We start from the raw sequence: 51,859 nt of genomic DNA on the forward strand, positions 1-51,859 counted from the left end.
CGAACACCTCCCCCCCCGCTCTCTCTCTCCTTCCTCTCTTCGCTGCCAACCCCTCCGCTCGCCTCACCGACCGGAAAGGGCCCAGACCCCCGCCCCCCCCCCCCCCCCCCCGGGCCCTTCGTGCTTCCCGCGCCCGCGCCTACTGGCGGGGGAGCGGCTTGCCCGACGTGGCGTCGACCACCTTGCGGTCGCCGAGCGGCTGCTGGAGCGTCGCCGTCAGCGCCATCTCCTGCGCGAGCATGATGCAGGCCTGGCCGGGCTTGTTCGGCGTGTCCGTGATCTTCACGATGACCGAGGCCGCTTCCTCCCGCGCCTCCAGGGTGTAGGTGCTGCACACTCCGCCCCAGAAGTTCACGGTCAGCGTCCGGTCGGCCTGGGCGTACGAGAACCCGGGCACGGTGTGCGGCTTCGGAGGCACCGGGGTGCCGGCGTCACCCGCCGCGGCCGGCTGGACCACCGTGCGGCCCGGCTTGCCCTGCGAGCCCGCCACCTCGAACAGCCAGGCCGGTACGAGACCCCGCCCGCCGTCCACCGTCCCCGCGACCAGCCCCAGCACGGCCCCCCGCACGCTCTCGGTCCGCGGCGGCTTCATCGGGCGCGGCTCCGGGTTGCAGGGCAGGGTGTCCGTCGCGCCCGTCGGGGTGTCCGGGTTCAGCGGCACCGTGGTCGCGCAGCCGCTGGGCCCCGGGCCGGTGCCGTCGCCGCCGCCCTTGGCCGCCGCGTTGAGGCGCTCCAGGGCCTCGGCGGCCCCGATCACCGGCTGCTCGGCCGCGCGCACCGGGGCCTTCAGCTCCCCGCTGCCCGCCACCACCGTGCCGTCGGCCCCGACGCTGATCCTGCTGGACCAGCCCTGGGTCGGGAGGCCGCCCACCACCGGGTCGGCGATCACCACCCGGACCGAACCCTGGGTGAGCCGGGCGTCCAGCTTGGCGTCGGCCTGCCCGGCGGCCGCGAGCACCGGGGCCGCGGCGGCCCTGGCGGCCTGCTCGGAGACCGGCTTCGCGCCGCCGGTGCCCTCCTGGGGGAGGGTGGCCGGGCCGCAGGTGTCCTTCCCGCGGACGCAGTCGTCACCGGCACTGCCGGGCTCGCCCAGGCCGCCGCCCTGGTAGCGGGCGAAGGACCAGGTGCCCGGCGCCTTGCGGGTCACCGTGAGCCGGGGCCCGGAACCGTCGGCGGTCTCACCCGCCTGCCAGGCGTCGCCGGCCGGCCGGGGCGCGCCGGAGAGGCCGAGGGACTTCGCGAGCCGGGCCACCTCGTCGGAGGTGACCTCCCCGGACGCGGCGAAGGAGGGCGCGGTACCCGGCCCGTCGGGCAGCTTCACGTCGGCCCGGTACGTCACCGGCCCGCCGGAGGGGTCCGGCTCCCCGGGGGCGATGCCGGGCCCCGGCGGGGACCCCGCCGCGCGCGGCGCGACGGCCGCGCTGTCACTCGTACGGCCGCCGCCGGAGGCGTCGCCGTGCGCCGTCGACGCCCAGTACGCCGTACCGCCGCCGGCCAGCAGGACGGCGGCCGCGATCGAGCCGATGGCCCAGGCGGGCCGCCGTCGTGTGGCGTGTGATGTGTCGGGTTGTTCGCTGGTCACCGCATCGCTCCTTAGCGTGTCCCGCCGTACGTGATGCGGGTGGGACGCGGCGGCCGCGAAACCGGTTCCCTCGGATCCCCTAGTCGCCGTACGCGGCGGTGGAGGCGATCAGCCGGGCCGAGGAGGGCGGGACGGCCACCCCGTGGATCTGCGAGGGCGCCACACGGACCGGCCGGGGCTCCCGTTCCACGGCCCAGTGCGGGGCCATGCGGGCGCAGTCGCCGAGCAGCCGTGCGAAGCCGGGCCGCGCCTCGGAGGCGTGGTCCGTGTACCCGAAGCCATCGGTATAGGTCATGGGGGCACCGTAAGGTCGCCATCCTGGGCGAAGGAAGTCCTACTACGGGGTAGTTTCGGCGGGTCGGCCCGGGGGCGCGGACCGGGTAGTTTTGATTGTCACCCGCCGTCCTCCGCAGGAGCATCCACGCCGTGCGCATCGCAGTCACCGGCTCCATCGCCACCGACCACCTCATGACCTTCCCGGGCCGCTTCGCCGACCAGTTCGTCGCCGACCAGCTCCACACGGTCTCCCTCTCCTTCCTCGTCGACAACCTCGACGTCCGGCGGGGCGGCGTCGGCCCGAACATCTGCTTCGGCATGGGCCAGCTCGGCAGCCGCCCCATCCTCGTCGGCGCGGCCGGCTCCGACTTCGACGAGTACCGCGCGTGGCTGGACCGGCACGGGGTCGACACCGAGTCCGTCCGGATCTCCGAGGTGCTGCACACCGCGCGCTTCGTCTGCACCACGGACGCCGACCACAACCAGATCGGCTCCTTCTACACGGGCGCCATGAGCGAGGCCCGCCAGATCGAGCTCAAGGCCGTCGCCGACCGCGTGGGCGGGCTCGACCTCGTCCTCATCGGCGCCGACGACCCCGAGGCGATGCTCCGCCACACGGAGGAGTGCCGCACGCGCGGGATCCCCTTCGCGGCGGACTTCTCGCAGCAGATCGCCCGGATGGACGGCGAGAACATCCGCACCCTGATGGAGGGCGCGACGTACCTCTTCTCGAACGAGTACGAGAAGGGCCTCATCGAGTCGAAGTCCGGCTGGACCGACGAGGAGATCCTCGCCAAGGTCGGCACCCGCGTCACCACCCTCGGCGCGCAGGGCGTGCGCATCGAGCGGGTCGGGCAGGAGCCGATCCTGGTCGGCTGCCCGGAGGAGACGGCGAAGGTCGACCCGACCGGCGTCGGCGACGCGTTCCGCGCGGGCTTCCTGACGGGGCTCGGCTGGGGCGTCGGCCTGGAGCGGTCCGCGCAGATCGGCTGCATGCTGGCCACCCTGGTGATCGAGACCCTGGGCACCCAGGAGTACACGCTGGCCCGCGCCCACTTCATGGAGCGCTTCACGAAGGCGTACGGCGAAGAGGCCGCCGCCGAGGTGCGGGCGCACCTGCCTTCCTGACGGGCCGCCGCCGCCGCTCGCACGGCTCGGCACCGGGGCCCCTCCCCGGCTCCCCGGCTTCGCGCCGCCGCGCCGGACTCCGTCCGCCGGTGGCGTGGCCGGGGAGTCGCCGGGCGCGGGGGCGCCGCTGCGCGGGGCGTGGTCCCCTCCCCGCCCTTCGCCCGTTCCCCGGGGCTCCGCCCCGGACCCCATCGGGCCTTGCCCCCGGGGGCTTCGCCCGGACCCCCGAGGCTTCGCCCGGGCCCCCGGGCCGCGTCCCCGCGCATCGTCGCCGGCGGGCGCCGCTGGCGTCCGGCTCCCGAGCGGGGGCGCCGGTGTCGTGAGTGCCGCCGGCTCCGGTAGCGGCCGCCGTCGGGCGCGGGGGCGCCGCTGCGCGGGGCGTGGTCCCCTCCCCGCCCTTCGCCCGTTCCCCGGGGCTCCGCCCCGGACCCCATCGGGCCTTGCCCCCGAAGGCTCCGCCCGGACCCCCGAGGCTTCGCCCGGGCCCGGGGCTGTGCGCCCCGACCCCCGGCTCCGCCCAGGACCCCGCCGGGCCCTGCCCCGGGGCTCCGCCCGGACCCCGGCTCCGCCCAGGACCCCGCCGAGCCCTGCCCCGGAAGGCTTCGCCCGGACCCCCGGGGCGTGCCCGACCCCGCGGCTGCGTCCGGACCCCGGCCGAGTCCGCCCCGGGGAGGGGTCAGGCCTCGCGGCGGACGCGGTAGGCGGCGGCCGTCCCGCGGGGGGTTTCGCCCAGGTAGGTGTGGCCGCGCATCGCGCACCACGCCGGGATGTCCAGGCGGGCCACCTCGTCGTCCGAGACGACCGTGACTGTGCCGCCGACCGGGACCGTGGTGATGGCCCGGGCCAGCTCGATCACCGGCTGCGGGCAGCGCAGCCCCAGCGCGTCGATCTCCACGGCGTCCGCCACCGGGGCCACCGGGGCCGGTTCCGAGACGCCGAGCTTCTCCCGTACGCCCGCCACCGCGCCCGGCAGCACCTCCAGGAAGCCGTTGACCTCGTCGGCGGTGGTGCCCGGCGGCAGGGAGACCCGTACGTTCCCCTCCGACAGCACCCCCATCGCCCGCAGCACGTGACTGGGGGTCAGCGTGGAGCTGGTGCAGGAGGAGCCGGAGGAGACGGAGTAGCCGGCGCGGTCCAGCTCGTGCAGCAGGGTCTCCCCGTCGGCGTACAGGCAGGAGAAGGTGACCAGGTGGGGCAGGCGCCGGTCGGCGTCCCCGACCACCTCCACGTCGGGCACCAGCCGGACCACCCGCCGCCGCAGCCGGTCCACCAGGACCCGCAGCCGCGCGGCCTCCGCGTCCGCCTCCGCCCGCACCGCGCGCAGCGAGGCCGCGGCCGCGACGATGGCGGGCAGGTTCGCGAAGCCGGGGGAGCGGCCGGACTCCCTCTCGTCGGCGGGGCCTTGAGGGGAGAAGCGGACCCCCTTGCGCACCGCGAGCAGGCCGACCCCGGGCGGGCCGCCCCACTTGTGGGCGCTGGCCGCGAGGACGGACCACGCGCCCTCCACCCGGCCCCAGCCCAGCGACTGGGCGGCGTCCACCAGCAGCGGCACCCCGGCGGCCCCGCAGACCTCGGCCACCTCGGCCACCGGCTGGACCGTGCCCACCTCGTGGTTGGCCGACTGGAGACACGCCAGAGCCGTGGTCGAGCCCAGCACGGACGCGTATCCATCGGGCGACACCGCGCCGAGCCGGTCCACGGGAACCTCCGTCACCGTGCCCCCGGCCGCCGCGTGCGCGTCCGCCGCATGGAGTACGGAACTGTGTTCGACCGCCGATACGACCAGATGGCCGCCCACGCGCCGGCGCCCCGCGAGCACCCCCGCCATGCCCGTGTGAACCGCGTGCGTTCCCGAAGGAGTGAATACGAGCTCGTCGGCGCGGCACCCCACCGCCTCGGCCGCGGCCTCGCGCGCCGCGTCCAGCAGCAGCCTGGCCCGCCTGCCCTCCCGGTACAGCCGGGCGGGGTCCGCCCAGCCCTCGTCCAGGGCGGCGTGCAGGGCCTGCCGGGCCACGGGGTGGAGGGGGGCGGCGGACGCGGTGTCGAAGTACGGCATCCGGCCACGGTAGAGGGTGGCCGCCGGCCGGCCGGGACCACGCCCCGCGGGCACCGCTTCAGGGACCGTCAGATGGCGTCCGCAGCCCGCCCTTCGGGACCGTACGGCCGGTCCCCCGTACGGCGGATCCATCCCTTCGGGGGCAGTAGCGGCGCGTTGGGCACCCTCCCCGCGCGACCCCAAATAGCGTCCAGTAGGGTTTGGTCCGCATAAACATCCAAACCCCTGCCTGCGTCAGGGCCGGCGACCGACCCGAACACGGCCGCGGCCGGCCGCGCGGGCCGAGACTCTCGGGAAGGCGCTACGTGAGTCCCTACGGCTCCGACCGCTCGCCGCGGCGCCCGATGCGGCGGAAGCTGCTGCAGGCGCTGACTGCGGGCGTGGTCCTGGCGACCGCCACTGGTTGCTCGTACACCTGGAAAGACTTCCCCCGCCTCGGAATGCCCACCCCGGTCACGGAGGAGGCGCCTCGCATCCTTTCCCTGTGGCAGGGATCCTGGGCGGCCGCTCTCATCACGGGCATCCTGGTGTGGGGCCTGATCATGTGGAGCGTCATCTTCCACCGGCGTAGCCGGACGAAGATCGAGGTCCCCCCGCAGACCCGGTACAACATGCCCATCGAGGCGCTGTACACCGTGGTCCCGCTCATCATCGTCTCGGTGCTCTTCTACTTCACCGCGCGTGATGAGTCGAAGCTGCTCGCCCTCTCCTCCAAGCCGGCGCACACGATCAACGTGATCGGCTTCCAGTGGAGCTGGGGCTTCAACTACGTGGAGAACGTCGACGGCGATGCCGCGACCCCGAAGGCGGGCGAGACCCCGAAGGAGCTCGCCTCCCTCCCGGACCGCTACATCAAGTCCTTCCCCGCGGGCGCCGAGGGCGTCTACGAGAAGGGCGTCCCCGGCGACCGCAACGCGGACACCAACAACCCGGGGCCGACCCTCTACCTGCCCAAGGGTGAGAAGGTCCGCTTCATCCTGTCGTCGAACGACGTCATCCACTCCTTCTGGGTGGTGCCCTTCCTGTTCAAGCAGGACGTCATCCCCGGTCACACCAACGTCTTCGAGGTCACCCCGACCCAGGAAGGCACCTTCATGGGCAAGTGTGCCGAGCTCTGCGGTGTCGACCACTCGCGCATGCTCTTCAACGTGAAGGTCGTCTCTCCCGCGGAGTACAAGGCGCACCTGAAGGAGCTGGCGGAGAAGGGGCAGACCGGCTTCCTGCCGGCCGGCATCAAGCAGACTGACCCCGCCCGGAATGCGGAGACGAACAAACTGTGAGCATCCTCAACGAATCCCAGGGTGCCGCGTCAGCTGACTCGTACGAGAACGAGCTGCCGGTGCGGCGCAAGCAGCCGGGCAACGTGGTCGTGAAGTGGCTCACCACCACCGACCACAAGACCATCGGCACGATGTACCTGGTCACGTCGTTCGTGTTCTTCCTGATCGGCGGTCTCCTGGCGCTCTTCATGCGCGCCGAGCTGGCTCGTCCGGGCACGCAGATCATGTCGAACGAGCAGTTCAACCAGGCGTTCACCATGCATGGCACGATCATGCTGCTCATGTTCGCGACCCCGCTGTTCGCCGGCTTCGCCAACTGGATCATGCCGCTGCAGATCGGCGCGCCCGACGTGGCGTTCCCGCGGTTGAACATGTTCGCGTACTGGCTGTACCTCTTCGGTTCGACCATCGCGGTGGCCGGCTTCGTCACCCCGCAGGGCGCCGCCGACTTCGGCTGGTTCGCCTACACCCCGCTGTCGGACGCCGTCCGTTCGCCGGGCATCGGCGCCGACATGTGGATCATGGGTCTGGCCTTCTCCGGCTTCGGCACGATCCTCGGCTCGGTCAACTTCATCACCACGATCATCTGCATGCGCGCTCCGGGCATGACGATGTTCCGCATGCCGATCTTCACCTGGAACGTGCTGCTGACCGGTGTCCTGGTCCTGCTGGCCTTCCCGGTCCTCGCCGCCGCGCTCTTCGCGCTGGAGGCCGACCGGAAGTTCGGTGCGCACGTCTTCGACCCGGCCAACGGCGGGGCATTGCTGTGGCAGCACCTCTTCTGGTTCTTCGGACACCCAGAGGTGTACATCATCGCGCTGCCGTTCTTCGGCATCGTCTCGGAGATCATCCCGGTCTTCTCGCGCAAGCCGATGTTCGGTTACATCGGTCTGATCGCCGCGACGATCGCGATCGCCGGCCTCTCGGTGACCGTGTGGGCGCACCACATGTACGTCACCGGCGGTGTGCTGCTGCCGTTCTTCTCCTTCATGACCTTCCTGATCGCGGTACCGACCGGTGTGAAGTTCTTCAACTGGATCGGCACCATGTGGAAGGGCTCGCTGTCCTTCGAGACCCCGATGCTCTGGACGATCGGCTTCCTGGTCACCTTCACCTTCGGTGGTCTGACCGGCGTCATCCTGGCCTCCCCCCCGATGGACTTCCACGTCTCCGACTCGTACTTCGTCGTCGCGCACTTCCACTACGTCGTCTTCGGCACCGTGGTGTTCGCGATGTTCGCCGGCTTCCACTTCTGGTGGCCGAAGTTCACGGGCAAGATGCTGGACGAGCGCCTCGGCAAGATCACTTTCTGGACGCTGTTCATCGGCTTCCACGGCACGTTCCTGGTCCAGCACTGGCTGGGCGCCGAGGGCATGCCGCGTCGTTACGCGGACTACCTCGCGGCCGACGGCTTCACCGCGCTGAACACGATCTCCACGATCAGCTCGTTCGTGCTCGGCCTGTCCTTCCTGCCGTTCATGTACAACGTCTGGAAGACGGCCAAGTACGGCAAGAAGATCGAGGTCGACGACCCGTGGGGCTACGGCCGTTCGCTCGAGTGGGCGACGTCCTGCCCGCCGCCGCGGCACAACTTCCTCACGCTGCCGCGCATCCGCAGTGAATCGCCGGCGTTCGACCTGCACCACCCGGAGATCGCGGCCCTCGACCACCTCGAGGACCACGTCGCCGGCGGGACCAAGGCCCTCACCGGGGACAAGGAGGCCGGCAAGTGAAGATCCAGGGCAAGATGTTCCTCTGGCTCTCCGTCTTCATCCTGATCATGACCGTCGTGTACGGCGTCTGGTCGAAGGAGCCGGTCGGAACCACCGCTCTCGCGCTGGCCTTCGGCCTGAGCGCCATGATCGGCTACTACCTGGCCTTCACGGCCAAGCGCGTGGACGAGATGGCCCAGGACAACCTGGAGGCCGATGTCGCCGACGAGGCGGGCGAGCTGGGGTTCTTCTCCCCGCACAGCTGGCAGCCGCTCTCGCTGGCCATCGGTGGCGCGCTCGCGTTCATGGGCGTCGTCTTCGGCTGGTGGCTCATGTACTTCTCGGCCCCGATCATCCTGATCGGCCTGTGGGGCTGGGTGTACGAGTACTACCGCGGTGAGAACCAGAACCAGTAGCACCGGCGTTACGCGGCCCGCCGCGGCGCCTGAGGGGCCCGGACACCTTTTCGGAGGAGTCCGGGCCCCTCGTTTGCAGTCACCCCGCGCGCTGGATTTGTCATATCTTCATAGCGTTGGGCGCATGAACCACTCACCGCGTCTCTGGCCGGTACTCAGCTGCTCCCTGCTGGTCGCGTCCCTCGGGGCCGGCGCCACCGCATGCGGGTCCGGCGACACCAACCCGCTGTCCGCCCGCCCGTACGACGCGGGCGACCAGGTCGTCTTCAACCAGGCGCCCGGCGGACGCCCTGCCGACCCCGACAAGCCGCTCGAGGTCACCGCCAAGGGAGCCGAGGCGCGGATCACCGACGTGATGGCCGTCGACACGCACGGCCGCCGCCTGGCGGGCGAACTCTCCGCCAAGGGCGACCGCTGGCACAGCACCGTCCCGATGGCGGCGGGCGTGCGCTACACGGTCACGGTGAGCACGGAGGACCAGCGGGGGGCCCCGGGGCAGCGCACGACGACGTTCGAGACCACCCCGGCCAAGAAGGTCCTCAAGGTCGAATTCGGCCCCGAGGAGGGCAAGTACGGCGTCGGCCAGCCCCTCACGGCCGAACTCAACGAGCCCGTCAAGGACAAGGCCGCCCGCGCCGTCGTCGAACGGGCGCTGGTCGTCGAGGCGCCGCCCGGGGTCGAGGGCGCCTGGCACTGGGTGGACGACAAGAACCTGCACTACCGCCCGAAGGACTACTGGCCCGCCCACAGCACCGTCTCCGTACGGAGCAACCTGGAGGGCATCAGGGTCTCCGACGAGCTCCACGGAGCCGCGTCCAAGCCGCTGAAGCTGGAGATCGGCGACCGGGTCGAGGTCACCACCGACGCCGCCTCGCACTACCTCACGTTCGAGCGCAACGGAGAAGTGATCAACACCATCCCGGTGACCACCGGCAAGCCCGGCTTCTCCACCCGCAACGGGGTCAAGGTGGTGCTCGGCAAGCAGTACTACGTACGGATGCGCGGCGACACCGTCGGCATCGGCGGCAGCGAGTACTACAACTTGCCCGTCTACTACGCCACCCGGGTGACGTGGAGCGGTGAATACGTGCACGCCGCGCCGTGGTCGATCGGCTCCCACGGCTACGAGAACGTCAGCCACGGCTGCACCGGCATGAGCACCGGCAACGCCGCCTGGTTCTACGAGAACATCACCGAGGGCGACATCGTCAAGGTGATCAACAGCATCGGCGACGACATGGACACCTTCGGCAACGGCTTCGGCGACTGGAACATGGAGTGGAAGGAGTGGCGCGAGGGCAGCGCACTCCTGAAGGGCACCCAGGAAGGCCGCAGCCCCGTCGACCAGGCGCGGCTGCGCCCCACCGTCTGAGAGGCCCGCAGAAGGCCGTACGGGCCCGCGGGCGGCCACCGGGGCCGGCCGCGGGCCCGCGTCGTGCCCCGGGGGCCCCTCGCGCCTCAGGCGTCCAGTGACAGCCGCGGCCGGAGCAGACCCGCGAGGGTGTCGGGGAAGTCGACCGGGTCCACCGGAAGGGTGACCGCCGCGTCCGCCCGGCTCCAGGTGGCCAGCCAGGCGTCCTGGGGGCGTCCCATCAGCAGCAGCACCGGAGGACACCGGAAGATCTCGTCCTTGATCTGCCGGCACACCCCCATGCCCCCGGCCGGAACCGCCTCGCCGTCCAGCACGCACAGATCGATGCCGCCCGCGTCCAGCTCCTTGAGGACCGCTGGAAGCGTGGCGCACTCCAGGAACTCCACCGGCGGCAGGTCCGGGGCGGGCCTGCGCCCGGCGGCCAGCCGCACCTGCTCCCGGGTACCCGCGTCGTCGCTGTAGACCAGAACCCGCGCAGTCGCCCGCATTTCGTCCTCCACCTGGCCGTGAATCACGCTGATGATGCGCGGGATGCTACTCCGTCCGACCGGTTGTCAACATCGGTTCCGCCAGCCTCGCGACCGGTCTCCTGATGGGCCGTTCGGGCCTTGCACACCCCCCTGACACTCCGAACGGCACCCCCCGGGGTGAGGGCGGGATAAGCGACCGACATAATGTCGGTCGTGGCGACAGCAACGACAGTAGATACCGGGCACGCGCACCCGACGGTCAACCGGCCGAACCTCGTCAGCGTCGGAACCATCATCTGGTTGAGTTCCGAGCTGATGTTCTTCGCGGCCCTCTTCGCGATGTACTTCACCCTGCGATCCGTGACGGGTGCCGAGTACTGGACAGAGCAGGCCGAGGCCTTGAATCTGCCCTTCTCGGCAACGAACACCACGATCCTGGTGCTCTCCTCGCTCACCTGCCAGCTCGGCGTATTCGCCGCCGAGCGCGGTGACGTGAAGAAGCTCCGGACGTGGTTCATCATCACGTTCGTCATGGGTGCGATCTTCATTGGCGGCCAGGTGTTCGAGTACACCGAGCTGGTCAAGCACGAGGGCATGTCCCTCTCGTCCGGTCCGTACGGCACGGTCTTCTACCTGACCACCGGCTTCCACGGTCTGCACGTGACGGGCGGTCTCATCGCCTTCCTGCTGGTCCTCGGCCGGACGTACGCGGCCAAGAGGTTCACCCACGAACAGGCCACGTCGGCCATCGTCGTGTCCTACTACTGGCACTTCGTCGATGTCGTCTGGATCGGCCTCTTCGCGACGATCTACCTGATCAAGTAGCGAACACGTCGCCGGCTCGCCCGGCACTCCATCCAGAAACACCGACGCAGAAGATCCTGACACCGGGGTAATCCGTGAAAAAGCTCTCCGCACGACGACGCCATCCGCTGGCGGCGGTCGTCGTTCTACTCTTCGCGCTGGCGGTCACTGGGGGGCTGTACGCCGCCTTCGCGCCCGCGGGCAAGGCGCAGGCCGATGAAACCGCCCAGTCCCTCGCCATCGAGGAGGGCAAGAAGCTCTACGCCGTGGGTTGCGCAAGCTGCCACGGAACCGGCGGTCAGGGTTCCACTGACGGCCCCAGCCTGGTCGGCGTCGGCTCCGCGGCCGTCGACTTCCAGGTGAGCACGGGCCGCATGCCCGCCCAGCAGCCCGGCGCCCAGGTGCCGAAGAAGCCGAACATCTACACCCAGGCCCAGATCGACCAGCTCGCGGCGTACGTCGCGTCCCTCGGCGCCGGCCCGATCACGCCGACCGAGAAGCAGTACGACCCGGCCGGGGCCGACATCGCCGCTGGTGGTGAGCTGTTCCGCAACAACTGCGCGCAGTGCCACAACTTCACCGGCGAGGGCGGCGCACTGACGAACGGCAAGTACGCCCCCAACCTTGAGGACGTCTCGCCGAAGCACATCTACGAGGCCATGCTGACCGGCCCGCAGAACATGCCCTCCTTCCCCGACAGCACCATGCCGGAGAAGCAGAAGAAGGACATCATCGCGTACCTCGAGAACGTCAACGGCGAGAAGTCCACCAGCCCCGGTGGCCTCAAGCTCGGCGGCCTCGGTCCCGTCTCCGAGGGTCTGTTCGGCTGGATCTTCGGCCTGGGTGCGCTGATCGCTGTTGCCGTCTGGGTCGCGGCCCACACCGCTAAGGCCAAGAAGTCATGAGTAGCCAAGACATTCCCGAAGACAAGCACCTGCCGAGTGAGCAGGGCGACGCGCACCACGGTGCCGTAGCGGTCGCGGACGACCCGTTCGCGGACCCGGGCCTCCCGGTCCACAAGCCGCGCATCCAGGACATCGACGAGCGGGCCGCCAAGCGGTCCGAGCGTACGGTCGCGATGCTGTTCACCCTGTCGATGCTGGCCACGATCGGCTTCATCGCCTCGTTCGTGGCCATCCCGGTGGAGAAGATCGTTTACATCTTCCCCATCGGGAAGGTCAGCGCGCTGAACTTCGCGCTCGGCCTGACGCTGGGCGCGGCCCTGTTCTGCATCGGCGCCGGCGCGGTCCACTGGGCCCGCACGCTGATGTCCGACGTCGAGGTCGCCGACGAGCGCCACGAGATCGCCGCCTCCCCGGAGGTCAAGGCGAAGGTCATGCAGGACTTCGCCGCCGGTGCGAACGAGTCCGGCATCGCCCGCCGCCCGCTGATCCGCAACACGATGCTCGGCGCGCTGGCCCTGCTGCCGCTCTCCGCCGTCGTGATCCTGCGCGACCTGGGCCCCCTGCCCGAGGACAAGCTGCGCAAGACCCTGTGGTCCAAGGGCAAGCTGCTCATCAACCAGAACACGATGGAGCCGCTGCGTCCCGAGGACGTCCTGGTCGGTTCGCTGACCTTCGCCATGCCGGAAGGCCTGGAGGAGGACCAGCACGACTTCCAGGTCCAGATCGCCAAGGCCGCCCTGATGATCGTCCGCATCAAGCCGGAGGACATCAAGGACAAGCAGGAGCTGGAGTGGTCCCACGACGGAATCGTGGCCTTCTCCAAGATCTGCACCCACGTCGGCTGCCCGATCAGCCTGTACGAGCAGCAGACGCACCACGTGCTGTGCCCGTGCCACCAGTCCACCTTCGACCTCTCCGACGGCGCCCGTGTCATCTTCGGCCCGGCCGGTCACGCCCTCCCGCAGCTGCGGATCGGTGTGAATAGCGAAGGCTTCCTCGAGGCGCACGGCGACTTCGAAGAGCCCGTCGGTCCTGCATTCTGGGAGCGCGGATGAGTACCTCTGCCAACAACGAACGCAATGCGTCGCGCGGCGAGCGCGTAGCCGACTGGGCGGACGGCCGCCTGGGCATCTACGGCCTCGCCAAGGCGAACATGCGCAAGATCTTCCCGGACCACTGGTCCTTCATGCTGGGTGAGATCTGCCTCTACAGCTTCATCATCATCATCCTCACGGGTGTGTACCTGACGCTGTTCTTCCACCCGAGCATGAACGAGGTCGTCTACCACGGCTCGTACGTGCCGATGCAGGGCGTCCTGATGTCCGAGGCCTTCGCCTCGACCCTGGACATCAGCTTCGACGTCCGCGGTGGTCTGCTGATCCGTCAGATCCACCACTGGGCGGCGCTGATCTTCGTCGCGGCCATGGTCGTGCACATGATGCGCGTCTTCTTCACCGGCGCGTTCCGCAAGCCGCGCGAGGTCAACTGGATCTTCGGCTTCCTGCTGCTGGTCCTCGGCATGTTCACCGGCTTCACCGGTTACTCGCTGCCGGACGACCTGCTCTCGGGTACCGGTGTCCGCTTCATGCAGGGCGCCATCCTGTCCGTCCCGGTCGTCGGCACCTACCTGTCGATGTTCCTCTTCGGCGGGGAGTTCCCGGGCGGCGACTTCGTCGCGCGCTTCTACTCGGTGCACATCCTGCTGCTGCCCGGCATCATGATGGGTCTGCTGGTCGCGCACCTGATCCTGGTGTTCTTCCACAAGCACACCCAGTTCGCCGGCCCCGGCAAGACGAACAACAACGTCGTCGGCATGCCGCTGCTGCCGGTCTACATGGCCAAGGCCGGAGGCTTCTTCTTCCTGGTCTTCGGTGTCATCGCGGCCATCGCGGCGATCGCCTCGATCAACCCGATCTGGGCGCTCGGCCCGTACCGCCCGGACCACGTGTCCACCGGTGCGCAGCCCGACTGGTACATGGGTATGCCGGAAGGCCTCATCCGTGCCATGCCGGGCTGGGAGATCAACCTGTGGGGCCACACGCTCGTCCTGGGCGTGTTCATCCCGCTGATCCTCTTCCCGCTGGTCCTCGGCGCCATCGCCGTCTGGCCGTTCATCGAGTCCTGGGTCACCGGCGACAAGCGCGAGCACCACATCCTGGACCGCCCGCGCAACGTCCCGACCCGTACGGCCTTCGGTGTCGCCTGGATCGCGGAGTACATCGTGCTCCTCATCGGCGGCGGCAACGACATGTTCGCCCAGTACTTCCACCTGTCGATCAACGCGATCACGTGGTTCGTCCGGATCGGCTTCTTCGTCGTCCCGGTCCTGGCGTTCATCGTCACCAAGCGGATCTGCCTCGGCCTCCAGCGCCGGGACCACGACAAGGTGCTGCACGGTCGCGAGACCGGCATCATCAAGCGTCTGCCGCACGGTGAGTTCGTCGAGGTCCACGAGCCGCTGTCCCAGGACAAGCTGCACACGCTCACCGCGCACGAGCAGTACGCGCCGATCGAGATCGGCCCGACGGTCGACGAGAACGGCGTCGAGCGCAAGGTGACGCGCGGCGAGAAGCTGCGGGCGAAGCTCAGCAAGGGCTTCTACGCGGAGAACAACCAGATTCCGAAGCCCACGGTGGAGGAGTACAAGGAGATCCAGGCCGGACACGGCCACCACTGATCTCCGGCACCACCCGCTCGAGGGATCGGTTCCGGCCGATCCCGGTGTCGCCACAGCGAGAGCCCCGTCCAGCGACTGGACGGGGCTCTTCGCTGCCATCCGGGCTGGATAGGCTGAGATCCTTCCCATTCGACGTGGGCGCCGACACCGGGCGGCCCACGAGCAGCAGGAGCGGACCATGGACGTTGTGACCCCGGCAGGCGGCGACAGCGTGGCGGCCCGCGGCTGGCCGGGCGTCCTCGACGCCCTGCTCGGCGGCCGTGACCTCGGCGCGGACGACACCGCCTGGGCGATGGACCGGATCATGCGGGGCGAGGCCACCGACGCGCAGATCGCCGGTTTCGCGGTCGCGCTGCGGGCCAAGGGGGAGACCGTCGAGGAGATCGGCGGCATGGTGCGGGCCATGTACGCCCACGCCAACCTGATCGAGGTGCCGGGCCGGACGGTGGACATCGTCGGCACCGGCGGCGACGGGGCCAAGACGGTGAACATCTCGACGATGTCCTCCATCGTGGTGGCCGGTACGGGCGCGAAGGTGGTCAAGCACGGCAACCGGGCCGCGTCCTCGGCGAGCGGCTCCTCCGACGTGCTGGAGAAGCTCGGCGTCAACCTCAACCTGACCCCCGCCCGGGTGGCGGAGGTCGCGGAGCGGGCCGGCATCACCTTCTGCTTCGCGGTGACGTTCCACCCGGCGCTGCGCCACGCGGCGGCCGCCCGCCGCGACCTCGGCATCCGGACCACCTTCAACTTCCTCGGCCCGCTCACCAACCCGGCCAAGGTCCGCGCGCAGGCCACGGGCGTCGCCGACGCGCGGGTGGCTCCCATCGTGGCCGGGGTGCTCGCCGAGCGCGGCTCCTCGGCCCTGGTGTTCCGCGGTGACGACGGCCTGGACGAGCTGACCACCACCGCCACCTCCCGCGTGTGGTGGGTCCGCGAGGGCACGGTGACCGAGCTGCCCTTCGACCCGCGCGACGTCGGCATCCCGCTGGTGGACGTGGCGCGGCTGCGGGGCGAGGACGCCTCGTACAACGCGGACGTCGCCCGCCGCCTGCTGGCTGGGGAGACGGGCCCGGTCCGCGACGCCGTCCTGCTGAACGCGGCGGCGGCCCTGGTGGCCCTCGACCCCGGCACGGGCTCCCTGGAGGAGCAGATCGCGGGCGGTATCGCCCGGGCGGCGGAGGCCATCGACTCGGGCGCGGCGCGTGCGGCGCTGGAGCGGTGGGTGGCGGCCAGCAACGCGTAGCGCGGCCGTTCCCCGCCGCCGGCGGCCGTTTCCGCCGCCCGCGGCCGGAGACGGTGCGGGAAGGAGCACGGAGGGGTGACCCCGGTCCACGATGCGGACCGGGGTCTTGCGCGTGCGGGACCTTGTGGCAGGATGCTCTCCAAGGTCACGAGTGACAGCGTTCAGGCCCCGGCTTGCTGTCCGGCAACCCTCCTTCCGTGGCGGGGTGCCCCGGGTGATGACCAGGCCGTGGGCAGCGAGGTCCACGGCAAGCGCGGATCCCTCGACACCAGGGGTCCTGGTCTCTCGAGGAGCGTTTTCCGTGAGCAAGCGAATGCGATAGGGCGACTCCGCCCCTTCTTCAACCCCCGGACCGGGTCCCTTCCGTGTACCCCCGTCAGGTCCGGGGCTCCCCGTACCCCTCAGGTCGGCCGCCGAGCCGTACCCGCGTACGGGCACACCCGAAGCCATTCAGCCCTGCCTGCCGGGAGATACCGCCATGTCCGCATCCCTGAACGCCGCCGCCACCGCCGCCTGCGCCCCCGCCGCCCCCGCCTGTGGCGGGCCGCTGCCGGTGCTCGGCCGGGACGTCACCGTCCCCCTCGTCACCGGCGGCGAGGTCACCTACGCCGCCCTCGACTACGCGGCCAGCGCCCCGGCGCTCCAGCGGGTCTGGGACGACGTCGCCGCGTACGCCCCGTACTACGGCAGCGTGCACCGGGGCGCCGGCTACCTCTCCCAGCTGTCCACCGACCTCTTCGAGCAGAGCCGGGCCACGGTCGCCGAGTTCCTCGACTGCCGCCCCGGTGACCAGGTGGTCTTCACCCGGTCCACCACCGACTCCCTCAACCTGCTCGCCGCCGCGCTGCCCTCCGACTGCCGGGTCTTCGTCTTCGAGACCGAGCACCACGCCTCGCTGCTGCCCTGGGGCGACGCCCGGGTCACCTGCCTCGACGCCCCGCGCACCCCCGGAGAGGCGGTCGCCACCCTGGAGCGGGCCCTGGCCGAGCGCGACCCCTACGGCCCGGCCCTGGTCTGCGTCACCGGCGCCTCCAACGTCACCGGCGAGCTGTGGCCCGTGCGGGAACTCGCCGCCGCCGCGCACGCCCACGGCGCGCGGATCGTGCTCGACGCCGCCCAGCTGGCCCCCCACCACCCCGTCTCCGTACGGGAGCTCGACGTGGACTGGGTCGCCTTCTCCGGGCACAAGCTGTACGCCCCCTTCGGCTCGGGCGTGCTCGCGGGCCGCGCCGACTGGCTCCAGGAGGCCGAGCCGTACCTCGCGGGCGGCGGCGCCTCCCGTACGGTGGCCCGCCGCGAGGACGGCGGCGTCGACGTCGAGTGGCACACCACCGCCGCCCGCCACGAGGCCGGCTCCCCGAACGTCATCGGCGTCTACGCCATCGCCTCCGCCTGCCGCGCGCTGCGGGAGGCCGGCTTCGAGAACCTGGTCGCCCGGGAGAACCACCTCATCGCCAAGGCCCGCGAGGGCCTCGCGGAGGTCCCGGCCGTGCGGGTGCTGTCCCTGTTCGGGGACGACGCCCCGCGCGTCGGCGTCATCTCGTTCGTGGTCGACGGCTGGAACAGCTCGCACTTCGCGGCCGCGCTGTCCGCCGAGTACGGGATCGGCGTGCGCGACGGCCTCTTCTGCGCCCACCCGCTGGTACGGACCCTGCTGGGCGGCGAGCCGCAGGCCCAGGGGGAGTGCGGGGCGCCGGAGGCGGCGCCGGGGGAGAAGTCGCTGAACGCCATCCGGGTCAGCTTCGGGGCCGGCACCCCGGACGAGCACGTGGAGCGTTTCGTGAAGGCCGTGCGGGAGCTCGTCGAGGACGGCGCGAAGTGGCGGTACCGCACGGAGGAGGGCCGCTGCGTCCCGGTGGTGTAGCACCGCGAGCGGGCCGCCGCCGCCCCGCGCGGCGGCATCCCCGCACCGGCCGCCGCGGGCCTGACCGGCGCTACTTTGACGACAGGGCCTAGGCGTCCAGGCCGATGGCGAAGGCGGCTTCGAGGTCGTGCTGGGAGTACGTACGGAACGCCACGTGGGTGTCGGTGGCCTCGACGCCCGGGATCTTGCTGATGCGGCCCGGGATGACGTCCGCGAGGTTCTCGTGGCGGGCCACGCGGACCAGGGCGATCAAGTCGTACGTGCCGGTGACGGAGTAGACCTCGCTGACGCTGTCCAGCTGCGCGATCGACTCGGCGATCTCGGGGATGCGGTCCACGCTGGTCTTGATGAGCACGATCGCGGTGATCACGGTTGGCTGTCTCCCTCGACGGCAGTCACTGGTCTCCTCACTCTAGTCGCACGGCGATACCGCCCCCACGCGTAGAGGAAGCCGACGGAGAAGCCCACCACGTGGGCCAGATAGGCCACTCCGGGCCCGCTCCCGGCGCGCTGCGCCGCCAGCCACTGGAGGCCGAACCAGAACAGCAGCACGATCCACGCCGGGAAGCGCAGCGGCAGGAAGAACAGGAACGGGAACAGGCTCGTCACCCGGGCCCGCGGGAAGAGGCGGAGGAAGGCCCCCAGCACCGCCGAGATCGCCCCGGACGCCCCCACCAGGGTCTGGTCCGAGGACGCGTTGGCCGCCGCGTAGGCCGCCAGCGCGAGGTATCCCGTACAGACGTAGAAGGCGAGGAACGGGATCCGGCCCATCCGTTCCTCGGTCATCACGCCGAAGACGTAGAGGAACAGCATGTTCCCGAGCAGGTGCAGCCAGCTGCCGTGGACGAAGAGCGCCGTCAGCGGGGTCAGCAGCGGGCGTGCCGCTCCCGAGAAGAGCTCGTCCGGGACGACGCCCCAGCGCCGGAAGTACGCCGTCCCCGTCTCCACCAGCAGGTCGCCCGTCCCGTAGGCCGGGTTCAGGCCAGAAGCCGGTCCGAGGAAGAACACCGCGCAGCAGGCCGCGATCAGCGCGTACGTGACCACGGGCCCCCGGGCGGCCTCGCACAGGGTCCGCCACTTTACGATCATGCGACAGAGCATGACGCAGGCGGACCCGCCTGAGGGTGGTGCCAGGCCGTAGGGTTACGTGCTGCGGTCCGGCGACCGCGGCGCGAGGCTTTAATTGAATGAGCTACGAAGGAGAGAGCGGCCTGATGACGGTTCCCCTGCCGACCGACACCACCCGGTGGCGCTGCACCCTGTGCGGCAACCTCACGCGGTTCGATGTCACCCGATCGTCGAAGGTCGTGGAGTACGTCCACCTCGATCTCGCCGGGGAGCCCAAGGTCGAGGAGCGCGAGGTGGTCAGTGAGACCATCGAGTCGGTCCGCTGCCGCTGGTGCAACGCGGTGGACCAGATCGAGCTCGTGGACAGGCCGGGCACCGACTCCTGACGGAGCCGGGCCCACAGTAGATCACGGTAGGGGTGACGGATTGTGGAGCCAGCAAGCGGCGCGAGGCCGGCCGACGCGGCCGGTGACGCCGCGGAGGTCCTCGACCGCCCGCTGCCGGAAGGCGTGCGGCGCCGGGTCGTCACGATCGTCTCGGACGCCTTCGGCGCCCTGACGGTCGCGGACCTTCCGGCGCAGCTGCGCCAGTACGCCCGGTTCACCCCGACCCGGCGCGCCAAGTTCGCGGGCAACGCCATGGCCGCCGCCGTGGAGACCGACGGGGTCTTCCGCAGCCGGATCGCGGAGAAGCTGCGCGAGGCGCAGCCGGAGCTGGCCGGAGCCCTGGAGTCCGGGGCCCCTCCCGCCGCCGCGGACCCGCTGGACGTGGCGGCCGCCGCGTACGTGCTGCGTCCGGCCGGCTGGGTCAAGCTGGTGGCCTCCGCGGGGGAGGAGGCGCAGCGCGCCGACGCCGAGCGGGTCGGCGACGAGACCCGGCGGGAGCTGGAGCGGCTGCGCGAGGAGCTGGCCCACCTGAAGGAGGCCCAGCGCTCCGGGGGCGAGCAGGTACGGGCCGAGCTGGAGGCCGCCCGCAAGGAAGCGGAATCGCTTCAGCGCAAGCTGCGCAGCGCCTTGAGCGACGTCAAGCGGGGCGAGGCCGCGCTGCGCAAGCTGAACGGCGAGATCGACGCGATCCGGGGTGAGGCGGCCGCGCAGGTGGCCGCCGCCGAGAGCGAGTCCCGGCGCCTCAAGTCCCGCCTCGCGGAGGTGGAGTCCTCCCTGGAGACCTCGCGCCGCGCTACCCGTGAGGGGCGCAGCATCGAGGACATGCGGCTGCGGCTGCTGCTGGACACGGTCCTGGACGCGGCGGCGGGGCTGCGGCGGGAGCTGGCGCTGCCGCCCGTCTCCACACGGCCGGCCGACACCGTGGACGCGGTGGAGCCGGGCCGGATGACCCCGAAGGACATCGCGGCGCGCGCCCTGTCGGAGACCGATCCGGCCCTGCTGGACCAGCTGTTGGCGCTCCCGCAGGCGCATCTGGTGGTCGACGGCTACAACGTGACGAAGACCGGCTATCCGACGATGCCGCTGGAGAAGCAGCGGCTGCGGCTGCTGGGCGGGCTGTCCATGCTGGCCGCGCAGACGGGCGCCGAGATGACGTGCGTCTTCGACGGCGCGGAGCTGGCGGCGCCGGTGCTGCTCGCACCCCCGCGCGGGGTGCGCGTGCTGTTCTCCAAGGCCGGTGTCACCGCTGACGAGTTGATCCGCCAGCTGGTGCGGGCCGAGCCGCCCGGCCGGCCGGTGGTGGTGGTCTCCACCGACCGCGAGGTCGCCGACGGGGTGGCCAAGGCGGGCGCCCGGCCGGTGACGTCCGCATTGCTGCTCAAGCGGCTTTCGCGCGTTTCGTGACGCCTGGGGCCGATGCGGGACCGACGGTAGAAGCGGAAGACGGACCGTCAGCCCCTCGGTACGCAGTGTGGGCCCCGGGTAAAGGAAGCGGAACGGCCGCGGATTTTTTGCGCACAGGGTTTGAAGTGATCAGGGCCGGTCACTAGGGTCTGCTCAAACCTTCGTGCGGTCGGTCACTCATTCGGGTGCGGGCGGAGGTGCTGCCGAGCGTGCCCGCGTCCGTCTTCGGCGGCCCTAGGAAGAAGGAGCTCGCCCCCGTGGCGTCCCACCGTCGACCCAAGCAGCCCACCCGCACGCGCGTGACCGTGCTCACCGCCACCGCCGCCGCGGCGGTCGCCCTTTCCTCGCAGTCCGCCGTGGCCGCCCCCGACAAGCCCGGCAAGGACGAGGTCGCGTCGAAGGTCGACGCGCTCTACGAGGAGGCCGAACAGGCCACCGAGAAGTTCAACGGGGCCCGCGAGCACCAGGAGAAGCTGGAGAAGGAGATCGCGCAGCTCCAGGACGCCGTGGCCCGCGACCAGGGCGAACTCAACGACCTGCGCAACACGCTCGGTTCGCTGGCCGCCGCCCAGTACCGCGGCGGGGTCGTCGACCCGTCCGTCGCGCTCCTGCTCTCCGGTGACCCGGAGACCTACCTCGACAAGGCCGCCACGCTCCAGCAGTTGAGCGGCAAGCAGCTCGGAGCGATAGCCAGGATCCAGGCCAAGCAGCGCGCCCTCGCGCAGCAGCGCCAGGAGGCCACCGGCAAGCTCGCCGACCTCGACGCCACCCGCAAGGAGCTCGCCGAGAAGAAGAAGGCCGCCCAGGACAAGCTCGCCGAGGCCCAGGCCCTCCTCAACACGCTGACCGCCCAGGAGCGCGCCCGGCTCAAGGACGAGGAGGCACGGCAGGGCAAGGCCGGGCGGGCCGCCGCCGAGAAGGCCGCCCCCGCCGCGAGCGCCTCGGGCCGGGCCGGAGCCGCCCTGGCCGCCGCGAAGACCAAGGTCGGCAGCGCGTACATCATGGGCGCCACCGGCCCCAGCGCCTACGACTGCTCGGGGTTGACGCAGTGGGCCTACGCCCAGGCCGGCGTCGGCATCAGCCGCACCACCTACACCCAGGCGAACGACGGCACGCGCATCGGCCGCGGCCAGCTCCAGCCCGGTGACCTCGTCTTCTTCTACGACGACCTGCACCACGTCGGCCTGTACGCCGGCAACAACATGACCCTGCACGCCTCCAACCCGCGCGGCGGGGTCAAGTACGAGTCCATGGACAACATGCCGTTCCAGTTCGGGGTCCGGGTCTGATCCCGCCCGGCGGACGCCCCGCGCACCGCCCATCCGGGCGAATTGCGCGGACCCCCTCCCGCCCCGCGCCCCGCCCATGACCTGCGTCTGAGGCGGGACGCCGCCCCGCGGCCCCCGCCGCGGCCGTTGGCCGGTGCGTGGCCGCGCGGCTACTGTCTGCCAGCGCGGAACCCGGCACACGTCCGTCCACGGGGGGCGGACCCGGGCCCCGCGCAGCGGAAGGGAGCGGTTCCACGTGGCGTCCCATCGCCGGCCCGGGCTCAGCGGCCTCGACCGGAACACCAAGGTCACCGCCTTCACCGCCGCCGCGGCCAGCGCCGCCGTGGCCATGACGGGCGCACCCGCGCTCGCTTCCCCGGGGCTCCCCCAGGAGCCCTCCGGCGGCACCCGCGCCCAGGTCGACCGGCTCTTCGAAGAGGCCGAACAGGCCACCGAGCGGTACAACGAGGCCGGCGAGAAGGCCGACGCGCTGCGCGCCGAGATCAGCCGGGCCCAGGACGCCGTCGCCCGAGGCCAGGACCGCATCAACACCATGCGCGGGGTCCTCGGCGCCTTCGCCGGCGCCCAGTACCGCTCCGGCGGACTCGACCCCACCGTCGAACTGATGCTGTCCGACGACCCCCGCGCCTACCTCGACAAGGCCGCCGTCCTCGACCGGCTCAGCGGCCGCCGGGCCGAGCAGCTCGGCGAACTCCGCGAGGAGCAGCGGCGGATCGCGCAGCAGCGCCAGGAAGCCGCCCGCAAACTCGCCGAACTGGAGGCCCTGCGCACCGAGGTGGCCACCCAGAAGCGCTCCGTCACGGCGAAGCTGGCCGCCGCACGCCGGCTGCTGAACGCCATGCCCTCCGAGGAGCGGGCCGACTTCGAGCGGGCCTCCCGCTCCGGGGGCCGCGACCGGGTCGACGGCCCGCCGGAGCCGCCCTTCGGCGGCGGCCGGGTCTCGGGCCGCGCCATGACCGCCGTGATGGCCGCCCGGGCGGCCGTCGGCCGGCCGTACGTGTGGGGCTCCACCGGCCCCTCCGGCTTCGACTGCTCCGGCCTGATGGTGTGGTCGTACCGCCAGGCCGGGGTCTCCCTGCCGCGCACCTCGCAGGCGCAGCGGTACGCGGGGCGGCAGGTGCCGCTCTCGCAGGCGCAGCCCGGGGACCTGGTGACGTACCGCTCGGACGCCAGCCACGTCGGCATGTACGTCGGCAACGGCCAGGTGGTGCACGCCCCCTACCCGGGTGCGCGGGTGCGCTACGACCCCGTCGGGATGATGCCGGTGTCCTCGGTGACCCGGCCCTGAGCCGGGCCGTGCGTACGATCGGCGGATGATCCCGGTCCGCCGCCGCACCGCCGTACGCCTCCTCGCGCTCGCGCTGTGCCCGCTCCCGGCGGCCGGCTGCGCAGATTTGGCGCCGTCCGGACCCGCGGACGGGGCCGTGCGGCGGGCCGTCGCCGACTGGTCGGCGGCCCCGCCCGCACGGCTCGCCGGGATCCCCCTGGAGGGCTGGTCCTACGAGGTCACCTCGGTCCGGCGGGACGGCGTACGGGCCTTCGCGCGCGCGGAGCTGCGCTACCGGCTCGCCGGCTACGACGGAGCCCCCGCCGGTTCGGCCCGCGAGGTGGAGCTGGCCCGGGAGGGCACCGCCTGGCGGGTCACCGCCGACCGGCCCGCCCCCGGAGCGGTGGCGCAGCTGTGGGACCAGGGCGGGGTGACCGCCGTACGCGGCGCGCACTGCCTGGTCCTCGGCGCCGGCCCGAGCCGGCGGGCGCTGTCCGACCTCGCGGCCGAGGCCGACCGGGCGGTCCCGGCGGTGAGCGCCGCCTGGCCGGGGCCGTGGGCGCGGCGGGTGGTGGTCCTGGCCCCCGGCACGCTGGACGCGATGGCCGCGCTGCTGGGGCGGCCGGCCGGCACCTACCGGGGCCTGGGCGCCGTCACCACCGGCAGCACCGGGGGCGGCCCGGCCCCGGCCGACCGGGTCGTGGTCAACCCGGAGGGGTACGAGGGGCTTTCCGAGGCCGGGCGGCGGATCGTCCTCACCCACGAGGTCACCCACGTCGCGACCCGCGCCGCGACCTCGGCGCGGACCCCGCAGTGGCTGTCCGAGGGCTTCGCGGACTGGGCCGCGTACCGGGGCACCCCCACCGCCCCGGCGGAGGGCGCGCCCGAGCTGGCGCGCGCCGTGCGGCGGGGCGAACTGCCGGCCGCGCTCCCGGCCGACGGGGACTTCGCCTTCGGCGGCGACCCGCAGGCGGCGGCCCGGGCGTACGGGGGCGCCTGGCTGGCCTGCCGGCTCATCGCCGACCGGTGGGGCGGGGCGGCGCTGGTACGCCTCTACGAGCTGGCGGGACGCGGACCGCTGCCGGCCGCGCTGGAGGAAGCCCTGGGGGTGGACCTGCCCGGGCTGACGGCCGCCTGGCAGGAGGCACTGCGGCAGGAGCTCCGGTAGCCGTCCGGTACGTTGGCGGGGATGCACAAGACGCTGATCGTGACCAACGACTTCCCGCCGCGCCCGGGCGGCATCCAGGCCTTCCTGCACAACATGGCGCTGCGGCTGGACCCCGAGCGGGTCGTCGTCTACGCGTCCACCTGGAAGCACGGCGAGGAGGGCCGCGAGGCCACCGCCGCCTTCGACGCGGAACAGCCCTTCCAGGTGGTGCGCGACCGTACGACGATGCTGCTGCCGACGCCCCGCGTGACCCGCCGGGCGGTGTCCCTGCTGCGCGAACACGGCTGCGAGTCGGTGTGGTTCGGAGCCGCGGCACCGCTCGGGCTGATGGGCCCGGCGCTGCGGCGGGCGGGCGCGCGGCGGATCGTCGCCACCACCCACGGCCACGAGGCCGGCTGGGCGCAGCTGCCGGCCGCGCGGCAGCTGCTGCGGCGGATCGGGGAGGGCACGGACACGCTGACCTACCTCGGGGAGTACACGCGTTCGCGGATCGCCTCGGCGGTGACGCAGCGGGCGGCGGCCCGGATGGTGCAACTCCCGCCGGGGGTTGACGAGAAGGTCTTCCACCCCGGGTCGGGCGGCGCCCGGGTCAGGGCCGGGCTGGGCCTGTCGGACCGCCCGGTCGTCGTGTGCGTCTCGCGGCTGGTCCCGCGCAAGGGGCAGGACACCCTGATCGAGGCGATGCCGCGGATCCTGGCGGCGGTGCCGGACGCGGTGCTGCTGATCGTGGGCGGCGGACCGTACGAGGCGGACCTGCGCGCGCTGGCCGCCGCGAGGGGGGTCGCGGACTCGGTGGTCTTCACGGGCGCCGTCCCCTGGTCCGAGCTGCCGGCCCACTACGGCGCCGGCGACGTCTTCGCGATGCCGTGCCGGACCCGGCGGGGCGGGCTGGACGTGGAGGGGCTCGGCATCGTGTACCTGGAGGCCTCGGCGACGGGCCTGCCGGTGGTCGCGGGCGACTCGGGCGGGGCGCCGGACGCGGTGCTGGACGGGGAGACCGGCTGGGTGGTCCGGGGCGGCGCCCCCGAGGACGCCGCGGACCGCATCGTGACCCTGCTCCGGGACCCGGAACTCCGCGCCCGCATGGGAGCGGCCGGCCGGGCCTGGGTCGAGTCCCGCTGGCGCTGGGACCACCTGGCGGAAGGCCTCCGGGCCCTTCTCTGACCTTCCGCTGACCTTCCGCACGCCGCGCGCCCGGTTCGGCCCGGTTCGGCCCGGTTCCGTGGCCGGCCGCCGGCGCGTGGGGAAGGGGTCGCGCCCGAAGCGGGGGGCATTGTCGCTCAGGCGGGGCCGTCCGGGGGCGGAGTCCCGCGAATCCGGGGCCCGGGGGCGGCGTCTGGTTACGGTCCACACATGTCTGACTGTTACTCACATGCGTGGCAGTGCGAGTTATGGCCGGTTGGGCGGAATCCGCTCATGATGCGGCCATGACCCCCAATCTGACGCGCCGTCAACTCGGCCTGGCCGCCCTCCGCACCGCCGCCGCCCTCGGCATCACCCGGATCGGGGTCGGCGCCGCCCGGGCGGCGGAACCCCCCGCCGCCCAGTACGCCCCCGCCGTCGTCGTCGGCTCCGGCTACGGATCCGCCGTCGCCGCGCTGCGCCTCGGGCAGGCCGGCGTCCGGACCGTCGTCCTCGAAATGGGACGGCTGTGGGACACCCCCGGACCCGACGGCAAGGTCTTCCCCTCCACCTCCGCGCCCGACCACCGCTCGATGTGGTTCCGCCACCGCACCGAGGCCCCGCTCGCCCAGTTCCTCTGGCTCGACCTGGTCAACCGCGACATCAGCCCCTACCCCGGGGTCCTCGACCGCGTGCACCACGGGGACATGTCCGTCTACGTGGGCCGCGGTGTGGGCGGCGGCTCGCTCGTCAACGGCGGTATGGCCCCCACCCCCAGACGCTCCTACTTCACCGAGGTGTTCCCCGGTGTGGACGCCGGCGAGATGTACGGCACCTACTACCCCCGCGCCCGCGCCATGCTCGGCGTCAACGACATCGACCCCGCATGGTTCGAGTCCACGGAGTGGTACCGCTTCGCCCGGACCTCCCGGAAGCACGCCCACAACACCGGGCTGCGGACGACCTTCGTGCCCAACGTCTACGACTTCGCGTACATGAGGCGCGAGGCCGCCGGCACCGCCCCCCGCTCCGCCCTCGCGGGCGAGGTCATCTACGGCAACAACCACGGCAAGAAGAGCGTCGACAAGACCTACCTCGCCGCCGCTCTGGGCACCGGCAACGTCACCATCGAGACCATGCAGCGCGTGGTCGCCGTACGCCAGGACCCGGCCGGCGGCTACGTCCTGACCGTGCACACCAGCGACCTCGGCGGCCGGGTCACCCGGGTCCGCGAGCTCGGCTGCGCGCGGCTCTTCCTCGGGGCCGGCAGCCTCGGCACCACCGAGATCCTGCTGCGCGCCCGCGAGACCGGCGCGCTGCCCGCGCTCAGCGAGAAGGTCGGGCTCGGCTGGGGCCCCAACGGCAACGTCATGACGGCCCGCGCCAACCACCTGTGGGACACGGTCGGCTGCAACCAGGCCACCATGCCCGCCCTGGGCATCGACGACTGGGACAACCAGGCCAACCCCGTCTTCGCGGAGATCGCCCCGCTCCCCATGGGCATCGAGCACTGGATCTCGATGTACCTGGCCATCACCAAGAACCCGGAGCGCGGCCGCTTCACCTACGACGCCGCGAGCGACTCGGCGCGGCTGAACTGGACCCGGGACCAGAACGCCCCGGCGGTCGCGGCGGCCAAGAACCTCTTCGACCGCATCAACCGCCGCAACGTCACCGTCTACCGACACGACCTCTTCGGCGGGAACAAGGCCTTCGCCGACAACTTCACCTACCACCCGCTCGGCGGCTGCGTCCTCGGCGAGGCCACCGACGGCTACGGGCGGGTGAAGGGGTACCGGGGGCTGTACGTGCTCGACGGCTCGCTCGTCCCCGGCTCGCTCGGCGTGAACCCGTTCGTGACGATCACGGCCCTCGCCGAGCGCAACATGGACCGGATCCTCGCCCAGGACTGGGCCGGTCAGCCGCGGTAGAGCGCCTCGATCTCGTCCGCGAAGTCCTTCGCCACCACGTTGCGCTTGAGCTTCAGCGACGGCGTGATGTGACCGGACTCCTCGGTGAACTGGGAGCCCAGGATGCGGAACTTCCGCACCGATTCGGCCTTGGACACCGCCGCGTTGCCGTCGTCGACGGCCTTCTGGACGGCGGCGATCAGCTCCGCGTCCTCGCGCAGCTCCGCCGCCGTCACCCCGGCCGGCTTGCCGTTCTCCGCGGCCCACCGGCCGAGGAACTCCTCGTCGATCGTGACCAGCGCCGCCACGAACGGCCGCCCGTCGCCGACCACCATGCACTCCGCGACCAGCGCGTGCGCCCGGATCCGGTCCTCGATCACCGCGGGGGCGACGTTCTTGCCGCCCGCCGTGACGATGAGCTCCTTCTTGCGGCCGGTGATCCGGAGGTAGCCGTCCTCGTCGAGGGTGCCGACGTCGCCGGTGTGGAACCAGCCGTCCGTCATCGCCTCGGCGGTGGCCGCCTCGTTCTTCCAGTACTCCTTGAAGACGTGCTCGCCGTGCACCAGCACCTCGCCGTCGTCCGCGATGCGCAGCACCGAACCGGGCAGCGGCTGGCCGACCGTACCGATCTTCTGCTTGTCCCACGGGAGGAAGGCGGTGGCCGCGCAGGTCTCCGTCAGGCCGTAGCCCTCCAGGACCGTGAAGCCGATGCCGCGGAAGAAGTGGCCGAGCCGCTCGCCGAGCGGCGCGCCGCCGGAGATGGCGTACTCGCCGCGCCCGCCGAGGACCGTGTGCAGCTTGGAGTAGACGAGCTTGGAGAACAGCTTGTGCTTGAGCTTCAGGCCGAAGGACGGGCCCGAGGGGGTGTCCAGCGCGCGGCTGTACGCGATCGCCGTCTCGGCGGCCGCGTCGAAGATCTTGCCCTTGCCGTCGGCCTGCGCCTTGGCGCGCGCCGAGTTGTAGACCTTCTCGAAGACGCGCGGCACGCCGAGGATCAGCGTGGGGCGGAAGGACTGCAGCTCGTCGGTGAGGTTCTTGATGTCCGGTACGCAGCCCAGGCGGATCGGCGCCAGCACCGCCGCCACCTCCACCAGGCGGCCGAAGACGTGCGCGGCCGGGAGGAAGAGCAGCACGGAACACTCGCCAGTGCGGAAGAGCGGCTTCAGCCGCTCCACGACGTTGCCGCACTCGGCGAAGAAGTTGCGGTGGGTCAGCACGCAGCCCTTGGGGCGGCCGGTGGTGCCCGAGGTGTAGACGATCGTGGCGGGGTCGTCGGCGACCGCGAGGGCGCTGCGCGCGTCCACCTGGGCGTCGGTGATCTCCGCGCCCGCGGCCTTCAGGACGCCCTGGGCGTCCTCCTCGATCTCCCAGACCTGGCGCAGCTCGGGCAGCCGGTCGCGCAGGGAGGCCACGTTCGCGCTGTGCCCCGGGCTCTCCACGATGGCCGCGACGGCGCCGGAGTCGCCGAGGATCCACTGGATCTGCTCGGGCGAGCTGGTCTCGTACACGGGGACGGTCACGCCGCCCGCGGTCCAGATCGCGAAGTCGAACAGCACCCACTCGTAGCGGGTGCGGGAGATCAGGGCGACCCGGTCGCCGGGCTCGATGCCCGCCGCCATCAGGCCCTTCGCGGTGGCCCGCACCTCGGCGAGGAACTCCGTCGCCGTCACGTCCTGCCACCGGCCGTCGACCTTGCGGGCGATGACGGCGGTGTCGGGATGCTGGGCGGCGTTGCGGCGGATGAGATCCGTCAGGTTCCCGTCCGACGGGACCTCGTACAGGGCCGGAAGGCTGAACTCGCGCAAGACTGCTGCTCCTCTGGGCGCCATCGCCACCGTGTGGACCGACCGGACGTTACCCACCGGTAGTGGGTTCCCGATAGAGGGAACCGGCCAGATGTTCCGTGCGTCACATTCTGTACATCGCGATGCGCCGCAAGACCCGCCAATACGCTGCCGACAGTAGTCGACCGTGTTCGCGACTAGGAAGTAACCGCAGGTCCGGCCACCTGCGACCGTCGCTCTACCCGCCCGGACCGGGCCCCCCTAGGGTGGGCGGCATGGGTGGCGGGAAGAGTCGTACGCGGATCCACGTCGTCAGCGACGTACACGGCAACACCGAGGCGCTGGCGCGGGCCGGAGACGGCGCCGACGCGCTCGTCTGCCTGGGCGACCTGGTGCTCTTCCTCGACTACGCCGACCACTCGCGCGGCATCTTCCCCGACCTGTTCGGCGTCGAGAACGCCCACCGCATCGTCGAACTGCGCACGGCGCGGCGCTTCGCGGAAGCGCGCGAATTCGGCCGCCGCCTGTGGGACGGGCTCGACAGGGAACGGCTGATCGAGGAAGCCGTGCGCCGCCAGTACGCCCGGATGTTCGCGGCCTTCCCCAGCCCGACGTACGCCACGTACGGCAACGTCGACATGCCCGGCCTGTGGCACGAGTACGCCGGACCCGGCACCACCGTCCTCGACGGGGAGCGCGTGGAGATCGGCGGCCGCGTCTTCGGCTTCGTCGGCGGCGGCCTGCCGTCGCCGATGCGCACGCCGTACGAGGTCGACGAGGAGGAGTACGCGGCCAAGGTGGAGGCCCTGGGCGAGGTGGACGTGCTCTGCTCGCACATCCCGCCGGAGGTCCCCGAGCTCTGCTACGACACCGTCGCGCGCCGCTTCGAGCGGGGGAGCGAGGCCCTGCTCGCCGCGATCCGCCGGACCCGGCCCCGGTACGCGCTCTTCGGGCACGTGCACCAGCCGCTGGCGCGGCGGGCCCGGATCGGTGCCACCGAGTGCGTGAACGTCGGGCACTTCGCCGCCACCGGAAGGCCCTGGGCCCTGGAGTGGTGACCTCCACACGCACGGTAGCCTGCACGCGGCGGCCGCGGGCCGCACACTTCCTCGAAATTCCCCCAGCTACCGCTGGGAGGTGCCCCCAACCCGGAGGAGCCACCGCGATGGCGGAACACACCAGCTCAAGCATCACGATCGACGCCTCCCCCGCCGACGTGATGGCCGTGATCGCCGACTTCGCCCGCTACCCCGAGTGGACCGGCGAGGTGAAGGAGGCCGAGGTCCTCGCCACCGACGCCGAGGGCCGCGCCGAGAAGGTCCGCCTCCTGCTGGACGCCGGCGCGATCAAGGACGACCACACGCTGGCGTACACCTGGAAGGGCGCGGACGAGGTCAGCTGGACGCTGGACAAGTCCCAGATGCTGCGGCAGCTGGACGGCTCCTACCGGCTGGCCCCGCTGGACGGCGGCCGCACGGAGGTCACCTACCAGCTGACGGTGGACGTCAAGATCCCGATGCTGGGCATGATCAAGCGCAAGGCGGAGAAGGTCATCATCGACCGCGCGCTGGCGGGGCTGAAGAAGCGCGTCGAAGCCCGGTCCTGACCCCTTTCCGACGCGCCGCTCGCGCGGTGCGGCCCTGGCGGGCCTTACCGGCTTGGCGCCGCTGCGCCGGCCTCCGTCCGGCGGCCCGCCGTCCGTCGTCCGCGGGTGGCGGCCGCTGCGCGGGGCGGTCCCTTCCCGCACTCCGCCCGTCCGGCGGCTGCGCCCCCAGACGCCCGCGCCTCATACGCCGGTGAGGCCGGATTCGGCGGTGTCGAGGCGCGGCTGCGCGGAGCGTCTGCGTGAGGCCGGGGCGCGGCCCTGGCTCCGGGAGCCGCGCCGGCGATCGAGGCGGGAGCGGTGGAAGGGCGGGGAGGGGACGGCCCCGCGCAGCGGCCGGCACCCGCGGGCGAGGAGACGCCCCGGCCCGGGCTCGTGGCCCCGCCCCGCCCCGGGCCCGGACGGCCGGAGGCCGGCGCAGCCGCGCGCCAGTAGAACAGGGCCCCGTGCGGCGGCTCGGACGGCGCGGCGGAAAATGAGCCCGCACAGCGGCGCGACGCCGGGCCGTAGCGTTCGCGGCGCCGAAGAACGGAAGGCACAGCCATGCAGACCCTCCTCGTCACCGGTCCCGGCGGGGCCGGCCGGAGCACCGTCGCCGCCGCCACCGCCCTCGCCGCCGCGCGGGACGGGCAGCGGGTGCTGCTGCTGTGCGGGACCGACGCCCCCCTCGCGGAGGCGAGCCCCGATCCCCGGCTGCGCATCGCCCGGATCGACTCCGGCGCGGAGTTCCGCACCGAGCTCGCCGCGCTCCAGGAACGCGGCGCCGCCCTCATCGGCATGCTCGGCGGCCGCCCCCTCGGCGCCGAGGAACTGACCGAGCTGCCCGGTGCCGAACAGTTCACCCTGCTCCGCGCCCTGCGCCGGGCCGCCGCCGCGCCGGGCACCGACCTCGTCGTCGTGGACATGCCCCCGCTGCACCAGGCCGTGGCCACCCTCGCCCTCCCCGCCCAGCTGCGCCGCTACCTCGCCCGGCTGCTGCCCGCCGAGCGCCAGGCGGCCCGCGCCCTGCGCCCCGTACTGGCCCAGCTCGCCGGGGTCCCGATGCCGGCCCAGTGGCTGTACGAGACCGCCGCGCGCTGGGACGAGGAGCTGGCCGCCGTCCAGGCCGTCGTCGAGGCCGCCACCACCCGGGTCCGCCTGGTCGCCGAGCCCGGCCCCGCGGCCGGCACCGCCCTGCGCGGCGGGATGCTCGGGCTGGCCCTGCACGAGCTGCGCGTCGAGGCCCTGGTGGCCAACCGGCTCGTGCCGCCGGGCGCCGCCGCGGCCGACCCCTGGGCGGCGGGGATCGCCGCCCAGCAGCGGGCGTTCCTCACCGAGTGGGGCCAGGACCTGCCCGTCCACGAGCTGGCCCACCTCGGCCGGGACCCCCGGGGCGCCGGCGACCTGGAGGTGCTCGGCGCCGCCCAGGGAATCGCCCCCGGCCCCGCCGGCCCCGCGCCCGGCCCCGGGTGGAGCGTCGAGGACCGGCTCGCCGACGACGGGGTGCTCGTCTGGGCGATCCCGCTGCCCCGCGCCCGCAAGAGCGAGCTCGACCTGGTCAGGCGCGGGGACGAGCTGCTCGTCGCGGTGGGACCGCACCGCAGGATCGTTCCGCTGCCCTCGGCCCTGCGCCGCTGCACCGTCTCCGGCGCCGCCCTCGCCGACGACGCCCTCCGCGTCCGCTTCACCCCGGACCCGCGCCTGTGGCCGAAGGCGCGCTGAGACCCGTACCGCCGTTCGGGTAACGTCGAAGGCAGACCTACCGCAGCTGCCGCCAGGAGAGTCCGCCATGAGCGAGGCCACCGACCACCCCACCGACGACGCCTGGGCGCGGGCCTGCGCCGAGGACCTCGCCGCCGAGAAGCAGCGCCGCAGCTCACAGCAGGGCGGCGGCACGGGCACGGGCACGGCCGCCGAGGAGCTGTTCAAGCTCTTCGAGGCCGTCGCCGACAAGGTGTCCTCCCTCAACAACCCGCTCGTCGGCGCCGCCGCCCAGGACGCCGTACGCCAGTTCGTCAACCAGGCCAAGACGGCCGCCAAGCCCGTGATCGAGCGCAACCCGGAGGTGTTCGGCCACCTCGCGGCGGCCGGATCCGAACTCCTCGCCGCCTACCGTTCGGCCGTCGAGGGCCACGAGCGGCGCTGGACCCGCGACGAGCCCGCCGAGCCGCCCGCCCCCCGCAAGCCCTCCGGCGGGGACGAGGACGGCCCCGGAGCGGGCCCGGCCGAGCGGATCGATCTCGACTGATCCTCCGCCCGCCTCGGGTACGGTTGGCCGTGGCGGGGTTTGACCGGAAACCGAGGGACTAATGGGACTCACCATCGGCGTCGACATCGGCGGCACGAAGATCGCGGCCGGCGTGGTCGACGAAGAGGGCACCATCCTTGAGACGTACAAGGTGCCCACCCCGCCGACCGCGGACGGCGTGACGGAGGCGATCTGCGCCGCCGTCTCCGAGGTCAGCAGCAACCACACCATCGACGCCGTCGGCATCGGCGCCGCCGGATACGTGGACGACAAGCGCGCCACGGTGCTCTTCGCGCCCAACATCAACTGGCGGCACGAACCGCTCAAGGACAAGGTCGAGCAGCGCATCGGCCTGCCGGTCGTCGTCGAGAACGACGCGAACTGCGCCGCCTGGGGCGAGTACCGCTTCGGCGCCGGCCAGGGCCACGAGGACGTCATCTGCATCACCCTCGGCACGGGCCTCGGCGGCGGCATCATCATCGGCAACAAGCTGCGCCGCGGCCGCTTCGGCGTCGCCGCCGAATTCGGGCACATCCGGGTCGTCCCCGACGGCCTGCTGTGCGGCTGCGGCAGCCAGGGCTGCTGGGAGCAGTACGCCTCCGGGCGCGCCCTCGTCCGGTACGCGAAGCAGCGCGCCAACGCCACCCCGGAGAACGCGGCGATCCTCCTCGGCCTGGGCGACGGCACCGCCGACGGCATCGAGGGCAAGCACATCAGCGAGGCCGCGCGGGCCGGTGACCTGGTGGCCATCGACGCCTTCCGCGAGCTGGCCCGCTGGGCCGGCGCGGGCCTCGCCGACCTGGCCTCCCTCTTCGACCCGTCGGCGTTCATCGTCGGCGGTGGCGTCTCCGACGAGGGCGACCTCGTCCTCGACCCGATCCGCAAGTCCTTCAAGCGCTGGCTGGTCGGCGGCGCCTGGCGGCCGCACGCGCAGGTGCTGGCCGCGCAGCTCGGCGGCAAGGCCGGCCTCGTGGGCGCGGCGGACCTGGCCCGCCAGGGCTGACGGCCCCCGCCCCGGCCATGACTGCCCGCCGCGCCCCCTGTGGGAGCGGCGGGCAGCTGCGTATGTTGCCTCCCATGCCGTACATGCCGTACACGCTGCCGAAGTCTGTGACCGAGCCCGACGGTTCAGCCGTGATCCGGGCGCTCAGCTACAACATCCGCTCGCTGCGCGACGACGAGGAGGCCCTGGCCCGGGTCATCCGGGCCTGCGCCCCGGACCTCGTGTTCATCCAGGAGGCGCCGAGGTTCTTCCGCTGGCGCAAGCACGCGGCCAGGCTGGCCGCCAAGACCGACCTCGTGGTGCTCGGCGGGGGCGCGACGGCGGCGGGACCGCTGCTGCTGTGCTCGCTGCGGGCCTTCGTGGAGCACACCGAGGACGTCCTGCTCCCGCGCACCCCCGGCCTGCACCGGCGGGGCTTCGCGACGGCCGTGGTCCGCTTCGGGGCGGCCCGGGTGGGGGTGGCCAGCGCGCACCTGTCCCTGGATCCGGCGGAACGGCGCGCCCAGGCCGACCTGCTCCTGGAGCGGCTCGCGGGGCTGGGGGCGCCGCACACGATCGCGGCGGCCGACGTGAACGAGGCGGCGGGCGGTTCCGCCTTCGTCCGGCTGTCGGGGGCCCTGCAGGACTGCTGGACGGTGTCCCCGTGGGGCGGCGGGGACACCTTCCCGTCATCGGCGCCGGACCGGCGGATCGACGCGGTGTTCGCGTCGCGGGGCGTGGAGGTACTCGCCTGCGGTGTCCCTGAGGGACTCCCGGGGGTGACGGCCCCCGACCTCCGCGCGGCCACCGACCACCTCCCGGTCCTGGCGGCGCTCCGGCTCCCGGCGGGGGAGTGAGGGGGCGGGGTCGCGGGGGGCCGGGAGCCCCCTGGGCGGTCTCAGAGCGGCCCGGGGGTTTCCCGGCAGTCCCATCGTCCTTCCGTGTCGTGCCGGCCCGTCAAGGGCGCTCCTTCGTCGCGTCGCTACGCGATGGCCTTCGGCCACCCTTGACCGACCGACCCGCCCCGGAAAGCCGAAAGACCGCCGGGAAACCCCCGCAAGAACGGCACGGTCCATGGTGGAAGGACGGCCGTGTCAGCGATGAGCCGACGGACCGGGGGCCGGCCCGCCCAGGCATCCGGGCCCTCAAGAGCCGAGACTCCGGGCCAGGGCGCGGCCACCTGCACGAGAGGTTGACCAGAGCCCCCTGCGGACCACCCAGGCGCAGCAGATCGCTACGCGCTCCTCATGGCATGGCGTCCGGCCGCCGTCCTGGGCTTATACCCGCACCACATGCTGATCAGAGCGCTGTGGCCGCCAACACCGGGCAGAACATCGCGTTCGCGCGCTAGGTGCTGACCGCCGCCGGCGTCCGGCCCCGCTCCGTGCTGCTGATCAGCATGCCGTACATGGAGCGACGGGCCTTCGCCACCTGCCGCGCAGTGGCCTGACATCGAAGTGGCTGCGGCATACGAGTCCCTCGTCCGCGACGGCTTCACCAGCTGTCTCCTCAGCCCTTGAGAGGCAGCAGCCCCAGACGGCAGACGGCCGCCGGGATCCGAGGAGCGCGTAGCGATCTGTCGCGCCCGCCGGCCCCGGATGGGGTCCTGGTCAACATGTGGGTGCGGGTATCGGCCCTGGACGGTCGTCGGACGCCAAGCCGGGAGGAGCGCGTAGCGGTCTGTCGCGCGGGGGTGGACCGTTGAGGGTCTCTGGGGGCCCGGATGCCCGGCGGGCCGACGCCCGGCCGCCCGTCTCGTCGCTGAGGAGCCGCTCCTCGCACCTCTCCCCGTGACCGTTCTTTTGGGGGGTTCCCGGCAGTCCTTGTCTTTCCGGGGCGGGTCGGTCGGTCAAGGGTGGCCGAAGGCCATCGCGTAGCGACGCGAACGAAGTGAGCGCCCTTGAGGGACCGGCACGCACCGGAAGGACGATGGGACTGACGGGAAACCCCCGAACCGGCCCTGAGGCGGCCCAGCGGCACCCCGCCCCCCCCGGCAGCCCCCGCCCCTACACCACCGCGCCCCGCCCCGGGTCGTCGTCATCGTCCTCGTCGCCCTGCGACATGCGCGCGATCAGGGTGGCGAAGCCGCCCAGGAAGCCGCCGATGCCCAGGGTCGTCAGCCACCAGGTCATGTCCCACTGGAGCAGTACCGCCAGCAACAGCAGCACCGGTCCGCCGACCACCGCCAGCCACGCGAACTTCGCCGTCGTGTCCGCCGGCGGCAGCTCCGGTTCCGGCGGGACGAAGTGGCCCTCGTCCGCGGGCTCGGCCGGGGTGTGGTCGCGTGGGCCCGACGCCGGGCCCGACGCCGGGGTCGGCAGGGGTACGCCCACGCCGGGGGCGAAGATCACCGAGCTGCCCAGCTCCGGCTTCGGCCCCAGCTCCGGCCCCGGCTCCGGCCCGGGCTTCCGCCCGGCTTCCGGATCCGGTTCCGGCTCCGTGTCGGACACCGCGGGCTCGGGCTTCACGTCTTCCTCCGGCAGCATCAGGTTCTCGATCGGCCGGAACGGCCTCGCCCCGGGCGGGTCCGGTGGTTCCTGCCCGTACCCGGCGACGATCGCGGCCCACGCCGCTTCCTCGTCCAGCGGGGGCACGCCCCCGGACGACTCCTCGTGCTCAGCCACCGCTGGCCGCCCCCTCCCTGCCGACACTCTTCGCGAGCCGCCCGATGAACGCGTAGCTGTCCGCGAAGATCCGCTCCGCGTCATGGTCCAACGTCGCCACGTGGTAGCTCTGTTCCAGCAGGGTCTCGGTGACGTCGGTCGACGACACCCGCGCCAGGATCCGTGCCGAGTCCGCCGGCGGGACCACGTGGTCCTGGGGGCTGTGCAGCAGCAGTAGGGGCTGCGTCACCTGCGGCAGCTCGGTGTCCACCAGCTGGAAGAACTGGCGCAGGGAGTGCGCGGCCCGGGTCGGCACCCGGTCGTAGCCGACCTCCACGGAGCCGGGCTTCGCGATGTCGCTGGCGATCCCCGCCGTCGACCGGACGAAGTGCTTGGCCACCGGAAGGGCGAAGGCCAGCGGGTCGTGCACCTTGTTGGCGGGGTTGACGAGGACGATGCCGCTGATCGCGTCCCCGTGCCGGGCCGCCAGCCGCAGCGTCAGCGCGCCGCCCATCGAGAGCCCGAAGACGAAGACCTGCTCGCACCGGTCCAGCAGCTCGCGCAGCGCCCGGTCGACCTCCGCGTACCAGTCCTGCCAGCCGGTGAGCTGCATGTCCTGCCACCGCGTCCCGTGCCCGGGCAGCAGCGGCAGCGAGACGGTCAGCCCGCGCTCGGCCAGGTACTCGGCCCACGGGCGGAGCGACTGAGGCGAACCGGTGAAGCCGTGACAGAGAAGCACGCCCACTTCTCCGCCCTCGTGGCGGAACGGCTCTGCTCCAGGGAGGACGGGCACCAGGGTCTCCTTCGAAGGGTGGGGGGTGCGTTGCGCTGTGTGACTTCACCGTACGCGACCGGGATGACACCGACCAGGGCCGTCGGCCGCTCCGCGCGGAGCCAGGCGATAAGGTCTGTTCGACAGACACAGGAAGGCTTTCGAGTTGATCTACGGCGCAATGAAGTTCTCCATCGGGGGTTCCCTGAAGCTCGCCTTCAGGCCGTGGGTGGAGGGCCTCGAGAACATCCCCGCCGAGGGGCCGGCGATCCTCGCGAGCAACCACCTGTCCTTCTCCGACTCCTTCTTCCTGCCGGCCGTGCTGGACCGGAAGGTGACCTTCATCGCGAAGGCGGAGTACTTCACCTCCCCCGGGGTCAAGGGCAAACTGACGGCCGCCTTCTTCAAGGGCGTCGGCCAGCTCCCGGTGGACCGCTCCGGAGCGCGCGGCGCGGGCGAGGCCGCCATCAAGAGCGGCATCGAGGTGATCGAGCGCGGGGAGCTCTTCGGTATTTACCCCGAGGGGACGCGTTCACCCGACGGTCGCCTCTACCGCGGCAAGCCCGGCGGGCTGGCCCGGGTGGCGCTCGCCACGGGCGCCCCGGTGATCCCGGTCGCGATGATCGACACCGAGAAGATCCAGCCCCCCGGCAAGGTGGTCCCGAAGCTGATGCGCCCGGGCATCCGGATCGGCAAGCCGCTGGACTTCAGCCGCTACCAGGGCATGGACGGGGACCGCTTCATCCTGCGCTCGGTGACCGACGAGGTCATGTACGAGATCATGAAGCTCTCGGGCCAGGAGTACGTGGACATCTACGCGACGGCCGCCAAGCGGCAGATCGCGGACGCCGAGAAGGCCGCCAGGGCGGCCGAGAAGGCGGAGAAGGCCGAGCTCGCCGAGAAGGCCGAGAAGGCCAAGGAAGAGACGGGCGCGGAGTAGCGCGCGCGGCGGGCCGGCCGGACGGCCGCGCCCGCGGGAACGGGGCGGGTGGGGGAGATGGCGAAGCGCGAGCGCGTCGTACGGATGTCGGTCGAGCAGCCGCTGTGGCGGGCCCTGTCGGTGTACCGGCTGCTCACCATGGTCTACGCGGCCCTGCTGTTCGCGGCGGCCTACCGGAAGTTCGACCAGCCGCTGGTAGCGGTCGGCTACCTCGCCCTCCTCGCCCTCTGGACGCTGGCCACCCACCGCCGGGTGGCGAACGCGGCCAGCTGCACCAAGGGCTTCCTCGTCGCCGACCTCGCGGTCGCGCTGGCCGGCATCCTGCTGACCCCGCTCGCCGACACCCACGAGCGGATCACGTCGGGCGGCCCCACCCTCCCCAGCATCTGGACCGCCGGCTCGGTCCTGGCCTTCGCCCTCAAGGGCGGCTGGCGCTGGGCCGGCTTCGCCTCGACCTTCGTGGCCGCCGCCAACCTCGTCATCCACGGCGGCGACCCCACCCGGGACGCCCTGCACAACGTCCTGCTGGTCTGGGTCGCCTCCATCGCCATCGGGTACGTCGTCGAGGTGGCCCGGGCCAGTGAGGCCACCCTCGCCCGGGCCCTGGAGATCGAGGCCGCCACCCGCGAGCGCGAGCGCCTCGCCCGCGACATCCACGACGGGGTCCTCCAGGTCCTCGCGATGGTCCAGCGGCGCGGCACCGAGCTGGGCGGCGAAGCCGCCGAGCTGGGCCGGATGGCGGGCGAGCAGGAGGTGGCGCTGCGCACGCTGGTCTCCAGCGGGCTGGTCCACCCGTCCCGGGTCTCCCGCGACGGGTCGCTCGGCGCGCTGGTGGACACGTACGAGGTGGAGGAGCCCGGCGCGGACGGAGCCGAGCTGGACCTGCGCTCCCTGCTCGCCCCGCACGCCGGGTCCCGGGTGAGCTTCGCCGAGCCGGGGACCCCGGTGCCGCTGCCGGCGCCCGCCGCGCGGGAGCTGGCGGCCGCGGTCGGCGCGGCCCTCGACAACGTGCGCAAGCACGCCGGGGAAGGGGCCAGCGCCTGGATCCTCGTCGAGGACTGGGGCGACGAGGTGATCGTGACGGTACGGGACGACGGCCCGGGCATCCCGGCCGGCCGGCTCGACCAGGCGGAGGGCGAGGGGCGCATGGGCGTGGCCCTGTCCATCCGCGGACGCCTGCGCGACCTCGGCGGCAGCGCCGAGCTGGTGTCCGTCCCCGGACAGGGCACCGAAGTGGAACTGAAAGTACCGAGGGGGAGAACCCAGTGAACGACGACCGCAGCGAGCTCCAGGACATCAAGGTGATGGTCGTCGACGACCATCCGATGTGGCGGGACGCGGTGGCCCGCGACCTGGCAGCGGCGGGCTTCGACGTCGTCGCCACGGCCGGCGACGGGCCGGAGGCGGTACGCCGCGCCCGTGCGGTGTCGCCGATGGTGCTGGTCCTGGACCTCAACCTGCCGGGCATGCCCGGGGTGCAGGTCTGCAAGGAGCTGGTCGGCGCCGATCCCGCGCTGCGCGTGCTGGTCCTGTCCGCCAGCGGTGAGCACGCCGACGTCCTGGAGGCCGTGAAGTCGGGGGCGACCGGCTACCTGCTGAAGTCGGCCGGCGCCCAGGAGCTGATCGACGCGGTCCGCCGCACGGCGGCCGGTGACCCGGTGTTCACCCCGGGCCTGGCCGGTCTCGTCCTCGGCGAGTACCGGCGCCTGGCCACCGACCCGGCGCCGGCCGCCCCGGACGAGCCGAAGGCCCCGCAGCTGACCGACCGGGAGACCGAGGTGCTGCGGCTGGTGGCCAAGGGGCTCTCGTACAAGCAGATCGCGGAGCGGCTGGTCATCTCCCACCGCACGGTCCAGAACCACGTGCAGAACACCCTGGGCAAGCTCCAGCTGCACAACCGGGTGGAGCTCGTCCGGTACGCGATAGAGCGCGGGCTCGACGACGCGTAACCCGTTCGTACGTCGTACTTACTTCCACCCCGGTTACCCGTACGAGTGAACGGTGTGGGCACAACACCCCTTGATCGCGGCGGAATTGACCAATCCGGGACCCTTGCTGTGACGCACGTCACCATTAGCGTGGCCGTCATGGCGAAGGGAGATTCCATGAAGGTCGGAGTGCTCACCGGCGGCGGAGACTGCCCCGGACTCAACGCGGTGATCAGGGGCGTCGTCCGCAAGGGCACGCAGGAGTACGGATACGGGTTCGTCGGCTTCAAGGACGGCTGGCGGGGGCCGGTCGAGGGGGACACCGTCCCCCTGGACATCCCCGCCGTCCGGGGCATCCTGCCCCGGGGCGGCACCATCCTCGGCTCCTCGCGCACCAACCCGTTCAAGACCGAGAACGGCGTCCGCGCCATCAAGGAGAACCTCGCGAAGTTCGAGGTCGACGCGCTCGTCGCGATCGGCGGCGAGGACACCCTGGGCGTGGCCGCCCGGCTGTACGAGGAGTACGGCGTCCCCTGCGTGGGCGTACCGAAGACCATCGACAACGACCTCTCGGCCACCGACTACACCTTCGGCTTCGACACCGCCGTCGGCATCGCCACCGAGGCCATCGACCGGCTGCACACCACGGCCGAGTCCCACATGAGGGTCCTGGTCGTCGAGGTCATGGGACGGCACGCCGGCTGGATCGCCCTGCACTCCGGGCTGGCGGGCGGCGCCAACGTCATCCTCATCCCCGAGCAGCGCTTCGACGTGGACCAGGTCTGCGCCTGGGTGACCTCCCGCTTCAGCGCGAGCTACGCGCCGATCGTCGTGGTGGCGGAGGGGGCCATGCCCAAGGACGGGGACCTGGTCCTCAAGGACTCCGTCTCCCGGGACTCCTTCGGGCACGTCCGGCTGTCGGGCGTCGGCGAGTGGCTGGCCAAGGAGATCGAGGCGCGCACCGGCAAGGAGGCCCGTACGACGGTCCTCGGGCACATCCAGCGCGGCGGCACCCCGAGCGCCTTCGACCGCTGGCTGGCCACCCGCTTCGGACTGCACGCGATCGACGCGGTGCGCGACGGGGACTTCGGCAAGATGGTCGCGCTGAAGGGGACGGACATCGTCCGGGTGCCGATCGCGGAGGCCACCGCGAAACTGAAGACGGTCGACCCCGCGCTGTACGCGGAGGTCGGGGTCTTCTTCGGCTGAGCGGGCGCGGGCCACGGGTCGTATCGTGACGAAACGACCCGTGGCCGACCTGTGGGGAGCGAGCGTGGAGATCCTGGCCTTCGGAGTGACCGCCGACGAGGAGCCGCTCCTGGAGCGCGCCTTCCGGGAACACTCCGAGGGGCCGCACGAGGTCCGCTGCCTCGACGTCTTCCTCAGCGAGGACACCGCCCCCCTCGCCGCCGGGTACGAGGTCGTCTCCGCCAGCGTCAACGGCGATCTGAGCGGCCGGGTCCTGCGCATCCTGGCCGCCGGGGGCACCCGTATGGTGGCGCAGCGCTCCACCGGCTTCAACAACATCGACCTCGACGAGGCCCGGCGGCTGGGGCTGACCGTCAGCAGGGTCTCGTCCTACTCGCCGTACTCGGTGGCCGAGTTCGCCTGGGCCCTGGCCATGGCGGTGAACCGGCGGATCGTCCGCGCCTCCCACCGCACCCGGGACTTCGACTTCCGGCTGAACGGGCTGATGGGCCGCGACATGCACGGCCGCACGGCGGGCGTCCTCGGCACCGGCAGGATCGGCGAGGCCTTCACCCGGATCGCCCACGGCTTCGGGATGAACCTGCTGGGCTGGGACCTCGTGCCGAACCCGGCCTGCGTGGAGCTGGGCATGAGGTACGTGCACAAGGACGAGCTGTTCGCGGAAGCCGACCTGATCAGCCTGCACGTGCCGCTGCTGGAGTCCACGCACCACATCGTCGACGCGGCCGCCCTGAAGGCGATGCGGGACGACGTGGTGCTGGTGAACTCCAGCCGGGGCGGGCTGATCGACACGGAGGCCCTGGTCACGGAGCTGCGGGCGGGCCGCTTCACGGGGGTGGGCCTGGACGTGTACGAGGCGGAGGCGGGCCTCTTCTTCACGGACAGGTCCCTGGAGGCCGTCGCGGACGACATCCTGGCCCGGCTGGTCACCTTCCCGAACGTGGTGGTGACCAGCCACCAGGCGTACTACACCGAGGACGCGGTCGGACAGATCATCGCGACGACCGTCCGGAACGTGGTGGACTACCTGGCGGGCCGCCGCTCCGAGAACACCCTGGTCCCGGACCCGGCCTGACCCCCGCCCGCCCCCGGGCGCACCGGCCGGGCGGCGCCCGTCACCACGCGGACCATGCCGGACAGCAGCTCCGCGCCGCGCAGGGTGAGGACGGACTCCGGGTGGAACTGGACGCCCGCGAAGCCGCGGTCCGCGCAGCGCAGGGCGTGGACCTCGTCGGTGAGCGGGTCCCGGGAGACCTCCACCCCGTGCGCGGAGAGCTCCGCTTCCGCTCCGGCGTCGCACGCGGCGGTGTACGTGTTGTAGAAGCCCACCGTCTCCGGCGTGCCGAAGAGGTCGACCGTCAGCTGGGCGCCCTGCGCCGGCTCGGCCTTCCGCACCAGCGGCAGTCCCAGCTCCGCCGCGATCAGCTCGTGCCCGAGGCACACCCCCAGCAGCCCGCCGCGGTGGGAGGTGAGCAGGTCCCGCGCCAGCGCGCCCAGCATCCGCATCTTCGGGTCGGCGCCGTCCGCCGGGTTCCCCGGGCCGGGGCCGAGGACGACCGGGCCGTCCCAGGCCAGGGCGAGGGCCCGCAGCCCGGGGTCGTCGTAGCGGCGTACGGTCACCTCCAGCCCGGCCGCCCGCGGGCCCCCCGCTCTCAGGACGTGGGCCAGCATCGCCGTGAAGGTGTCCTCCGCGTCGACCACGAGGGCGTGCCCGCCCGTGGCGGCGGGCCGCTCCTGCATGCGGAGCCAGAACGGCGCCAGGTCCGCCCGCCGCGAGGCCAGGGCCGCCCGCACCCGGGGGTCGTCGGCCAGCCCGGCCGCCCCGGCGGAGGAGGCGGGCCGGGGCGCGGCAGGCCGTACGCCCAGCGCCGCGAGCACCCCGGCGGCCTTGGCGTGGGTCTCGGCCACCTCGCCCAGCGGGTCCGAGTGCCGGACCAGGGTGGCCCCGACCGGTACCCGCAGCACCCCGTCCGGGCCGATGTCGGCGGTGCGGATCAGGATGGGGGAGTCCAGGGTCTGGCCGCCGGCCGCGTCGAGGCCGAGCAGCGCCAGCGCGCCCGCGTAGTAGCCGCGGCCGCCGCTCTCGTACCGCTCGATCACCCGGCAGGCGTTCTGCACGGGCGAGCCCGTCACCGTCGCCGCGAACATGGTCTCCCGCAGGACCTCCCGGACGTCCAGCGAGGAGCGTCCGCGCAGCTCGTACTCGGTGTGCGCGAGGTGGGACATCTCCTTGAGGCGCGGGCCGACGACGGCTCCGCCCATGTCGCCGACCGTGCACATCATCTTCAGTTCCTCGTCGACGACCATCGACAGCTCCTCGGTCTCCTTGCGGTCGGCGAGGAAGGCGAGGAGGGACTCGGCGGTGGGGCCCGACTCCGGGTAGCGGTAGGTGCCGCTGATCGGGTTCATCACGACCGTGCCCCCGGACATCCGTACGTGCACCTCGGGGCTGGCCCCGACCAGGGTGCGGTCCGGAGTGTGGACCACGTACGTCCAGTACGCGCCCCGCTCGCCCTCCAGCAGCCGCCGGAACAGGGCGAGCGCGTCGGCCCGGCCGAAGCCGTCGACGCGGCCCTCGTAGGTGCGCCGGATCACGAAGTTCGCGCCCTCGCCGCGGCCGATCTCCTCGCGGATCACCCGCTCGACGGTGGCCGCGTAGTCCTCGTCGGGGACGTCGAAGCCGCCGCCCTCCACCCGTACGGCGTGGCCGGGGAGCGCGGCCAGCGCGGTGGCGAGCGGGACCTCGTACGCCTCCTCGGCGGCCAGCACGGCCAGCGGCGTGCCGTCGTCGCGCACGTCGAACCCGCGCTCGCGGATCTGCCGGAACGGCACGAGCGCGAGGGTGGGCAGCTCGCGTACGGGCAGGTCGGCGAGGCGGGCGGCCTCGCTGACCGGGCCGAGGAGCACTTCGACGGTGTCGTGGCGGCGGCCCGGGGTGCGCCGGCGCAGCAGCGCGAAGGGCGGGGCCGCGTCGTCGAGGAGCCGGCCGAGGTCGAAATCGGGCCGGGGTACGGAGTGGGTCATGGGGCGTCCTTCCGGTGGGGGTGTCGGAGGGAAGGACGGCCGTGTCCGCACACGGAAAAGGCCGCCCTCCGGGGGCGGCCTGCGTTTCGCTCGTGTCAGTGGGTACGCGAGAGGGGCGGGCCGCCGGGAGCGGGCCACCACCAGTTCAGGCTGGCATGCGCGTACATGGGAGGCACCCTAGCCCACCGGGCGGCCGTCCCGCCGCATCCCGTCTTTTCCGGGCATATGAACCTCGCATTCCGCTCTTCTCCGGCTCCGGGGCCTTCGAACGACACCGTCTCACCAGATGGGCGTCCGGCCGGACACTGCGAACGACGCCGTAATGTGTACGAGGTGACCGTGAACGCTGAAAACCACGCCCTCGCCGCCAAGGCGACCTGGCGAGACCTTCCCGCGGCGCAGCAGCCTTCGTACCCCGATGCCGAGGCCCTGCGCGCTGTCGTCGCGGACCTCGAGTCGTATCCTCCGCTCGTTTTCGCGGGTGAGTGTGACCAGCTGCGCGCCCGTCTGGGAGCCGTCGCCAAGGGCGAGGCGTTCCTGCTTCAGGGCGGCGACTGTGCCGAGGCCTTCGACGCCGTCTCCGCCGACCACATCCGCGCCAAGCTGAAGACCCTGCTCCAGATGAGCGCCGTCCTGACGTACGCGGCCTCCGTGCCCGTCGTGAAGGTCGGCCGCATCGCGGGCCAGTACTCCAAGCCGCGCTCCAAGGACACCGAGACCCGCGACGGCGTCACCCTGCCGACCTACCGCGGCGACTCCGTGAACGGCTTCGCCTTCACCGAAGAGGCCCGCGTCCCGGACCCGGAGCGGCTCAAGCGCATGTACCACGCGTCGGCGTCGACGCTGAACCTGGTGCGCGCCTTCACCACCGGCGGTTACGCCGACCTGCGCCAGGTGCACGCCTGGAACCAGGACTTCGTGAAGTCCTCCCCCTCCGGGCAGCGCTACGAGCAGCTCGCGCGGGAGATCGACAACGCCCTGAACTTCATGAAGGCCTGCGGCACCGACCCGGCCGAGTTCAAGGCGGTGGAGTTCTACGCCTCGCACGAGGCGCTGCTGCTCGACTACGAGGGCGCGCTGACCCGCACGGACTCGCGTACGGGCAAGCTGTACGACACTTCCGGCCACATGGTGTGGATCGGTGAGCGCACCCGCCAGCTGGACCACGCGCACATCGAGTTCTGCTCGCAGATCGCCAACCCGATCGGCATCAAGCTCGGCCCGACCACCTCGGTCGACGAGGCGCTGACGTACATCGACCGCCTGGACCCGGAGCGCGAGCCCGGCCGGCTGACCTTCGTCGTCCGCATGGGCGCCGACAAGGTCCGCGACAAGCTCCCCGAGCTGGTCGAGAAGGTCACCGCCTCCGGTGCGACCGTCGCCTGGGTCACCGACCCGATGCACGGCAACACCTTCGAGGCGGCCTCCGGCCACAAGACGCGCCGTTTCGACGACGTGCTCGACGAGGTCAAGGGCTTCTTCGAGGTCCACAAGGCGCTGGGCACCCACCCGGGCGGCATCCACGTCGAGCTCACCGGTGACGACGTCACCGAGTGCGTGGGCGGCGGCGACGAGATCTTCGTCGACGACCTGCACCAGCGCTACGAGACGGCCTGCGACCCGCGGCTCAACCGGAGCCAGTCCCTGGACCTGGCCTTCCTGGTCGCCGAGATGTACCGCGACCAGTAACGCGATCAGTAAGTAGCTTCCTCCGAGGATGGGGCGCGGATCCATGTGATCCGCGCCCCATCCTCGTACCCGGGTCTTTTAGGTCACCCTAACTTTGGGTACGGTTAGGTAAGCCTCACCGAATAGGGGATGGCCTGCCGAACCGTTCCGCACCAGGGAGGTGAACCGCGTGTACGTCTGCTCTTGCTTCGGGATCACCGACAAGCAGGTCAAGGAACACGCGGCTGCCGGGGCCTGCACCCCCCGCCAGATCGCCTCGGCCACCAAGGCCGGCACCGACTGCGGCTCCTGCGTGCGCACCATCCAGGGCATCCTCGGCCGCGGGGCCTGCCCCCGCCGGGAACTGCTGGAGAAGGGCAACGCCACGGCCGCCGTCCTGGCCGCCGACCCCGGACCGGCGCCCGCGCCGGAACTGGCCGAAGCCGCCTGAGGCCCCCCGGGCCGTCCCGGGAACGCTAGCTCGGCTGCTCGATGAGCTGCGCGATGTACAGCGCCTCGCCGAGGGACTCGATGAGTTCCAGCTGGGTGTCGAGGTAGTCGATGTGGTGCTCCTCGTCCTCCAGGATCTCCTCGAAGAGGCGGGCGGACGTGATGTCGCCCTTCCCGCGCATGACCTCGATGCCGCGCTTGAGGCGGTCGATCGCCTCGACCTCCACCTGCCGGTCCGCCTGGAACATCTCCGTGATCGTCTGTCCCACGCGCACGTGGAAGAGGCGCTGGTAGTTCGGCAGGCCGTCGAGCATCAGGATGCGCTCGGTGATCTTGTCCGCGTGCTTCATCTCATCGATGGACTCTTCACGCGTGTACTTGGCGAGCTTCGTCCATCCCTTGTTGTCCTGGATGCGGTAATGCAGCCAGTACTGGTTGATGGCCGTGAGCTCGCCGGTCAGCTGCTCGTTGAGGAATTCGAGGACCTCGGGGTCGCCCTGCATCGCAGAGGCTCCTTCCAAGCAATGTCAGCTAGTGACTGGGCAGTGCGCGCATCCTTGCACTGCCGTCCTGAGGCGTCCAGTAAGTGCCTCCTTAGTGGGAGTTGCCAGGACTTGCCTGAATCGGGTCGTACCTGGTCGTGACCACACCGCCACGTCTGTCACCATGGAGGCATGGGTCAGCCGGAAAGCCGGGAATCTCCGGGAGCAGAGCAGCTCGAGCTGCCTCCGGGGCAGCGGTTGCAGCGGGGTTGGCCCGTCACCCATTACGGTCCCGTGCCCAAGTTCAAGCCGGACCGCTGGGAGTTCCGGGTCTTCGGCGCGACCGCCGACGGTGAGAAGCACTGCTGGAAGCACGAGGAGTTCGCGGCCCTGCCGTTCGAATCGGTCGTGGCCGACCTGCACTGCGTCACCAAGTTCAGCATGCCGGGCGCCGAATGGGGCGGTGTGCTGGCGCGTACCGTACTGGCCCTGGCCCCGCCGGCCCCGCAGGTCACGCATGTGATGGTGTGGGCCGAGTACGGCTTCAGCTCCAACATGAGACTGGCCGACTTCGCCTCCGACCGGACCGTCTTCGCCACCCACATGGGCGGCGAACTGCTGACGGCCGAGCACGGTTTCCCGCTGCGGCTCGTGGTCCCGCACCTGTATGCCTGGAAGGGCCCCAAGTGGGTCCGCGGCGTGGAGTACATGACCGCCGACCGCCGGGGCTTCTGGGAGGAGCGCGGGTACCACAACATCGGCGACCCCTGGCGCGAGCAGCGCTACTCGTACCAGGAGGAACCGGGCGACGGTCCGGAGCTGTAGCTGGACTAGTGGTGGTACTGGTGGACCACCGCGTGGCCCTTGCCGCGGCCGATCATCCACTTGTTGACCGGGGTGGTGATCACGAAGGCGGCCGCCAGGGCGATCGCCAGGACGATCCAGAACAGCGGAGCCGACAGGTGCGCGTCCATCGCGCCCGGCCACAGGGCGATCACGCCGTTGTCGATCAGCTCCATGACGGCGATGGACAGGGTGTCGGCCGCCAGCGCCACCCGGACGGCCGAACGGAAGCCCACGCCGGCCGCGAGGATGCCGCGCAGGGTGAGCGCGTAGCCGAAGAAGAAGGCGAGGACGATCGCCAGGGCCATGGTCGGGACGTTCCCCCAGCCCAGGGCGGTGCCGATCACCATGCCGAGCACCTCGCCGATGGCGCATCCGGTGAGGCAGTGCAGGGTGGCCCGGGCGGCCATGGCCCAGCTGACCTCGCCGCCGTGGGCGTGGCCCTGGTGCGCGTCGTGGCCATCGTGCTCCGGTCCGTGGTGCTGGTGGTGCTGGTGCTCGTGGTGTGCGTGCTCCATGACAACCCCCTGAAGGCTTGAGGAAAACGCCGGTAGCGGTCCCGTCGACACGTCAGAACCGTATACCCCCTGGGGGTAATCCTCAACAGATCTTCAGCGTGTCAGTGCAGGTCCCGGAGCTCCTTCAGCAGCGCCACGTCGGCCGCGTGCCCCTCCTTGCCGCCCGGCGTCTCGATGACCAGCGGTACGCCGTCCGTCTCCGGGTGCGAGAACAGCTCGGCGAAGGCGTCCCGGCCGATGTGGCCCTGGCCGATGTTGGCGTGCCGGTCCTTGTGGGCGCCGACGCCCTCCTTGGAGTCGTTGGCGTGGATCAGCTTCAGCCGGCCCGCCCCCACCGTCTCCACCAGCAGGTCCAGCGTCTGCTTGGTGCCGCCGGGCTCCGCCAGGTCGTGCCCGGCCGCGAAGATGTGGCAGGTGTCCAGGCAGATGCCGAGCTTCGGGTGATGGTCCAGCGCGTCGAAGTACGGGCCGAAGTCCCAGGTGCGCGAGCACAGGGAGGAGCCCTGTCCGGCCGTGGACTCCAGCAGCAGGAAGGGGTCGTCCTCGTGCGTCAGCTCGTCCAGCAGCGGCAGCATGTGCTCCCTGACCTGCGCGTACGCGGCCTCGCGCGGTCGGCCCCCGGTCGCCGAGCCGGTGTGCACGACCACCCCGAGCGCGCCGATCTCCCGGGCCCGGCGCAACGAGTGCCGCAGGGAATCCACCGACTTCTCGACGGTCGACGCGGTGTGGGAGCCGAAGTTGATCAGGTACGGCGCGTGCACGTACGCCGGGACCGACTCCTCGGCGCACCGGGCGCGGAACAGCTCGTCCTGCGCCGGGTTCCCGGTCGGGGTGGCCCAGCCGCGGGGATTGGCGACGAAGACCTGGACGGCCTCGGCGCCCATCTCCCGGGCGTAGGCGAGGCCGACCGAAGCCAGCCCGCCGGCGACGGGGACGTGCCCGCCCACGGGATTTCGTATCACTGGCGGCTCAGAGCCCCTTGGTCTTGACGGTGATCGTGCTGCCCTCGGGGGCGCTCTGGCCGGCGGGCACCGACTGGGTGTCCACCGTGCTGCTGAAGGACAGGAAGGGGCGCTCCACCTTCACCTTGAAGCCCAGGGCCTCCAGGGTCTTGCGGGCGACGTCCACGTCCTGGCCGGTGACGCTCGGGACCTGGACCTGGCGCGGTCCCTTGGACAGGGTCAGGGTGACCGTGTCGCCCGCGGCGGCCTGGGTGCCGGCGGCAGCCGACTGGTTGGCCACCGTACCGGCGGGGGAGGGGGAGTTGACCTGGTCGGCGGCCGTCTCCACCTTCAGGCCGAGCGCCTCCAGCGCGGCCCTGGCCTGGTCGACGGACTTGCCGGTGACGCTCGGGACCTGCACGGGGCGGCCCTTGCTGACCAGGAGCGCGACCGCGGTGTCGGGGGCCCGCTTCTGGCCGCCCGCCGGATCGGTGCTGATCACCGAGCCCTGGGCGACGTCCTGACTGAAGGCCTGGGTGACGATGCCGGGGGCCAGCCCCGCCTTCGTCAGCTCCTCCTTGGCCGCCTCCAGCGGCCTGCCCTTGAGGTCGGGCACGCTGACCACCTCGGGGCCCCGCGAGACGACGATGACGACCGCGTCGTTGCCGCGGATCTGCTTGCCACCGCCAGGGCTGGTCTCCATGACCGTGCCCCGGTCGAAGGCCTCGCTGAACTTCCGGTCGACCTTCTTGACGCCCAGGCCGGCCGCGGAGAGCTCCGCCCGCGCCTGCGCCTCCGTCTTGCCGAGGAGGTTCGGGACCTTGGTGAACTGGCCGGAGTTGATGTACCAGACGCCGCCGCCGATGCCGAGGGCCAGCAGGATCCCGGCGATGACGAGGAAGATCCCGCGCCGGGGCGCCCGCCGGGGCGGGGCGGCCGGAGCCCGCTCCGGAGCCGGCGGGCGCTCCAGCCGGGAGGTGTGGTGCACCGGCCGGCTCTGCCCCACCGGGCGCGGGATCACGCTGGTGCGGTCCTCGGCGGCGGACCGCTCCTGCGCCCGGGCCTGCGGCGGTACGGCGTCCAGCTCGGCCTCGCTGAGCCGCGCCCGGGCCTCCCGGGCCAGGCCGAGCAGGGCGGCGGCGTCGTACGGGCGCAGCTCGGGACTGCGGGCGGCGGCGTGCGCGACCAGCTCGTCGAGCGCGGCGGGCAGGCCGGGGACGGCGGCGGACGGGGGCGGGACGTCCTCGTTCAGGTGCTGGTAGAGGACCTGGGCGGCGGTGCCGCCGGTGTGCGGCTTGGAGCCGGTGAGCATCTCGTACAGGACGACACCGCAGGCGTAGACGTCCACGCGGGTGTCGGTGACCCCGTCCTCGATCTGCTCGGGCGCGAGGTAGGAGACGGTGCCCAGGATCGAGCCGGTGGTGTTGGTGGCCGAGTCCACGGAGCGGACCAGGCCGAAGTCGGCGACCTTGACGCTGCCGTCGTCGCCGATCAGGACGTTCTCGGGCTTCATGTCCCGGTGGACGAACCCGGCGCGGTGGGCGGTGCCGAGGGCGGCGAGGACCGGTTCCAGGATGTCGAGCGCGGCCCGCGGCTGGAGCGCGCCGCGCTCGCGCAGGACGTCGCGCAGGGTGCAGCCGGAGACGTACTCCATGGCCAGGTAGGTGTACGGCCCGTCCGTGCCCTGGTCGAAGACGGCGACCACGTTGGGGTGGGCGAGGCGCGCCACGGACTTCGCCTCGCGGATGAAGCGGTCGACGAAGACGGCGTCGGCGGCGAGGTCCGGGTGCATGATCTTGAGCGCGAGGACCCGGTCGAGGCGGGTGTCGACGGCCCGGTAGACCGTCGCCATGCCGCCGGCCGCGATGCGGGCGTCTACGCGGTAGCGGCCGTCGAGCACGCGCCCGACGAGGGGGTCATCCAGGGTCGTATCCACCCGGCGATTCTACGAGGGCCCCCACCCCCGTCGGCCGGGGCGTCCACGCTTGCAGCGCGGTCGTGACATGGGGGCCTGCGGTTCGGGCCCGCCATCTCCCCCGCGAGGCGTGGGACGGGCCGGCGGCTGCCCCCCGCCTCCCCGTCTGCGGGCCGGTGGGTGGGGGAGCGGTGGCCCCTGGGGCGGTCTCAGTGAAGCTTTGGGGGTTTCCCGGCAGTCCCATCGTCCTTCCGGTGCGTGCCGGTCCCTCAAGGGCGCTCACTTCGTTCGCGTCACTGCGTGATCGCCTTCGGCGACCCTTGACCGACCGACCCGCCCCGGAATGCCGAAAGACTGCCGGGAAGCCCCCAAAAGAACGGTCACGGTCCAAGGGCAAGGGACGGGTCTCTCAGGGATGAGCCGAGGCGCCGGGCCGTGGCCGGCCGGGCATCCGGGCCCCTCGATCCCTGCCCAGGGCCGGGGGCCGGATGCCTGCACCACATGGTGACCAGATCCCCCTGCGGCGCCCCAGGCGCAGCAGACCACTACGCGCTCCTCTCGTTTTGGCGGC

Annotated in this window: 46 protein-coding genes and 1 riboswitch; of the genes, 32 read left to right on the plus strand and 14 right to left on the minus strand. The window is 72.2% G+C overall.

The annotated features are described in order from the left end of the window. Positions 1-139 precede the first annotated feature (139 nt). Both ACZ4WZ_RS24025 and ACZ4WZ_RS24030 read right to left on the minus strand, forming a co-directional pair. The gene (locus tag ACZ4WZ_RS24025; RefSeq protein WP_467893284.1) at positions 140-1,582 is read right to left on the minus strand and encodes a hypothetical protein; all 1,443 of its coding nucleotides are present in this window, start codon (positions 1,580-1,582) and stop codon (positions 140-142) included. Between the two features lie 79 nt (positions 1,583-1,661). Beyond that, entirely contained in the window at positions 1,662-1,877 is a 216-nt protein-coding gene (locus ACZ4WZ_RS24030) for a hypothetical protein (protein ID WP_467893285.1), read from the minus strand. Between the two features lie 131 nt (positions 1,878-2,008). On the opposite strand from ACZ4WZ_RS24030, the gene ACZ4WZ_RS24035 reads away from it, so the two are divergent. After that, positions 2,009-2,986, plus strand: coding sequence for a carbohydrate kinase family protein (locus ACZ4WZ_RS24035; protein ID WP_467893286.1), 978 nt, complete (start codon positions 2,009-2,011; stop codon positions 2,984-2,986). 676 nt (positions 2,987-3,662) lie between these two features. Here the strand turns inward: ACZ4WZ_RS24035 and ACZ4WZ_RS24040 are convergent. Continuing rightward, positions 3,663-5,042, minus strand: a complete 1,380-nt coding sequence (locus tag ACZ4WZ_RS24040) for an aminotransferase class V-fold PLP-dependent enzyme (RefSeq protein WP_467893288.1) — start codon at positions 5,040-5,042, stop codon at positions 3,663-3,665. 305 nt (positions 5,043-5,347) lie between these two features. Here ACZ4WZ_RS24040 and ctaC point away from each other — a divergent pair, with 305 nt between their 5' ends. From ctaC to ACZ4WZ_RS24060, 4 genes are all read left to right on the plus strand, one after another. Then, a complete protein-coding gene (ctaC, locus tag ACZ4WZ_RS24045; RefSeq protein WP_388935631.1) occupies positions 5,348-6,322 on the plus strand; it encodes an aa3-type cytochrome oxidase subunit II in 975 nt (324 codons plus the stop codon). After that, positions 6,319-8,055, plus strand: coding sequence for an aa3-type cytochrome oxidase subunit I (ctaD, locus tag ACZ4WZ_RS24050; protein ID WP_388935627.1), 1,737 nt, complete (start codon positions 6,319-6,321; stop codon positions 8,053-8,055). Before ctaC ends, ctaD begins: the two co-directional genes overlap by 4 nt. Beyond that, the gene (locus tag ACZ4WZ_RS24055) at positions 8,052-8,450 is read left to right on the plus strand and encodes a cytochrome c oxidase subunit 4 (protein WP_249765692.1); all 399 of its coding nucleotides are present in this window, start codon (positions 8,052-8,054) and stop codon (positions 8,448-8,450) included. The genes ctaD and ACZ4WZ_RS24055 overlap by 4 nt, the downstream gene beginning before the upstream one ends. A gap of 124 nt (positions 8,451-8,574) precedes the next feature. Continuing rightward, positions 8,575-9,822, plus strand: a complete 1,248-nt coding sequence (locus ACZ4WZ_RS24060; protein ID WP_467893291.1) for a L,D-transpeptidase — start codon at positions 8,575-8,577, stop codon at positions 9,820-9,822. 86 nt (positions 9,823-9,908) lie between these two features. Here ACZ4WZ_RS24060 and ACZ4WZ_RS24065 read toward each other — a convergent pair whose 3' ends face one another. Beyond that, positions 9,909-10,310 carry a DNA-binding transcriptional response regulator gene (locus ACZ4WZ_RS24065; protein ID WP_388935620.1) on the minus strand — a complete coding sequence of 134 codons (402 nt, stop codon included), beginning with the start codon at positions 10,308-10,310 and terminating at the stop codon, positions 9,909-9,911. Positions 10,311-10,496: 186 nt separating this feature from the next. On the opposite strand from ACZ4WZ_RS24065, the gene ctaE reads away from it, so the two are divergent. From ctaE to ACZ4WZ_RS24095, 6 genes are all read left to right on the plus strand, one after another. Then, the gene (gene ctaE, locus ACZ4WZ_RS24070; RefSeq protein ID WP_007263684.1) at positions 10,497-11,117 is read left to right on the plus strand and encodes an aa3-type cytochrome oxidase subunit III; all 621 of its coding nucleotides are present in this window, start codon (positions 10,497-10,499) and stop codon (positions 11,115-11,117) included. 74 nt (positions 11,118-11,191) lie between these two features. Beyond that, positions 11,192-12,001 carry a cytochrome bc1 complex diheme cytochrome c subunit gene (gene qcrC / locus ACZ4WZ_RS24075; RefSeq protein WP_467893293.1) on the plus strand — a complete coding sequence of 270 codons (810 nt, stop codon included), beginning with the start codon at positions 11,192-11,194 and terminating at the stop codon, positions 11,999-12,001. After that, on the plus strand, positions 11,998-13,056 hold the full coding sequence (qcrA, locus tag ACZ4WZ_RS24080; protein WP_467893294.1) for a cytochrome bc1 complex Rieske iron-sulfur subunit: 1,059 nt from the start codon (positions 11,998-12,000) through the stop codon (positions 13,054-13,056). The genes qcrC and qcrA overlap by 4 nt, the downstream gene beginning before the upstream one ends. Beyond that, a complete protein-coding gene (gene qcrB, locus ACZ4WZ_RS24085; RefSeq protein ID WP_467893295.1) occupies positions 13,053-14,678 on the plus strand; it encodes a cytochrome bc1 complex cytochrome b subunit in 1,626 nt (541 codons plus the stop codon). The genes qcrA and qcrB overlap by 4 nt, the downstream gene beginning before the upstream one ends. Before the next feature lie 178 nt (positions 14,679-14,856). After that, on the plus strand, positions 14,857-15,921 hold the full coding sequence (trpD, locus tag ACZ4WZ_RS24090) for an anthranilate phosphoribosyltransferase (protein WP_467893296.1): 1,065 nt from the start codon (positions 14,857-14,859) through the stop codon (positions 15,919-15,921). A gap of 143 nt (positions 15,922-16,064) precedes the next feature. Next, a riboswitch (SAM riboswitch) is annotated at positions 16,065-16,181 on the plus strand. 218 nt (positions 16,182-16,399) lie between these two features. Further along, the gene (locus tag ACZ4WZ_RS24095) at positions 16,400-17,785 is read left to right on the plus strand and encodes an aminotransferase class V-fold PLP-dependent enzyme (RefSeq protein WP_467893297.1); all 1,386 of its coding nucleotides are present in this window, start codon (positions 16,400-16,402) and stop codon (positions 17,783-17,785) included. An 88-nt stretch (positions 17,786-17,873) separates the two neighbouring features. On the opposite strand, the gene ACZ4WZ_RS24100 is transcribed toward ACZ4WZ_RS24095, so the two are convergent. Both ACZ4WZ_RS24100 and ACZ4WZ_RS24105 read right to left on the minus strand, forming a co-directional pair. Further along, entirely contained in the window at positions 17,874-18,155 is a 282-nt protein-coding gene (locus ACZ4WZ_RS24100) for an Lrp/AsnC family transcriptional regulator (RefSeq protein ID WP_344153804.1), read from the minus strand. Further along, positions 18,152-18,886 (minus strand): rhomboid family intramembrane serine protease, encoded by a 735-nt coding sequence (locus tag ACZ4WZ_RS24105; RefSeq protein WP_467893299.1) that lies wholly within the window; start codon positions 18,884-18,886, stop codon positions 18,152-18,154. Before ACZ4WZ_RS24105 ends, ACZ4WZ_RS24100 begins: the two co-directional genes overlap by 4 nt. A 113-nt stretch (positions 18,887-18,999) precedes the next feature. Here ACZ4WZ_RS24105 and ACZ4WZ_RS24110 point away from each other — a divergent pair, with 113 nt between their 5' ends. The 7 genes from ACZ4WZ_RS24110 (at position 19,000) to ACZ4WZ_RS24140 (ending at position 27,420) form a co-directional block, all read left to right on the plus strand. Then, complete coding sequence (locus ACZ4WZ_RS24110; RefSeq protein ID WP_007263676.1) at positions 19,000-19,239, plus strand: hypothetical protein; 240 nt, start codon at positions 19,000-19,002, stop codon at positions 19,237-19,239. Positions 19,240-19,278: 39 nt separating this feature from the next. Then, positions 19,279-20,643 carry an NYN domain-containing protein gene (locus ACZ4WZ_RS24115; RefSeq protein WP_467893345.1) on the plus strand — a complete coding sequence of 455 codons (1,365 nt, stop codon included), beginning with the start codon at positions 19,279-19,281 and terminating at the stop codon, positions 20,641-20,643. Between the two features lie 257 nt (positions 20,644-20,900). Further along, on the plus strand, positions 20,901-21,932 hold the full coding sequence (locus ACZ4WZ_RS24120; protein WP_467893301.1) for a C40 family peptidase: 1,032 nt from the start codon (positions 20,901-20,903) through the stop codon (positions 21,930-21,932). 235 nt (positions 21,933-22,167) lie between these two features. Further along, a complete protein-coding gene (locus ACZ4WZ_RS24125; RefSeq protein ID WP_467893303.1) occupies positions 22,168-23,220 on the plus strand; it encodes a C40 family peptidase in 1,053 nt (350 codons plus the stop codon). A 25-nt stretch (positions 23,221-23,245) separates the two neighbouring features. After that, a complete protein-coding gene (locus tag ACZ4WZ_RS24130; RefSeq protein ID WP_467893305.1) occupies positions 23,246-24,367 on the plus strand; it encodes a hypothetical protein in 1,122 nt (373 codons plus the stop codon). Positions 24,368-24,388: 21 nt separating this feature from the next. Next, positions 24,389-25,531, plus strand: a complete 1,143-nt coding sequence (locus tag ACZ4WZ_RS24135) for a glycosyltransferase family 4 protein (protein ID WP_467893307.1) — start codon at positions 24,389-24,391, stop codon at positions 25,529-25,531. A 263-nt stretch (positions 25,532-25,794) separates the two neighbouring features. Then, positions 25,795-27,420 (plus strand): GMC oxidoreductase, encoded by a 1,626-nt coding sequence (locus ACZ4WZ_RS24140; protein WP_467893309.1) that lies wholly within the window; start codon positions 25,795-25,797, stop codon positions 27,418-27,420. Here the strand turns inward: ACZ4WZ_RS24140 and ACZ4WZ_RS24145 are convergent. Beyond that, a complete protein-coding gene (locus ACZ4WZ_RS24145; RefSeq protein ID WP_467893311.1) occupies positions 27,408-29,204 on the minus strand; it encodes an AMP-dependent synthetase/ligase in 1,797 nt (598 codons plus the stop codon). The two genes, ACZ4WZ_RS24140 and ACZ4WZ_RS24145, sit on opposite strands and share 13 nt — an antisense overlap. 254 nt (positions 29,205-29,458) lie before the next feature. On the opposite strand from ACZ4WZ_RS24145, the gene ACZ4WZ_RS24150 reads away from it, so the two are divergent. The 6 genes from ACZ4WZ_RS24150 to ACZ4WZ_RS24175 all read left to right on the plus strand — a co-directional run bounded on the left by ACZ4WZ_RS24150 (position 29,459) and on the right by ACZ4WZ_RS24175 (position 34,852). Further along, positions 29,459-30,241, plus strand: coding sequence for a metallophosphoesterase family protein (locus ACZ4WZ_RS24150; RefSeq protein WP_467893313.1), 783 nt, complete (start codon positions 29,459-29,461; stop codon positions 30,239-30,241). Between the two features lie 107 nt (positions 30,242-30,348). Then, the gene (locus tag ACZ4WZ_RS24155; RefSeq protein ID WP_467893315.1) at positions 30,349-30,789 is read left to right on the plus strand and encodes an SRPBCC family protein; all 441 of its coding nucleotides are present in this window, start codon (positions 30,349-30,351) and stop codon (positions 30,787-30,789) included. 540 nt (positions 30,790-31,329) lie between these two features. Then, positions 31,330-32,487, plus strand: coding sequence for an ArsA family ATPase (locus ACZ4WZ_RS24160; RefSeq protein WP_467893317.1), 1,158 nt, complete (start codon positions 31,330-31,332; stop codon positions 32,485-32,487). A gap of 67 nt (positions 32,488-32,554) precedes the next feature. Further along, a complete protein-coding gene (locus tag ACZ4WZ_RS24165; protein WP_467893319.1) occupies positions 32,555-33,013 on the plus strand; it encodes a DUF5304 domain-containing protein in 459 nt (152 codons plus the stop codon). Positions 33,014-33,074: 61 nt separating this feature from the next. Then, a complete protein-coding gene (locus ACZ4WZ_RS24170; RefSeq protein ID WP_467893321.1) occupies positions 33,075-34,016 on the plus strand; it encodes an ROK family glucokinase in 942 nt (313 codons plus the stop codon). Between the two features lie 74 nt (positions 34,017-34,090). Then, positions 34,091-34,852, plus strand: a complete 762-nt coding sequence (locus tag ACZ4WZ_RS24175) for an endonuclease/exonuclease/phosphatase family protein (RefSeq protein WP_467893323.1) — start codon at positions 34,091-34,093, stop codon at positions 34,850-34,852. Between the two features lie 1,149 nt (positions 34,853-36,001). On the opposite strand, the gene ACZ4WZ_RS24180 is transcribed toward ACZ4WZ_RS24175, so the two are convergent. Together ACZ4WZ_RS24180 and ACZ4WZ_RS24185 are read right to left on the minus strand one after the other, a co-directional pair. Further along, complete coding sequence (locus tag ACZ4WZ_RS24180) at positions 36,002-36,619, minus strand: hypothetical protein (RefSeq protein WP_467893324.1); 618 nt, start codon at positions 36,617-36,619, stop codon at positions 36,002-36,004. Then, a complete protein-coding gene (locus tag ACZ4WZ_RS24185; RefSeq protein ID WP_467893326.1) occupies positions 36,612-37,391 on the minus strand; it encodes an alpha/beta hydrolase in 780 nt (259 codons plus the stop codon). The genes ACZ4WZ_RS24180 and ACZ4WZ_RS24185 overlap by 8 nt, the downstream gene beginning before the upstream one ends. 160 nt (positions 37,392-37,551) lie before the next feature. On the opposite strand from ACZ4WZ_RS24185, the gene ACZ4WZ_RS24190 reads away from it, so the two are divergent. The 5 genes from ACZ4WZ_RS24190 (at position 37,552) to ACZ4WZ_RS24210 (ending at position 42,522) form a co-directional block, all read left to right on the plus strand. Beyond that, a complete protein-coding gene (locus ACZ4WZ_RS24190) occupies positions 37,552-38,310 on the plus strand; it encodes a lysophospholipid acyltransferase family protein (protein ID WP_467893347.1) in 759 nt (252 codons plus the stop codon). A gap of 57 nt (positions 38,311-38,367) precedes the next feature. Continuing rightward, positions 38,368-39,579: a MacS family sensor histidine kinase gene (gene macS, locus ACZ4WZ_RS24195; RefSeq protein WP_467893327.1), complete on the plus strand. Its 1,212-nt coding sequence runs from the start codon at positions 38,368-38,370 to the stop codon at positions 39,577-39,579. A gap of 35 nt (positions 39,580-39,614) precedes the next feature. Beyond that, positions 39,615-40,259 (plus strand): response regulator, encoded by a 645-nt coding sequence (locus tag ACZ4WZ_RS24200; protein WP_467893349.1) that lies wholly within the window; start codon positions 39,615-39,617, stop codon positions 40,257-40,259. A gap of 156 nt (positions 40,260-40,415) precedes the next feature. Continuing rightward, positions 40,416-41,447, plus strand: coding sequence for a 6-phosphofructokinase (locus tag ACZ4WZ_RS24205; protein ID WP_467893350.1), 1,032 nt, complete (start codon positions 40,416-40,418; stop codon positions 41,445-41,447). Positions 41,448-41,511: 64 nt separating this feature from the next. Then, entirely contained in the window at positions 41,512-42,522 is a 1,011-nt protein-coding gene (locus ACZ4WZ_RS24210; RefSeq protein ID WP_467893352.1) for a 2-hydroxyacid dehydrogenase, read from the plus strand. Here ACZ4WZ_RS24210 and ACZ4WZ_RS24215 read toward each other — a convergent pair. Beyond that, positions 42,471-44,471: an anthranilate synthase family protein gene (locus tag ACZ4WZ_RS24215; protein ID WP_467893329.1), complete on the minus strand. Its 2,001-nt coding sequence runs from the start codon at positions 44,469-44,471 to the stop codon at positions 42,471-42,473. The two genes, ACZ4WZ_RS24210 and ACZ4WZ_RS24215, sit on opposite strands and share 52 nt — an antisense overlap. Before the next feature lie 324 nt (positions 44,472-44,795). On the opposite strand from ACZ4WZ_RS24215, the gene ACZ4WZ_RS24220 reads away from it, so the two are divergent. Both ACZ4WZ_RS24220 and ACZ4WZ_RS24225 read left to right on the plus strand, forming a co-directional pair. Next, complete coding sequence (locus ACZ4WZ_RS24220; protein WP_467893331.1) at positions 44,796-46,160, plus strand: class II 3-deoxy-7-phosphoheptulonate synthase; 1,365 nt, start codon at positions 44,796-44,798, stop codon at positions 46,158-46,160. A 160-nt stretch (positions 46,161-46,320) separates the two neighbouring features. Continuing rightward, the gene (locus ACZ4WZ_RS24225) at positions 46,321-46,590 is read left to right on the plus strand and encodes a (2Fe-2S)-binding protein (protein ID WP_467893332.1); all 270 of its coding nucleotides are present in this window, start codon (positions 46,321-46,323) and stop codon (positions 46,588-46,590) included. A gap of 25 nt (positions 46,591-46,615) precedes the next feature. Here the strand turns inward: ACZ4WZ_RS24225 and bfr are convergent, their stop codons facing one another. Further along, the gene (gene bfr, locus ACZ4WZ_RS24230) at positions 46,616-47,092 is read right to left on the minus strand and encodes a bacterioferritin (protein ID WP_030037303.1); all 477 of its coding nucleotides are present in this window, start codon (positions 47,090-47,092) and stop codon (positions 46,616-46,618) included. Positions 47,093-47,263: 171 nt separating this feature from the next. Between bfr and ACZ4WZ_RS24235 the strand changes: the two genes are divergently transcribed. After that, positions 47,264-47,896, plus strand: coding sequence for a sulfite oxidase-like oxidoreductase (locus ACZ4WZ_RS24235; RefSeq protein ID WP_388935544.1), 633 nt, complete (start codon positions 47,264-47,266; stop codon positions 47,894-47,896). A 5-nt stretch (positions 47,897-47,901) separates the two neighbouring features. On the opposite strand, the gene ACZ4WZ_RS24240 is transcribed toward ACZ4WZ_RS24235, so the two are convergent. From ACZ4WZ_RS24240 to pknB, 3 genes are all read right to left on the minus strand, one after another. After that, complete coding sequence (locus tag ACZ4WZ_RS24240) at positions 47,902-48,432, minus strand: DUF4396 domain-containing protein (protein ID WP_467893333.1); 531 nt, start codon at positions 48,430-48,432, stop codon at positions 47,902-47,904. Positions 48,433-48,533: 101 nt separating this feature from the next. Further along, entirely contained in the window at positions 48,534-49,391 is an 858-nt protein-coding gene (locus tag ACZ4WZ_RS24245; RefSeq protein ID WP_467893354.1) for a deoxyribonuclease IV, read from the minus strand. 10 nt (positions 49,392-49,401) lie between these two features. Beyond that, positions 49,402-51,309, minus strand: a complete 1,908-nt coding sequence (gene pknB / locus ACZ4WZ_RS24250) for a Stk1 family PASTA domain-containing Ser/Thr kinase (protein WP_467893335.1) — start codon at positions 51,307-51,309, stop codon at positions 49,402-49,404. Positions 51,310-51,859: the final 550 nt, after the last annotated feature.

This window comes from Streptomyces sp. NPDC029122 (genome assembly GCF_055569445.1).

Bases quoted from the DNA above. Each gene is read 5' to 3' on its own strand.
- ACZ4WZ_RS24190 (WP_467893347.1), top strand. From the start codon at position 37,552: ATGAAGTTCTCCATCGGGGGTTCCCTGAAGCTCGCCTTCAGGCCGTGG.
- ACZ4WZ_RS24240 (WP_467893333.1), bottom strand. From the start codon at position 48,432: ATGGAGCACGCACACCACGAGCACCAGCACCACCAGCACCACGGACCG.
- ACZ4WZ_RS24030 (WP_467893285.1), bottom strand. From the start codon at position 1,877: ATGACCTATACCGATGGCTTCGGGTACACGGACCACGCCTCCGAGGCG.
- qcrB (WP_467893295.1), top strand. From the start codon at position 13,053: ATGAGTACCTCTGCCAACAACGAACGCAATGCGTCGCGCGGCGAGCGC.
- ACZ4WZ_RS24110 (WP_007263676.1), top strand. From the start codon at position 19,000: ATGACGGTTCCCCTGCCGACCGACACCACCCGGTGGCGCTGCACCCTG.
- bfr (WP_030037303.1), bottom strand. From the start codon at position 47,092: ATGCAGGGCGACCCCGAGGTCCTCGAATTCCTCAACGAGCAGCTGACC.
- ACZ4WZ_RS24095 (WP_467893297.1), top strand. From the start codon at position 16,400: ATGTCCGCATCCCTGAACGCCGCCGCCACCGCCGCCTGCGCCCCCGCC.
- qcrA (WP_467893294.1), top strand. From the start codon at position 11,998: ATGAGTAGCCAAGACATTCCCGAAGACAAGCACCTGCCGAGTGAGCAG.
- ACZ4WZ_RS24130 (WP_467893305.1), top strand. From the start codon at position 23,246: ATGATCCCGGTCCGCCGCCGCACCGCCGTACGCCTCCTCGCGCTCGCG.
- ACZ4WZ_RS24040 (WP_467893288.1), bottom strand. From the start codon at position 5,042: ATGCCGTACTTCGACACCGCGTCCGCCGCCCCCCTCCACCCCGTGGCC.
- ACZ4WZ_RS24160 (WP_467893317.1), top strand. From the start codon at position 31,330: ATGCAGACCCTCCTCGTCACCGGTCCCGGCGGGGCCGGCCGGAGCACC.
- ACZ4WZ_RS24170 (WP_467893321.1), top strand. From the start codon at position 33,075: ATGGGACTCACCATCGGCGTCGACATCGGCGGCACGAAGATCGCGGCC.
- ACZ4WZ_RS24200 (WP_467893349.1), top strand. From the start codon at position 39,615: ATGGTCGTCGACGACCATCCGATGTGGCGGGACGCGGTGGCCCGCGAC.
- ACZ4WZ_RS24235 (WP_388935544.1), top strand. From the start codon at position 47,264: ATGGGTCAGCCGGAAAGCCGGGAATCTCCGGGAGCAGAGCAGCTCGAG.
- ACZ4WZ_RS24215 (WP_467893329.1), bottom strand. From the start codon at position 44,471: ATGACCCACTCCGTACCCCGGCCCGATTTCGACCTCGGCCGGCTCCTC.
- ctaE (WP_007263684.1), top strand. From the start codon at position 10,497: ATGTCGGTCGTGGCGACAGCAACGACAGTAGATACCGGGCACGCGCAC.
- ACZ4WZ_RS24065 (WP_388935620.1), bottom strand. From the start codon at position 10,310: ATGCGGGCGACTGCGCGGGTTCTGGTCTACAGCGACGACGCGGGTACC.
- ACZ4WZ_RS24060 (WP_467893291.1), top strand. From the start codon at position 8,575: ATGAACCACTCACCGCGTCTCTGGCCGGTACTCAGCTGCTCCCTGCTG.
- ACZ4WZ_RS24155 (WP_467893315.1), top strand. From the start codon at position 30,349: ATGGCGGAACACACCAGCTCAAGCATCACGATCGACGCCTCCCCCGCC.
- ACZ4WZ_RS24150 (WP_467893313.1), top strand. From the start codon at position 29,459: ATGGGTGGCGGGAAGAGTCGTACGCGGATCCACGTCGTCAGCGACGTA.
- ACZ4WZ_RS24175 (WP_467893323.1), top strand. From the start codon at position 34,091: ATGCCGTACATGCCGTACACGCTGCCGAAGTCTGTGACCGAGCCCGAC.
- macS (WP_467893327.1), top strand. From the start codon at position 38,368: ATGGCGAAGCGCGAGCGCGTCGTACGGATGTCGGTCGAGCAGCCGCTG.
- ACZ4WZ_RS24205 (WP_467893350.1), top strand. From the start codon at position 40,416: ATGAAGGTCGGAGTGCTCACCGGCGGCGGAGACTGCCCCGGACTCAAC.
- ACZ4WZ_RS24135 (WP_467893307.1), top strand. From the start codon at position 24,389: ATGCACAAGACGCTGATCGTGACCAACGACTTCCCGCCGCGCCCGGGC.
- trpD (WP_467893296.1), top strand. From the start codon at position 14,857: ATGGACGTTGTGACCCCGGCAGGCGGCGACAGCGTGGCGGCCCGCGGC.
- ACZ4WZ_RS24165 (WP_467893319.1), top strand. From the start codon at position 32,555: ATGAGCGAGGCCACCGACCACCCCACCGACGACGCCTGGGCGCGGGCC.
- ACZ4WZ_RS24140 (WP_467893309.1), top strand. From the start codon at position 25,795: ATGACCCCCAATCTGACGCGCCGTCAACTCGGCCTGGCCGCCCTCCGC.
- ACZ4WZ_RS24105 (WP_467893299.1), bottom strand. From the start codon at position 18,886: ATGCTCTGTCGCATGATCGTAAAGTGGCGGACCCTGTGCGAGGCCGCC.